The sequence below is a fragment of the Phaeocystidibacter luteus genome, assembly GCF_008933115.1.
Classification (GTDB): Bacteria; Bacteroidota; Bacteroidia; order Flavobacteriales; family Schleiferiaceae; genus Phaeocystidibacter; species Phaeocystidibacter luteus.
Genome location: NZ_WBVO01000006.1, coordinates 115108 through 172778, shown reverse-complemented (window position 1 = coordinate 172778; position 57671 = coordinate 115108). Strand labels below are relative to the sequence as shown.

The 57671-nt window shown below is 43.0% G+C and carries 52 protein-coding genes and 1 pseudogene (2 of these 53 only partly in view); 13 read left to right on the top strand and 40 right to left on the bottom strand.

The annotated features are described in order from the left end of the window. The 3 genes in view from F8C67_RS09060 to F8C67_RS09050 are tightly spaced (at most 57 nt apart) and all read left to right on the top strand, a layout consistent with a single transcriptional unit that may run on beyond the window. Nucleotides 1-514: the 3' portion of a hypothetical protein gene (locus F8C67_RS09060; RefSeq protein ID WP_151667519.1), read on the top strand. 176 nt of this gene lie to the left of the window's left edge; only the last 514 of its 690 coding nucleotides appear in the window; its start codon lies beyond the left edge, outside the window; its stop codon occupies nucleotides 512-514. 10 nt (nucleotides 515-524) lie between these two features. After that, nucleotides 525-1352 carry a GIY-YIG nuclease family protein gene (locus F8C67_RS09055; RefSeq protein ID WP_151667518.1) on the top strand — a complete coding sequence of 276 codons (828 nt, stop codon included), beginning with the start codon at nucleotides 525-527 and terminating at the stop codon, nucleotides 1350-1352. Nucleotides 1353-1409: 57 nt separating this feature from the next. After that, nucleotides 1410-3452: an FtsH/Yme1/Tma family ATP-dependent metallopeptidase gene (locus F8C67_RS09050; protein ID WP_170266416.1), complete on the top strand. Its 2043-nt coding sequence runs from the start codon at nucleotides 1410-1412 to the stop codon at nucleotides 3450-3452. Here the strand turns inward: F8C67_RS09050 and F8C67_RS09045 are convergent. Together F8C67_RS09045 and F8C67_RS09040 are read right to left on the bottom strand one after the other, a co-directional pair. Continuing rightward, on the bottom strand, nucleotides 3449-4291 hold the full coding sequence (locus F8C67_RS09045; protein ID WP_151667516.1) for a helix-turn-helix transcriptional regulator: 843 nt from the start codon (nucleotides 4289-4291) through the stop codon (nucleotides 3449-3451). The genes F8C67_RS09050 and F8C67_RS09045 overlap by 4 nt on opposite strands. Next, a complete protein-coding gene (locus F8C67_RS09040; RefSeq protein ID WP_151667515.1) occupies nucleotides 4266-5174 on the bottom strand; it encodes a DUF429 domain-containing protein in 909 nt (302 codons plus the stop codon). Before F8C67_RS09040 ends, F8C67_RS09045 begins: the two co-directional genes overlap by 26 nt. A gap of 88 nt (nucleotides 5175-5262) precedes the next feature. On the opposite strand from F8C67_RS09040, the gene F8C67_RS09035 reads away from it, so the two are divergent. Both F8C67_RS09035 and F8C67_RS09030 read left to right on the top strand, forming a co-directional pair. After that, nucleotides 5263-6753, top strand: a complete 1491-nt coding sequence (locus F8C67_RS09035) for a DUF2779 domain-containing protein (RefSeq protein WP_151667514.1) — start codon at nucleotides 5263-5265, stop codon at nucleotides 6751-6753. Nucleotides 6754-6772: 19 nt separating this feature from the next. Further along, a complete protein-coding gene (locus F8C67_RS09030; RefSeq protein WP_151667513.1) occupies nucleotides 6773-7096 on the top strand; it encodes a hypothetical protein in 324 nt (107 codons plus the stop codon). Here F8C67_RS09030 and F8C67_RS09025 read toward each other — a convergent pair. The 16 genes from F8C67_RS09025 to F8C67_RS08955 form a co-directional block, all read right to left on the bottom strand. Continuing rightward, complete coding sequence (locus F8C67_RS09025; RefSeq protein ID WP_151667512.1) at nucleotides 7091-7612, bottom strand: hypothetical protein; 522 nt, start codon at nucleotides 7610-7612, stop codon at nucleotides 7091-7093. The genes F8C67_RS09030 and F8C67_RS09025 overlap by 6 nt on opposite strands. 112 nt (nucleotides 7613-7724) lie before the next feature. Next, nucleotides 7725-9572: a DUF262 domain-containing protein gene (locus tag F8C67_RS09020; RefSeq protein WP_151667511.1), complete on the bottom strand. Its 1848-nt coding sequence runs from the start codon at nucleotides 9570-9572 to the stop codon at nucleotides 7725-7727. A 29-nt stretch (nucleotides 9573-9601) separates the two neighbouring features. Next, nucleotides 9602-10090, bottom strand: a complete 489-nt coding sequence (locus F8C67_RS09015) for a hypothetical protein (protein WP_151667510.1) — start codon at nucleotides 10088-10090, stop codon at nucleotides 9602-9604. A 1-nt stretch (nucleotide 10091) separates the two neighbouring features. Next, nucleotides 10092-13112 carry a type I restriction endonuclease subunit R gene (locus F8C67_RS09010; RefSeq protein ID WP_151667509.1) on the bottom strand — a complete coding sequence of 1007 codons (3021 nt, stop codon included), beginning with the start codon at nucleotides 13110-13112 and terminating at the stop codon, nucleotides 10092-10094. Between the two features lie 11 nt (nucleotides 13113-13123). Beyond that, nucleotides 13124-14479: a restriction endonuclease subunit S gene (locus tag F8C67_RS09005; protein ID WP_151667508.1), complete on the bottom strand. Its 1356-nt coding sequence runs from the start codon at nucleotides 14477-14479 to the stop codon at nucleotides 13124-13126. Then, nucleotides 14480-16228, bottom strand: coding sequence for a type I restriction-modification system subunit M (locus tag F8C67_RS09000; RefSeq protein ID WP_151667507.1), 1749 nt, complete (start codon nucleotides 16226-16228; stop codon nucleotides 14480-14482). A 142-nt stretch (nucleotides 16229-16370) separates the two neighbouring features. Then, on the bottom strand, nucleotides 16371-16946 hold the full coding sequence (locus tag F8C67_RS08995; RefSeq protein ID WP_151667506.1) for a hypothetical protein: 576 nt from the start codon (nucleotides 16944-16946) through the stop codon (nucleotides 16371-16373). Nucleotides 16947-16985: 39 nt separating this feature from the next. Further along, on the bottom strand, nucleotides 16986-19136 hold the full coding sequence (locus F8C67_RS08990) for a nuclease-related domain-containing DEAD/DEAH box helicase (RefSeq protein ID WP_151667505.1): 2151 nt from the start codon (nucleotides 19134-19136) through the stop codon (nucleotides 16986-16988). A gap of 56 nt (nucleotides 19137-19192) precedes the next feature. Then, a complete protein-coding gene (locus tag F8C67_RS08985) occupies nucleotides 19193-20323 on the bottom strand; it encodes a hypothetical protein (protein WP_151667504.1) in 1131 nt (376 codons plus the stop codon). Continuing rightward, a complete protein-coding gene (locus F8C67_RS08980; RefSeq protein ID WP_151667503.1) occupies nucleotides 20320-22890 on the bottom strand; it encodes an N-6 DNA methylase in 2571 nt (856 codons plus the stop codon). The genes F8C67_RS08985 and F8C67_RS08980 overlap by 4 nt, the downstream gene beginning before the upstream one ends. Nucleotides 22891-22951: 61 nt before the next feature. Further along, complete coding sequence (locus F8C67_RS08975; RefSeq protein ID WP_151667502.1) at nucleotides 22952-23962, bottom strand: helix-turn-helix transcriptional regulator; 1011 nt, start codon at nucleotides 23960-23962, stop codon at nucleotides 22952-22954. Between the two features lie 548 nt (nucleotides 23963-24510). Next, nucleotides 24511-25479 carry a hypothetical protein gene (locus F8C67_RS08970; protein WP_151667501.1) on the bottom strand — a complete coding sequence of 323 codons (969 nt, stop codon included), beginning with the start codon at nucleotides 25477-25479 and terminating at the stop codon, nucleotides 24511-24513. After that, complete coding sequence (locus F8C67_RS08965) at nucleotides 25476-27407, bottom strand: phospholipase D-like domain-containing protein (RefSeq protein WP_151667500.1); 1932 nt, start codon at nucleotides 27405-27407, stop codon at nucleotides 25476-25478. Before F8C67_RS08965 ends, F8C67_RS08970 begins: the two co-directional genes overlap by 4 nt. A gap of 101 nt (nucleotides 27408-27508) precedes the next feature. Then, nucleotides 27509-27676, bottom strand: coding sequence for an HIT family protein (locus tag F8C67_RS14480; RefSeq protein ID WP_407675837.1), 168 nt, complete (start codon nucleotides 27674-27676; stop codon nucleotides 27509-27511). A gap of 132 nt (nucleotides 27677-27808) precedes the next feature. Then, nucleotides 27809-28084 (bottom strand): hypothetical protein, encoded by a 276-nt coding sequence (locus F8C67_RS08960; protein ID WP_151667499.1) that lies wholly within the window; start codon nucleotides 28082-28084, stop codon nucleotides 27809-27811. 438 nt (nucleotides 28085-28522) lie between these two features. Continuing rightward, nucleotides 28523-29107 carry a hypothetical protein gene (locus F8C67_RS08955; RefSeq protein WP_151667498.1) on the bottom strand — a complete coding sequence of 195 codons (585 nt, stop codon included), beginning with the start codon at nucleotides 29105-29107 and terminating at the stop codon, nucleotides 28523-28525. Between the two features lie 133 nt (nucleotides 29108-29240). Here F8C67_RS08955 and F8C67_RS08950 point away from each other — a divergent pair, with 133 nt between their 5' ends. Further along, nucleotides 29241-29609 carry a lamin tail domain-containing protein gene (locus tag F8C67_RS08950; protein ID WP_151667497.1) on the top strand — a complete coding sequence of 123 codons (369 nt, stop codon included), beginning with the start codon at nucleotides 29241-29243 and terminating at the stop codon, nucleotides 29607-29609. A gap of 15 nt (nucleotides 29610-29624) precedes the next feature. On the opposite strand, the gene F8C67_RS08945 is transcribed toward F8C67_RS08950, so the two are convergent. The 13 genes and pseudogenes from F8C67_RS08945 to F8C67_RS14455 form a co-directional block, all read right to left on the bottom strand. Then, nucleotides 29625-30164: a hypothetical protein gene (locus F8C67_RS08945; protein WP_151667496.1), complete on the bottom strand. Its 540-nt coding sequence runs from the start codon at nucleotides 30162-30164 to the stop codon at nucleotides 29625-29627. Between the two features lie 71 nt (nucleotides 30165-30235). After that, nucleotides 30236-30733: a hypothetical protein gene (locus tag F8C67_RS08940; RefSeq protein WP_151667495.1), complete on the bottom strand. Its 498-nt coding sequence runs from the start codon at nucleotides 30731-30733 to the stop codon at nucleotides 30236-30238. Nucleotides 30734-30915: 182 nt separating this feature from the next. Continuing rightward, nucleotides 30916-31449 (bottom strand): hypothetical protein, encoded by a 534-nt coding sequence (locus F8C67_RS08935; RefSeq protein WP_151667494.1) that lies wholly within the window; start codon nucleotides 31447-31449, stop codon nucleotides 30916-30918. A gap of 133 nt (nucleotides 31450-31582) precedes the next feature. After that, nucleotides 31583-31816 (bottom strand): hypothetical protein, encoded by a 234-nt coding sequence (locus F8C67_RS08930; RefSeq protein ID WP_151667493.1) that lies wholly within the window; start codon nucleotides 31814-31816, stop codon nucleotides 31583-31585. Between the two features lie 27 nt (nucleotides 31817-31843). After that, nucleotides 31844-32821, bottom strand: a complete 978-nt coding sequence (locus F8C67_RS08925) for a hypothetical protein (RefSeq protein WP_151667492.1) — start codon at nucleotides 32819-32821, stop codon at nucleotides 31844-31846. 446 nt (nucleotides 32822-33267) lie between these two features. Then, the gene (locus F8C67_RS08920) at nucleotides 33268-35259 is read right to left on the bottom strand and encodes an LruC domain-containing protein (RefSeq protein WP_151667491.1); all 1992 of its coding nucleotides are present in this window, start codon (nucleotides 35257-35259) and stop codon (nucleotides 33268-33270) included. Between the two features lie 210 nt (nucleotides 35260-35469). Further along, nucleotides 35470-35994: a lipocalin family protein gene (locus tag F8C67_RS08915; protein ID WP_151667490.1), complete on the bottom strand. Its 525-nt coding sequence runs from the start codon at nucleotides 35992-35994 to the stop codon at nucleotides 35470-35472. A gap of 21 nt (nucleotides 35995-36015) precedes the next feature. Further along, nucleotides 36016-36984: a hypothetical protein gene (locus F8C67_RS08910; protein ID WP_151667489.1), complete on the bottom strand. Its 969-nt coding sequence runs from the start codon at nucleotides 36982-36984 to the stop codon at nucleotides 36016-36018. A gap of 8 nt (nucleotides 36985-36992) precedes the next feature. Next, nucleotides 36993-37337, bottom strand: a complete 345-nt coding sequence (locus F8C67_RS08905) for a cyclic-phosphate processing receiver domain-containing protein (RefSeq protein ID WP_151667488.1) — start codon at nucleotides 37335-37337, stop codon at nucleotides 36993-36995. Nucleotides 37338-37685: 348 nt separating this feature from the next. Then, nucleotides 37686-38498 (bottom strand): DUF7003 family protein, encoded by an 813-nt coding sequence (locus F8C67_RS08900; protein ID WP_170266415.1) that lies wholly within the window; start codon nucleotides 38496-38498, stop codon nucleotides 37686-37688. Beyond that, complete coding sequence (locus F8C67_RS08895) at nucleotides 38474-39217, bottom strand: phytanoyl-CoA dioxygenase family protein (protein ID WP_151667486.1); 744 nt, start codon at nucleotides 39215-39217, stop codon at nucleotides 38474-38476. Before F8C67_RS08895 ends, F8C67_RS08900 begins: the two co-directional genes overlap by 25 nt. A gap of 23 nt (nucleotides 39218-39240) precedes the next feature. Then, a pseudogene (locus F8C67_RS08890) lies at nucleotides 39241-39633 on the bottom strand (CIA30 family protein); the annotation flags it as partial. 15 nt (nucleotides 39634-39648) lie between these two features. After that, a complete protein-coding gene (locus tag F8C67_RS14455) occupies nucleotides 39649-39771 on the bottom strand; it encodes a hypothetical protein (protein WP_317132317.1) in 123 nt (40 codons plus the stop codon). 116 nt (nucleotides 39772-39887) lie between these two features. Between F8C67_RS14455 and F8C67_RS08885 the strand changes: the two genes are divergently transcribed. Together F8C67_RS08885 and F8C67_RS08880 are read left to right on the top strand one after the other, a co-directional pair. Continuing rightward, nucleotides 39888-41591 carry a T9SS type A sorting domain-containing protein gene (locus F8C67_RS08885; RefSeq protein ID WP_151667485.1) on the top strand — a complete coding sequence of 568 codons (1704 nt, stop codon included), beginning with the start codon at nucleotides 39888-39890 and terminating at the stop codon, nucleotides 41589-41591. A 64-nt stretch (nucleotides 41592-41655) separates the two neighbouring features. Continuing rightward, the gene (locus F8C67_RS08880; protein ID WP_151667484.1) at nucleotides 41656-42009 is read left to right on the top strand and encodes a hypothetical protein; all 354 of its coding nucleotides are present in this window, start codon (nucleotides 41656-41658) and stop codon (nucleotides 42007-42009) included. A 15-nt stretch (nucleotides 42010-42024) separates the two neighbouring features. On the opposite strand, the gene F8C67_RS08875 is transcribed toward F8C67_RS08880, so the two are convergent. The 3 genes from F8C67_RS08875 to F8C67_RS08870 are packed head-to-tail and all read right to left on the bottom strand — an operon-like array spanning nucleotide 42025 to nucleotide 43047. Further along, nucleotides 42025-42576, bottom strand: a complete 552-nt coding sequence (locus F8C67_RS08875) for a hypothetical protein (protein ID WP_151667483.1) — start codon at nucleotides 42574-42576, stop codon at nucleotides 42025-42027. A gap of 20 nt (nucleotides 42577-42596) precedes the next feature. Beyond that, a complete protein-coding gene (locus tag F8C67_RS14430; protein WP_262714217.1) occupies nucleotides 42597-42725 on the bottom strand; it encodes a hypothetical protein in 129 nt (42 codons plus the stop codon). 7 nt (nucleotides 42726-42732) lie between these two features. Beyond that, nucleotides 42733-43047, bottom strand: coding sequence for a YbjQ family protein (locus tag F8C67_RS08870; RefSeq protein WP_151667482.1), 315 nt, complete (start codon nucleotides 43045-43047; stop codon nucleotides 42733-42735). A 521-nt stretch (nucleotides 43048-43568) separates the two neighbouring features. Here F8C67_RS08870 and rluF point away from each other — a divergent pair. Continuing rightward, the gene (rluF, locus tag F8C67_RS08865; RefSeq protein ID WP_151667481.1) at nucleotides 43569-44435 is read left to right on the top strand and encodes a 23S rRNA pseudouridine(2604) synthase RluF; all 867 of its coding nucleotides are present in this window, start codon (nucleotides 43569-43571) and stop codon (nucleotides 44433-44435) included. 222 nt (nucleotides 44436-44657) lie between these two features. Continuing rightward, entirely contained in the window at nucleotides 44658-45956 is a 1299-nt protein-coding gene (locus F8C67_RS08860; protein WP_151667480.1) for a DEAD/DEAH box helicase, read from the top strand. Nucleotides 45957-45961: 5 nt separating this feature from the next. Here F8C67_RS08860 and F8C67_RS08855 read toward each other — a convergent pair whose 3' ends face one another. From F8C67_RS08855 to F8C67_RS08835, 4 genes are all read right to left on the bottom strand, one after another. Next, on the bottom strand, nucleotides 45962-47008 hold the full coding sequence (locus F8C67_RS08855) for a hypothetical protein (RefSeq protein WP_151667479.1): 1047 nt from the start codon (nucleotides 47006-47008) through the stop codon (nucleotides 45962-45964). 87 nt (nucleotides 47009-47095) lie between these two features. Next, nucleotides 47096-48121, bottom strand: coding sequence for a hypothetical protein (locus tag F8C67_RS08850; RefSeq protein ID WP_151667478.1), 1026 nt, complete (start codon nucleotides 48119-48121; stop codon nucleotides 47096-47098). 53 nt (nucleotides 48122-48174) lie between these two features. Next, nucleotides 48175-49302, bottom strand: a complete 1128-nt coding sequence (locus tag F8C67_RS08845) for a DUF418 domain-containing protein (protein WP_151667477.1) — start codon at nucleotides 49300-49302, stop codon at nucleotides 48175-48177. A gap of 393 nt (nucleotides 49303-49695) precedes the next feature. Continuing rightward, nucleotides 49696-50700: a nucleoid-associated protein gene (locus F8C67_RS08835; RefSeq protein WP_151667475.1), complete on the bottom strand. Its 1005-nt coding sequence runs from the start codon at nucleotides 50698-50700 to the stop codon at nucleotides 49696-49698. 255 nt (nucleotides 50701-50955) lie between these two features. Here F8C67_RS08835 and F8C67_RS08830 point away from each other — a divergent pair, with 255 nt between their 5' ends. From F8C67_RS08830 to F8C67_RS08820, 3 genes are all read left to right on the top strand, one after another. Then, on the top strand, nucleotides 50956-53331 hold the full coding sequence (locus F8C67_RS08830) for an outer membrane beta-barrel family protein (protein WP_151667474.1): 2376 nt from the start codon (nucleotides 50956-50958) through the stop codon (nucleotides 53329-53331). A 371-nt stretch (nucleotides 53332-53702) separates the two neighbouring features. Beyond that, nucleotides 53703-54950 carry a hypothetical protein gene (locus F8C67_RS08825; RefSeq protein ID WP_151667473.1) on the top strand — a complete coding sequence of 416 codons (1248 nt, stop codon included), beginning with the start codon at nucleotides 53703-53705 and terminating at the stop codon, nucleotides 54948-54950. A 76-nt stretch (nucleotides 54951-55026) separates the two neighbouring features. After that, nucleotides 55027-55563 carry an outer membrane beta-barrel protein gene (locus tag F8C67_RS08820; protein ID WP_151667472.1) on the top strand — a complete coding sequence of 179 codons (537 nt, stop codon included), beginning with the start codon at nucleotides 55027-55029 and terminating at the stop codon, nucleotides 55561-55563. Nucleotides 55564-55589: 26 nt separating this feature from the next. Here F8C67_RS08820 and F8C67_RS08815 read toward each other — a convergent pair whose 3' ends face one another. Further along, a complete protein-coding gene (locus F8C67_RS08815; RefSeq protein ID WP_151667471.1) occupies nucleotides 55590-56582 on the bottom strand; it encodes a hypothetical protein in 993 nt (330 codons plus the stop codon). Beyond that, a protein-coding gene (locus tag F8C67_RS08810) for a DEAD/DEAH box helicase family protein (RefSeq protein ID WP_151667470.1) crosses the window boundary here: on the bottom strand, nucleotides 56554-57671 show its 3' portion. 628 nt of this gene lie beyond the right edge of the window; the window shows 1118 of its 1746 coding nt (coding positions 629-1746); the start codon falls outside the window, past its right edge; its stop codon occupies nucleotides 56554-56556. Before F8C67_RS08810 ends, F8C67_RS08815 begins: the two co-directional genes overlap by 29 nt.

Below are 57671 nucleotides of genomic sequence, written 5' to 3'. Positions count from 1 at the left end.
TCGTCCCAATTTCAATGCCTTCGCACGCCGGTTAAGAGTGGCTTGCTCTATAGAAGTCAGCTTTTCAAAAATGGGACAAGACACGGCCAATGGATATGCAGCACTTACTAAGCATTTTTTGATGTTCTCGGCATTTGAAAGATATGCAAATGAAGTAGTAGGGGTAGCAGAACGTCGCTATGAAGCAGCGCTCCCCAAAGCAGATCCTGAGGAGTTTAAATACATCCATCGCTTCATGAAGGAAATTGATGAAGGTGATGCTCTGTGGAATTGGCTGATGGACCAAAAAGCCAATCATTATCAAGGACAATCGTTGCTCTCCTTTCGTAATGGTTTTGACCCGATGAAAGCGGTGTATGTGTCGGCCATGCTACGGAATTCTTTTGCACATGGCGTACTGACTGCTCATCCCGCTGGTACGGCACCAGGTTGTGTGGAGCAGTTAGCAACTAGGTTGACGGAAAGGTTGTACAGAGGGATGTTGCAGGATTTTTGGGCGAGGATGAGAGAATAAATGAGAGAGTATGAAATGGGAAAGTATCCAGAACAATTCAGATGAAATTCTAGCCTCTGGACTTGATTTGTTGAGAAAGTCTGGCAAGTTTAGATTCGAGGAAGTCATGGATGATAGGCAAGGAAATTATCTTGTTTCATCTCAAGGCTTCAATTATGTGGGTGAAGCTAGATGCCTAGCTCAGCGAATTAGGCAGCATTCTAAGCCCAAAACATCAACATTTTACAAGAATTATCTAAAACTATCGGTTGATAGAAACCTGAGGCCAATTGAACAATTTAGAGTACAATTACTCCCGAATACCCTTGGACGAAAAGAAGTCGAAGAGTTTGGGATAGTTAATATTCCAGCCAATCTAAATCGGTTCCAGCTTGGTAAACGAGATGTATTTTCCAAAAAAGTCACAAAGATCTTGTGGGAAGAGGTACAATCTAGTGCAAGTGGGTTAATCAGAGATGGAGCGAAGAAAATTTCCAGTTTACCTGAGCAAAGCTGGGAAGCTGCGACTGTCGCCCCAGTTCCAGGTATATATGTTGTTGAGCATAAAAAGCATGGAGTAGTCTATATAGGAGAGAGTTCCAATGTTTATGACCGTTGGGTTACTCATTCTAGTCGAACATACTTCTCTGCTCTAAGGAGAAGTGTGGCTACACAAATTTTTGATTTTGAGCTATACAGCAAGAATGGAAAGAAAAAGTATCTACTCGATAATCAAGATTATGCGGTCAGTATGTTTTTGAAACAGTGTAGCTTTAAATTCATGCCTGTTAAGCTCGGTCGATATGAACTTGAAGAATTTCTGATAATGACTATCTCACCCAAGTTGAACATAAAATAGCCTCACCGACACCCCTTGGCGGTCACTCCTTCTTCCTTTGCTCAAAATCAAATGAGCATGGAACAGAAATTTACACTTCCGAGTAAGTCGGACAAGGAGTATCAAGAGAAGTTAGGTCGCTTGAATAACGCGCAACTAAGGCTAAAGTCGGAATTCATTGGTATCGATATTCAAATCGATCAAGTGATTGATGCTATTCGGACATGGTACCTCTTTCCTGGAGTTCAAGAGCGTCCTACCGTTATCAACTTATGGGGAATGACCGGGGTAGGTAAAACGGATTTGATTACCAAGCTAATTGAATACCTCGGGTTGACGGAAATGTCGGAGACCATCGATTGTACGGATAATTCGATGGTGGATCTTCGCTTCGAAGAAGTGCTAACGGACTTTATCGCTAAGAAAAATGATAGCCGTGCTGTGGTGGTCATGGACGAATTTCAGCATTTGAAAAGTCGCGGACGAAAAGGAATAGAGATACTTGATAACAGTTCGTTCTGGCAGGTATTAGATAGAGGCAAGTTCATCAAATCAATTCGTTGGAGCGATATATATGACTTGAAGTATACACTCGAAAATCTCAAGCGAGTAAAAATCATGATCGATAGGAGCACCAAACTATCCTATCGAGCCGGCAAAGTCATTGGGATCGATGAGATCAGAGGCGATAAGTTTGTTGAATCTTACTTTCAGGGACAATCTGCATTCAACCGACTTTCGGAGGCAGATTTCATAGCTCCCGGCACACGGTCAAGGGTGGAGACGATTTTAGAAACTAGGCTACCCCACAAAGAACTCGAAGAACTGTTCTATGATGTAACGATGGATGAATCGTTGGCCATTCTCGAACGAGCGATTCAAGAAGGGAAACGTCCAAAAACTATAGACTGTCCAGATGTTTTGATCATCACCCTAGGGAATTTGGATGGTGCATACAGCATAACGGGCAGTGATAGTACCGATGTGGACGCAGATGCGCTTCACGACAGAACGTCTAAAATCACTTTCAACCAGATTCACAATGCTCTCTTGTACAGATTTAGACCTGAACACATTGCTCGGTTAGGAAATCAGCACATCATCTATCCAACCCTGTCAAGGAAGGCTTTTGAGGGCTTGATACAGCTCTACTTAGACCGATTTAAGAAGCAACTTGAGACGGAATACTTTCAAGGAGTTGAGGTGAATATTGACAAGAGCCTAGCGGACTTGATTTATACTGAGGGTGTCGCGCCTGCCATGGGGGTGAGAAATGTGAAGAACACATTTGAACGCATCGTGGATAGGCAATTAGGTGGGTTGATAGAACTCTCGGTTGATAAAGGCTTCAGTTACTCGAAGTTGAGCTTTGATGTAGAAGAGAACTTCCTACACATTGAATGGGAGTCAACGACCCGCGAGTGTGGTCAGTTGATAAAGAAACTACACCTCCCGATTTACGAGGCCAGAAAGCGTGTGACAAATGACCAGAGAGCTCTACATTCAGTACATGAAGCTGGACACGCTATAGCCTCTTACTTTGAACTGAATGAAGTACCTCTTCAGATGAGTGCCACCTCGTATGATGGAAATGGAGCCTTTGTGATGTTCAAGCCAAATGACAGAATTTTAAACTATCGAAGGATAATGGCAAGGGGCGTGATGTTGGCTGCTGGGCTTGTAGCTGAGGAGATGTTCTTCGGTAGTGAAGAGCGAAGCGCTGGTTCACAGAGTGATTTATTGAACCTAACTTCATTGGTGAGGTGTGCAGTAACCGACTATGGGATGGGGAAGGAGCTCTATCCAGTTTTCATGATTGAACCAGATGTAATTGATCGAGTTGAAGATCCAAATCATGAGGTAGGTGAGCAAATCAAACGCATCATGAACAGGTGTAAGCGACAAGCATATGAGCTCTTGAAGAGAGAAACTAGCTTGTTGAGGATATTAGCTCATAAACTGTACGTACAAGGTACACTGAGTGAAAAGGAAATCCACCGAATCATTACAGAAAACATCTCTTCACCGATTGTCGAGGAGTCGGAAAGTCAAGGATATGCCGATAAACTCCAGTTGTCATTGCAAATGAATGGAGAGTGGAAACTCGCAGCCTTGGATTAAAGTACCTCTAGATTTCCCTCATGCATTTTGAAGAGCTGCTTGAGTTCGTAATTGGGTCGAACGGCAATTTGAAAGTAGACCCACTTATCATCTTCTTGATAGACGTTCTGACTTGAATGAATAGGCTGATTCTCGATGTAACCTGCTGTGTGCTTACGCACTCTAAACTTCACTAGCTCTTTCTTCGACGATTCTGAGTAATTGAGACCGACGACTTCGAATAGCTCTTTAGGCAGTGCTTGGGTACGCTCGAATGTTGTGGGCTTCACATCAAGCTTTTCAATCCGCTCTATGCTCAGGGATCGAAAGTCATTCTTTGAAGGCACCCAAAGGTATACGTACCAACGGTTGAGGTATTCGATCAACCGGTAAGGGTGACCTTCATAGGATGATGATTTACCGCTATAAGTACTGAAGTAATCTGAAATCACAACCTCGCGGCGATTCACCACTGCTTCGTAAATGCGTGATAGTACATTTTCTCCGAATTTGATTTTTGGGGATTTGGAGATAATGTGCTCACTCATCAACTTGCCTTCACGAACGGCGTCCAGCATTTGATGACTCAGGAGAAGCGTGTTGCTCATGTGATAAAAGAGATCCACTTCTTCTGTGTTGGCATTTTCTAAAGTGTATCCTTTTCGACCTTTGTCGTAATCTATGTCAATCAGATAGTCTTCTCGCAATGCCTTCATGTCGCGATTCAGCGTACGTTCAGAGCTTGAGTCGTTTTCCATCCCGAGTTTATCCAACAAGTTGGAAGTTGTCGGATAGTTCCCTTTTCCAACTTCGTAAAGGATAGTCTGTAGACGCTTAATTTTTAAGAGTGCTGGATTCATCGAGTGTTGTTTTTGGGAACCAGATCCAACCTTCTTTTTTGATGTCGGATGGATTATAGAAGGCGTCCTTACCTAAGCTTAAATTATTTGGAGAAGGATCAACGCATTTATCTTCCAGAAAGTCAACAGCGGTAAGAGCACAAATAATGGCATCTTCAAAATGAGGAACGCGACTAACAGGTAGCTTATACGTACTGAGTTCTGCAGATAGTTTTATCAATTGCTTTATTCGAGAGTGGTCTAATCGACTATTAGATTCTGCTGCAGTTATAGTATTAGAAATGATACCGTTTCTCTTGCCAATGGGGGTAGGGCTGTTGGACCAAGATTGGACAGTCGCAGCTGGATAGACCTCAATAATGCCCTGTGAAAATGACTCGTGCTTTGGCTTACTCCACAACATAAATGGTAGGTGGGAACCTTCAAGAAGCAAATTCAACTCGTAAGCGGTGTCAAATGCTGTTCGTGCCAATAAATTAGATGTGACTTCCAATGGCTGTATTCTGAGACTAGGGTTTGAAGATCTGTAGTACTCAATAAGAAATCGCTCACATTGTCTTTTGAAAAATGCGTCTTTTAACTCCTTCTTGTCGATACAAGTAATAGGCTGTGCCGTCGACGGAATTGGTGACTCCCATGCGTCAATAAATGTAACAGGCCAACCTAATGGGCAGTCTATAGCAAGAAGGAAGGGAAGATCTTCAGAGTTATGGTTTTGTATTGCATTACGTATTGCCATCCCTGGGCTAGATTTGCTCGAAGTGAGTATCGGACGAAATTCCTCAATGGACTTGTTGGTTAAGTTGTACTTGAGCTGGATTAGTCCGTTATCTCTACTTGCGCAAGCAGCGTCCCATCCAATAATAAATACCGATTTTGGCATTGAGAGCGGTTTTTAAATACAGCCAATAAGGTACCCTTTTCTCATTAGAAAAATTCTATCTTCGATAGCCTAACCAACCACCTCTCTCATGACCAACTACCGACATGTTCTGTCCAAATCTCGCTATGTAAGCGGTCTCCAGTGCGAAAAGAAATTCTGGATAGAGAAGAATCAAAAGGATTTAGTACCTCTGGTTTCTGCTGCGGATCAAGCTCGCTTTGATGCGGGTCATGATATTGGAGCACTGGCACAGCAACGCTTTCCAGGTGGAAAAGATGCTACACCTGAGGAGTTCTACAATTGGGGTCCCTCATATGAGAAAACCAAACAATGGATAGAGGAGGGTGAGAGCGTTATTTATGAGGCCGCCTTTTTCCATGAAGGTTGTATGGCGGCACTTGATATCTTTCTCAAAGTAGGAGATGAAATTCACGCTATTGAAGTGAAGAGCTCTACTAAGGTTAAGCCTTATCACTTAACCGACAGCTCTTATCAGTATCATATCATGAAGTCGGCAGGCTATGAACCCGACCGATTTTTCTTGATGCACATCAATAACCAGTATGAGCGCAATGGAGAGCTTGACTTAGAACAGCTTTTTACGCTTAGCGATATTACAGAGGAAGTTCTTGAACTTCAAGAGGGTATTGAAGACCGCATAGAAAACCTGAAGCTTGTTCTCCAGCAGCCTGAGCGACCAGAGGTTCAAATTGGGCAGCATTGTGGAGATCCTTTTGATTGCTCATTGAAGTACATGTGTTGGAAAGATGTGCCCAATCCCAATGTTTTGAGTATTCCTTACTTAAAAGACAAGTGGGCCTTGTTCTTTGAAGGCAAGCAACGGTTTGAGGATTTGGAAGAAAGTATGATAAGTCCATCAGCACGTCCGCTTTGGCGTGGAGTAGTGCACGGAGAATCAATACTCAAGACCGAGAAGCTAAAAGCGTTCTTAGATACCTTGGAGTATCCGCTCTACTTCTTCGATTTTGAGACCATAGCGCCGGTAGTGCCTTTGTATGATGGTACTCGTCCATATCAAGCTATTCCAGTACAGTATTCCGTGCAAGTAGTAATGGGTGATGGCGTTGACCCTTATGAGTACAATTTTCTTGCATCATTTGGGAATGGAGAGTTGCCCTATGAAGAATTGTTGCATGCCATGTTAAAAGACCTCGGCACCTCAGGGACAATTTTAGCATACAATCAAGGATTTGAAAAAGGGAAGATTAAACTACTCGGCAGCCTTTTCCCAGAACACAAAGAAGCATGTGATAAACTCCTTGCTCGCTTCAACGACCTCATTATTCCATTCAAGCAAAAAGCTTGGTACAACCCAGACATGATGGGTTCCGCGAGCATCAAGCAAGTATTCCCATCTGTTTGTCCGGATGACGACGGCTACAGTGCTCTGGATATTGCTGAAGGGGGAACCGCTTCCAAAGAATTGCTCGCCTTAGCCCAAGGAACTGTACCTAAAGATGAGGTAGAAGCCTTGCGTGAAAAATTGTTGGCCTATTGTGAAATGGACACTTGGGCGATGGTGAGGATTTGGGAGGAGATGGGAAAGGTTGCTAATTAGGATTTAATTAGGAGATAAGATGTCAAAGGAAATTGACTTATCTAAACTTGATTCTAAGACAGTTAGAAATCAATACTGCGAGAAATTTGATGAGCTACTCGCAATCCTTATAAAACACGACCCCTTAGGATTGATAGCTTTGGGAGCGCCAGAGGACGAATACGATCCTGAGGTGAGAACAATAATTGTTCAGCTTGAAAAGCAGATGAATAGGACTGAAATTGGAACCTTGACTCAGGATGAGTATCTAAGGTGGTTTGATGATGCAGGTTTGCTCTCTCAATCTCTTTTAGAGAAAATAACCAATGATGTTTATATCTGGCTTAATGATGAGTCATTATAGTTCCTTGTTGCCAACAGGAAGCTTCTCTTGACATTTAACATATCGAGTAAGAATCTCTGTTTCCAATGATGCCGGAGTGTGTCTAGGATGCTCAGAACCTATGATAAAGCAATGTATAATTAAGTTTTTGTAGGGAATGGTTTTCGAATAGGCATCGATTGCAAATCTCTCTTTGCGCTGCACGCTTGAATTCGAATACTTTGTGCCAAAACGAAAGGTGAATTGATTTGTCCCATCCATTTCAGAATTAGCAAATCTATAGGGTGTCCATCTTTGTGTTCGCTTTGCAAAACTTCCAGCATTAAATCCAAGTGGTTCTCCGAAGGGTTGTTTGAACTTTCCTGTTTTCCCTACATAGAGCAGGTTATTGGCTTCGGTTGTTGAATCTTGCCACACGGCATATACACCACTTCCATCTGGCCATTTAATAGACTGGGACTTGACTTCGGCTTTCTTAAAAGATGAGTTGTCTTTAAAGTCGGATAAGGTTGACTGATAATATTTTATAAATGACATTGTGAGTAAGAGCTTATCTCGATAATGAAGATTAACAGGTGTTAAGGGAATAGAACAGAGGAGAAGACATCTGATTGGATGCAGATCAATTTAATTTCAAACAGTCATTTGTTTACCATAACAACTCTTCTTCAAGTTCATCCTCATCCTTTTCATCTGGTTCAGCTGTATACAAACTTTCATCTAGTCCCCATCTGCCTAAAATCCACTGTTCAAGTTCAACCTTTCTATGTTTACACTCGGCTATAGTCCAGTCGCCATACTTTGATATTTCTCGCTCTTGTCTGATGTCCGAGTTAGCATAGCAATGACCTTTACCTTGACTACCTTTCTTCCGGTCGAATTCAAAGTTTCTATAATGCGAATTATCTCGTGTTAGCACAATGTTTGAAATATGATGAAGGTAATGCTTGATATCCTCTTCGGACCATTTCTGTAACCAAAGGGAATCTAATTCAGGGGTTTGAGGTAAAATATGTTCGAGTGTGGAGTCGGAAAGGTCCTTCCATGATAGTTTAGGTTGAGCGCCTTTTCCTTTTTTATTTAGTAGTTCAATTTCATACTCGTATAAAGTGTATTTAAGGAGTTTGCGCTGGCGATACCAATTTGTAAAAGTTGTGGTCAGTTCTGTTTTGAAATTATCCTCTTCTGAATAGAACATAATTCTAGTCTTAATTTCCTTTTGAGCTTCATTCAAATCTAGGTTGCCTTGATAGATATTATAACCTAAATGAAATAATTTGGCTTGACCGGCATTACTTCTTCTGCGCGCCCAAAGAAAAACTCTATATGAGTATAGCTCAATAGTTTCTAGAAGGTTAAGGTAATGTGCAATATCACAATGGCCATTAATTACTTTTTGTCTTGAAGCTGTTATGAGTGGCAAGAAAATACTTGTATTACCGGTATTCTTGATTCTTACAAGTCTCTCATATTCTCCGGGGATATTGGGATCTAATTGCGGGTTAGTTATTCTGGAATAGTGATAGGAGAACTCCTTTAATTCAGAAGCGAGTTTCTCAATGAAGAGATAAGTGTCTTGCTTACTCTTTTTAGAAAAATCTCTTAATGGAATTGCGGAGGGCGCTTTAAAGCCAACATAGCCTTTCCAATTTTTTGGCGTTGGAGATTGCAGCAAAGTCCAAGCTATTCTTAAACATTGGTCTTCATTTCCATTTGCGGATGCAATATTTAGGTATACATCCTTCCAAGCTCTATTAATACTGTCAGTTATAGTTTCTCTCTTGGGTTCACCAGGAACATTGCGGTATACCCAATGCATAAGGTAGTTTTTCAGTAATTCAAGAACAGAAAGCCCTTTTCCGCGCGAATTCATTAATTCGAAGGTCATTCCAATTTCACTTTCATCGTCAATGATGTAGTGCGAAAAATGGAGTTTTCTGGTCAGTGCGTCGTACAATTCTTTTAGGTACCCTATTTTCTCCTGCCTAACAGTCAATTGTTCGGAGATATGTTTATTCAGAGTGTTGAAGGCATATTCTAGTCTTTTTTGATGAATATTGATAGGAGTTATCGATGAGCTTCCATTTTTTAAAAGATCGAGAAAGAAGTCTTTGCTGTCATTGTTTAGTCTGAGTTTTGGTTTATTGCCAGAGTGAACGAGACTGGAGATGTTCTTCTCGTACTCTTGCTCAGCCTGAGCCACTAATTGCCTTAGAATGATAGACAGATAAAGTTGACATGTTGTAAGTCGTTGTTGACCATCCACAATTTCGAATATTTCAAGTTTATCCGTTCCAAAATATTCGGTTCGCTTGTCCTTAGGTTGGAAGAGAACTATAGTTCCAGTATAATGACTTCTAATCTCCTCATCAATTAGAGCGTCTATATCTTGTGTGAAATCCAGTAGTTGCTTTTGTTCCCATGCATAGCCCCTCTGATAATCGGGCACACTGAATAATTTACCATTGAATAATTTGGAGAGCGTTATTTTTTCCATAGTTCATTCGGGTTACAATCTGGTTGAAGTTATATATTAAGTTCTTTCCTTAACCCATAATATGAACTAGCACTGTTTATGGACTTAGTTTCAAGAATAAAAAGGTCTTTTATTATTGGGGTATTTAGGTTTTCATCAATTCCCGATTTCCAAGCTTTCCAAACTGATTTTGGAATCCTACCTCGAGAATACCATAAATACTCCTCCGCGCATAAGTTGAAATAATCAATTATTATCTTAGTATCTCTTTCTTTTAATGATTCTGATCTTTTGCGAATATCCAATATATCATCATTGAGTTTGTCGTAACGAGTATTAAAGGCTGTGAAGAGTTCTTGGAATAGCCTATCATACTCTAGTTGATATCTGATTAGTCCTAAATATAGTGTTGCCAACCCACCAATGCTAGCGAGAAATATATTGGAATCATACGAGTAATGTATGTACGTATATATACTAATCGAAAGGCATATACTGAACAATAACGCCCATTTGTAGGTTCTTACCAGTTTTATCATCTTATTGGGTTTTCCGTAGCCTATTATAAACTTTATTCAACAAGTAATCCTTCACCAACCCTCCAAAGTCTTTATCATCCATCATCTTGCTGAAGATGTCCTGGTTTTGGTCCATGCGAGCGATTAGCTTGTCCATAAAGACATCATCAAAACCAAACTTGAAGTTGTCCATGGAATTGTTTTGGGCCTGTTGGGTGAGACGAGCATCAGCTATGAGCTCTTCCTCTATTTGATCAAAGAATAGCTTATCTGCATCATTGAACTCTGTTCCAAAGCGGTTATTCAAAACATCAATAATCTCAGACAATGCAGCCTTCTCTTCTTTATTGGCTAATCGAATTCCTGCATCAGATCTTCCGTCCAACCCATATTCTTCCTGATCCTCCAAGACTAAACTTTGCTCAGCAATTTTCTGAAGTCGGTAATACTCCAATGAAACCTCATCACCAAGCTTGAACCGGTCTGCCTGATTCTTTCGGGGTAGTTTCTTGAGTAAGAATCTTGAGTAGGTGAAAAGCTTCTCCAGGTCAACGTCCGTGAAAGGCATGATTTGAGAAAGGAAGGAATACAACCGAGTGAAGGATTGAAGGGTATTCTTGAAGCTTTCTTGAGTTACCTCATTGCCAATCACATCTTCATCGCTGCTTTCTTCAGGCAGCTGTTTGAATCGCTCCACAGCGGGATCAATAAAAGCATTGAGCTTCCCTTGTTCTTTTACAGAAAGAGTCTTTGCCGACTTGAAAAAGACATTGCAGAAGGAGTTCACTTCCGTCTCCCAGATCACTTGTGCTTTTTCAATCTCGCTCTTCAAATCATAGAGGTGATTTGGGTCGGTGGTTTCCTCAACGGTGGTAAGTTCATAGTAAGGCTGGAACGAGTTGGTGATTTCTTCTGCCTCATTGGCGAAATCCAAAACGAAGGTGTCTTCCTTTCCTGGATGCATTCGATTTAAGCGAGAAAGCGTTTGAACGCATTTGACACCACTTAATTTCTTGTCGACATACATCGTATGAAGGAGAGGTTGGTCAAACCCGGTTTGATACTTGTCCGCTACCAATAGAATTTGGTATTCATCCGTTGAGAATTTCTTTGGCAACTCTTTCTCTTTAAAGCCATTCAATTCAACTTCAGTCACTCCATCAGGGTAGCTGTCGTAAATCACCTTACCAGAAAAGGCAACCAGCGTTTTGACGTCTGTGTAACCTCTTGCTTTGATATATTTGTCAAACTCCTCTTTATAGCGAACGGCATGAAGCCTTGATCCGGTAACAACCATGGCTTTGGCCTTGCCACCAATCCTCTTGGATACCACCTGCCTGAAATGCTCTACCATCACCTCAGCTTTCTGGGCCAAGTTATGAGGGTGAAGTGAAAGGAAACGCCCAATGGCTCGGGCAGCCTGCTTCTTGTTCACATTGGGGTCATCCTCAATTTGCTTGGAGAGCTTGAAATAGGTTTTGTAGGTGGTGTAGTTTTTCAATACGTCCAGAATGAAGCCTTCTTCAATGGCTTGTTTCATGGAGTAGAGGTGGAAGGGTTTTGGGATACCGTTGGAATCCGGTGTGCCAAACACTTCAATGGTCTTGGGTTTTGGTGTAGCTGTGAAGGCAAAGAAGCTGAGGTTGTCTTGCTTGCCTCTGGCTTCCATAGACGTTCTGATTTCATCTTCAGCATCCTCGTCGAGACCGCTCGACATATCTTCTTCAATAGCTTCCTCAAGCGACTTGGCAGTCAATACCTCCTTCATTTTCTTGGTGGCTTCACCTCCTTGAGAAGAATGCGCCTCATCAATGATTACGGCATACTTTCGGTTTGGTATTTCGCCAATTTTATCCAGTACAAAAGGAAACTTTTGAAGAGTGGTGATGATGATATTTGATCCTGCTGTGATGGCATCAGCGAGCTGTTGTGAGTCTTTGTCAATCTTCTGGACCACACCATCCTTGTGTTCAAACTGATGGATGGTGTTTTGCAACTGACTATCTAAAACCCTTCTATCCGTGATGACAATCACCGAATCAAATACTCTTTGGTCTCCTTTGTCATGCAAGCTCGATAGGCGATAGGATAACCAGGCAATGGAATTGGACTTTCCTGATCCGGCTGAGTGTTGGATGAGGTAGTTGCTTCCTGCACCTTTTTCTCTGGCGTCCTGGGTGAGCTTTCTTACTACCTCCATTTGATGGAAGCGGGGAAAGATCATTGTTTCTTTCTTCTTGCGGACTCCATTAAGCTCAAACTCTATCACATTGAGGTGAAGAAACTTGCCAACAATGTCCATCAAGCTGTCTTTGGTCCAGACATACTCCCAAAGGTAGGAGGTTCGATATCCATCTTTGTTTGGAGGGTTTCCTGCACCGTTATTGTAACCGAGATTGAAAGGAAGGTAACGAGTCTTCTTTCCTGCCAACTTAGTGGTCATGAATGCCTCATCCGTATCAACGGCAAAGTGGACCAATGAACGTTTCTTGAATTGGAAGATGGGTTCATTAGGTTCACGGTCATAGACATACTGTTTTTTAGCGTTGGTAACGGACTGACCTGAAAACTGATTCTTAAGCTCAATAGTGGCTATCGGCAGACCATTCAAGGCCAACACCATGTCCAAAGAGTTTTTGCCTTGACGCTCATAATAAAGCTGCCTGGTAACGGATAGATGATTCTTTCCATATAGTTCAACTGCTTCGGGGTTTAAGCTGCTCTCGGGCATGTAAAAGGCCATTTTGAACTTAACCCCATAATCAGTGAAGCCATGCCGGAGAACGTTCAATGTGCCTTTGTGATTCAATTCACGGATCAATCGACTGATCACTTTCTTTTCTACCTCATCCTTGTGGATGTTGGTGATCTTCTCCCAAGCTTTTGGCTGTGAATTTTGGAGGAATTGGGTGACATAGGAAGGGAAGATGCCTAATTGAGGGTCAAAATCTTCTGAATTCCCTTTTGAATATCCACCTTGGTTGAGGAGGCTTTCCTCAATCGCAGCCTCAAAGGTGGTTTCTGTATGTATTCCGTGTGCCATAGGCTTATATTCTATTCCGGTATTACCTCATCCCTGACATCTACTTTGCCGGTAACCACTTCACTGATGAGAGCGGTTCTGTATTCCTGGAGTAATTCGACCTCTCTTCTAATGGCCGAGAGTTTTTTGTCATGAGATTTGATTCTTTCTTCGATCGCAAATAGCAGTCTTTCTTGTTCTTTTTTTTCTATTGGGAACGCAACTTTCATCTTGGCAAGCCGAGTTATGTAAATATGCTTGATAGTGGTACCTCCGGCATCAAATTCCATTTTAGTTTGATAGTAACTTGCTCGAAGAAAATGAAGAAGTAAATCTGGAATGAGTTTGTCTGGATCAACTCGGATTACTGCAACAGACTGGTTAATACAAACATCTTCTCTATCACAGATTGCCACTCGTCCAAGAGTTCCGTCTTTGGTGATTAAAATATCCTTCAGAAAGGGCTTACTCTTTTTTGTAAGAAGATTATCGTAGGCATCCTGTTCGGTTCTTCTCGCATTCTCATAGTCTATGAAGCCGTCTTTTATATCATTGGCCGTTAGCATATATGGGCCTTGACTTGTAGTTGGCATAGGGTTCGTGAAGCCATAGGATAGATAGTTGCTTATGAGACTAATTCTCATTATCTCCCAATGCTCCGGTATCTCACCCAGCCATTCAATACCTGAATCCTTCATTGGTACATTAGGGTTTAAACCTTTGGTGACTGCCTGGTTGATGATGGCCGTTCGCTCTTCTTCCAGTAGATCAATGAGTCGCTGCTTCTTTTCAATCAACGCATCAATCTTGGCTGTTTTGTAATCGAGGTAGCGAGCGATTTGGGTTTGTTCTTCTATGGATGGCTTGAGGATTAAAGCATTTAGAAGAGATTCTTGCCGCAGGTTTATTCTCGTGAATCCTCGGCCTTCAATACTTATCAAGTTTCTGTGAATATCTCCGAATAATAGATAGTTTAAATACTTTGGATCGAAATCATCCCTTGAAACCCGAAACCCTTTGCAAAAACTGTTTAGATAAACACTGTTTAGATCATCGTTCAGTAGAGAACATTTGCCTAAATCTTCCCTTCCTTCTGAACTCATCAGAAAGAATAAATCGCCCTTTCTTACTTCATTTTGTCGCTCCCCTTCTTGAATCTTCACAAACTGGAGGTCATCGGTATTGATGTAGGTGTTTTTAAAGACGTTCGTGAAAGGAATAAATGAGCGGTTATTGGGGTGTCCAAGATCATTGAAATCATTACCTGCCTTTCCCGTCAAACCTCCGTATAAGTTGCCAATAAACCTTAACCGAGATTTTTGCCAACTCTCAGGAAATTCTACCTCAATTATTCCGTTTGTGCTTTGATATGATGGATACCTTTTCATCTACTCAACTACTTCCTTAATTAATTCCTCTGTATCCTCTTCCAAGGCCAAAATATCAGCACGTATCTCCTCCAATGAACGAAGCGGCTTGTATTGGTAGAAATACTTCGTGAAGTTGATTTCATAGCCCACATTGGTCTTTTTCTCATCTACCCAAGCATCGTGCACATGTGGCAATACTTCTCGTTCCATGTATGATTGAATGTCTTCCTTGAGCGGTATGTTTTCCGTATCCCTCAAGCTGGAATCAGGCTTGGGATTGCCACTTCGATCTAAAACCGGTTTACCATTTTTGAGGGTAGGCCGTTCAACGGTCACCTTTCGATAGCCAAAGTCTTCATTGTCGAAAATCTTGCAGTAATCCCCTTCTTCAAATGCCCCATAAATTTGCGTGATGTTTTTGATGTGGTCATCGCTAAGTTCGTTTCGCTTATCACCCAATGACTTGCTCATTTTCTTGTAGAAGTCCACTGCATTAATCAACTGAACCTTTCCTTGTCGCTCTTTCGGTTTGTGGTTGCACAGAATCCAGATGTAGGTTGCAATACCGGTATTGTAAAAGAGTTGGTTAGGCAATGCCACAATGGCTTCCAGCATATCATTTTCAATCACCCATTGGCGGATGCTGCTTTCGTTTTTCTTGCTACTTGGTGAGCCGGAGAAGAGTGGTGATCCATTGAAAACAATGGCCAGACGTGAACCTCCTTCGGATTTCGGTTTCATCTTACTTATGAGGTTCATCAAGAAGAGGAGTGAACCATCACTCACGGATGGTAATCCTGCTCCATAGCGGCCACCATGGCCCATTTCATTATGCTCATCTTTCACCTCTTTTTCTACCTTTTTCCATTTTACACCGAAAGGTGGGTTGGTGATGAGGTAGTCAAACTTGTGATTGATGAATTGATCCGGCTTTTGCTTTTCAGAATCTTTGCGCTTGAGAGAGTTCGCTCGTTTAATGTTAGAAGGGTTTTGCCCCTTAATCAACATGTCTGATTTACAGATAGCATATGACTCGGGGTTGATCTCCTGCCCAAATACTTCCAGTCTGGCATCCGGATTTAGTTCGTTTAAGTATTCCTCAGCTACGGACAGCATTCCACCCGTACCGGCACAGCAATCAAAAATGGTTTTCACAATGCCTTTCTGGGTAAGGATGTCACGGTCATCCATGAAAAGCAGGTTCACCATTAATTTGATTACCTCCCTTGGAGTAAAGTGTTCTCCGGCTGTCTCGTTAGAAATCTCCGCAAACTTTCTGATCAACTCTTCAAACATGTATCCCATTTCCATGCTTGAAATGCGAGAAGGGTGGAGGTCTACTTCCTGGAATCGCTTCAATACCATGAAAAGGAGATTGGCATCATCGAGCTTGGTGATCTGGTTATCAAATTCAAATTGCTCAATGATTTCCCTTGCATCTTCAGAGAAACCGTTGATGTAGTTACGGAGGTTGGAGGCAATGTTGTTGGGGTCAGCTACCAACTTGTCAAAATCAAACTTGCTCCTGTTATGGAAGTTGTATCCGGCAACCTTATTGAGAATAGGGTCAAGGTTTTGGATATTCATGCTCTTTACTTGCTCGTACTTCTTGATAACATCACTCTTTGTTGAGTCAAGAACACAATCGAGCCTTCGGAGCACAGTAAGAGGAAGGATTACTTTTCCGTAGTCGCTTTGTTTGTAATCTCCACGGAGTAGGTCTGCAATAGACCAAATAAAATTTGCAGATTCTTTGACGTTTGTCATCTATGTCTTCTTGAGAATTATTTAGGTATGCCTAACTGGCAATTTTTAGAATGATTTCAGTTCCGGTTAAGATTCCTGAAAGGCTATAAAGGTCGGTATTCACCGTGGAAATTGTTCGATCAAATTTTGTTAGCTTCCCTAATCATAAGGAATAGTTGATAAATCGACTTCTATTACATTCGAAGCAAATCCCGCTCAAATGATAGTTGAACTCTTTCAAATATCCTGCGCCATTGCACCTGCTGCACAGAGTGAGTTTTGGAATTTTACGACCATCACTTGAATAAACGGGAATGGTTTCTTCTTCATGTAAATCAGAGTGGCAAGTATTACACAGTGTGATTAATGCGTGGTCTTCATATTCCCACGGTAGCTTGCCTTCAACATAATAGTTGTGATGCACGTGTAAGTTCACCATTTCTCTAGCAAAGATCACCTTAGGATAATTTGTATACTCGATTCTTCCATTGGGGTGTCTGACTTCCTGGAATTCATTTTCACCGAACCAGAAATGGTCATATTTCCCGGTGTTCTTGTTGTACTGTGAGCTTGTTGCAGTAGTTTCACACTTGCTGCATTTATTACCATCCCTTTTGATTATTTCTTTCCGACGAGATTGCCATTCTTGAGTGGACAGTAGTTCCTTATAAGTAGGGCTTGAAGTCTCTATGATGAGTTCTTTGTAGGTAGGGTGTGGGGCTTTGTTTGTAAAAGTCATGGACCGGTTTCAGGACAGTTTCTAATGTTGGTATTTGAATTAATGGTTGACAGTTGCTACCATTTCTTTAAGTTTCTCATGTTGTTCTACATTCCCGTAATTGATAATCACAAGATTAGATTTCGATCTTGTGATGCCTGTATAAAGAATCTCATCAAACGCCTCATTAAAATTTAGATCCTCGATGATTAGAAATACAGTATCGCATTCCCAGCCTTTAAAACTGTGAATGGTTGAGATTTTAATCGTCCCGCTATTCAAATAGAAATGTATTTTCTTATTGTTTCTGATGGATTTTAGCTCACGACCGAGCCTTTCTGTACTAAAGTCTGTTTTGAATGCTTTGATTTCTGAACCGTAATCATCACTGAACTTAATAAACGCGTCAAAGCTCGTTTTGAATTTCTCACATAAGTAGGTTAGCCCTTTTACAAATTGTTCTTGATTCATAATGTACAAGTCATGGGCAACCAGCAGCTTGCAAAGTTGATTGTAGCCTCTAGACTCGTTGTAGTCCATATCACGTTCAATCAGCCTCAATCCTGATTTCACCCACATTGGGCGGCTTTTACCATATTTCGATAGACCTATCCGAAATGTCATTTCGTGGCTCTCGAACATTGTGTTTGTCCTTTCCCCAGAGGCGTAACGATAGTATGCATCAAAGTCTTTAAGCAGTTCGATAGAGTTTCCGAGAATAGTTATATCATTGGGAGGGATGTCTTTATTTATGGCATTTTGATGAATGATAGTGTACAGGCTGCTTACTGCGTTAGCATTGGGCAGGTGGATATAGTTGATGCTACCTTCTTTAGTGGTCTTGAAATCAATTTCAAGAGTAGTGCTTTTGTTGAAATCATCAATTTCATATTTGTCTTGAAATACTTGCTTTTGAAACTCGATGGCCAAGTCTTTAATTTTGAAATCCGATCTGAAGCAATTCTTTAGTTCAGTAACACCTCTCACATTAGTGGCCACATCTTTTCCTTCTGTCTGATTGTGGTAGATGTTTTGCTTGACATCACCGAAGAGTACATACTCACCACCTGGTTGTAGAAAGTACTCTTTCAATATTTCCATCCAAGGCCGTTTATAGTCTTGGATTTCATCAACTAAGATGACGTCATAAGGACGAATATCGTCCTTGTTTGCTTCGAATAGCTTTTTATTCGAGTAATAATTGGATTCAAAGAACCGATCCTTCGCCTGTGAATCGAGATTGTCAAAGTCATCAGGAACCTCTATGGGGATTCCTAAGTTGTTGAGTTCACTATTTATGAAGTGGTGATAATTAGTAATAACGAAGTTTTCCCAAGCAAAATCCTCCCTCACCTTGCTGATTTTGTCATGGATGAAATTCTTCAAAGTGATATTGAAAGTGAGGATTAAAACTCTACCGCCTGTTCTTTTATGGGCTTGAACAGCGCGACCAGCCAACACTGTAGTTTTACCAGACCCTACCACGCCTTTGATACGCTGCTCCTTTCGTGTGGCGTCGTAAATGATATCGAGTTGCTTTCTGCTATATCTGATGTTTTCACCTTGTTCTCTAGTGTGAAGAGGCGGCTTCAAAAAGCGCTTTACACTGATGTATAAATCGTCCGTAAACAGGAACGAGGGCTTATTAGAAATTAGGTAACGCCTTTTAAGCAAGTCCGTGAAGTCATTAGTATTTAAGTTATCTCGCCCTATTAGGTCAATGTTCTTATTCAAGAATTTCTGATAGCCCTTGTCTTGCTCAAATGGGTCAACTAATAGAGAGTTAATTTTGCTGGAATTTGCATTGTGGAAGTACACAGCACAACTTACCACATTAAAGAAACGATAGTCTTTTATTTTGTGCTCAAGCAGCTTGTCTACGTGGAGTTCAAAAAGATTCTCCTTGTACTTCAATACTTGAGAGATAGGCGACTTAAAGGTTTTGGTGTCTGAACTCTTTACTACGAAATTCTTCCTTTTATCTAGTTCATATAAATCAAGGTTGTAGTCTTTGACCTCGATAATCAAAATGCCTTGTCCTTTTTTCATGATGACGATATCAGGTCTGTCACCATTCATAAAAGGATTGAAGAAAACTTCAAAGCTGTCATCAAGCTCCCTGTCTAAAAACTCCAAAAGGTGGAGTTCGCCAAGTTCAGGTTGAACCTTATGAGCTCTGATCAGGTCGAGGGCAGGGTAGAGAGTGGCCATGGTTGAGAAAGGAATATTAGGTATAAGATGGTTCTGTTGTGGGGAGATAATAAATATTAATAGCGCTTTTCTATTTCATTAATGTAGTACTTCGTTCCTTGGGTAATTCGACAATAAACTTGATCTCCCTCTTTAAGTAAGTTGTCTTCCATATCCTTTTTTGTGACACTCATTTGAATATTGGGAAATGCACTTGATTCTAATGTTCCCCATCCTTTTTCATTAATACTTGTTATTAGACCAGTATGTTCTTTCTTCTTCCAAAACTGCGAGTTTGGATTCCATTGAGCATTATCAATGGCGTTTTTCGCCCAGGTTAGGGTATCTATGAATTGATGAATCATCGATCTATACAGGTAATCAGAACTTGAAGTTTTTATATAGTCATCAAGTTCTAATTTCAACCCACCTTCCGAATTGGCTTCAGCATGACTTCCATCCTGAACTAGTTGTGCCAATTGATATAGTGTAAATCCAATTACTTTAGGTGTGAAAGTTGGTTCATTTACCCAATCATCACCATTAAAAAATCGTGCAATACCATTAAAACTCATCCCCTCAGGAACCATTTTGACTTCAACCATCTTCTTAAAGACCGATTCCATCAGTTTTCGAATATCTGTGATAGCATATTCATCGCTGCTTATCCTTTCGGTTGACTTAATCTGCCTTAGCAATTTCAGTAGACTGCGGAAGTGCTTATGGCCAAGATATGAGGCGCTAGCAAGATCAAGGATTGATTCGAACTCCTTTCTTATGGTTAAATCTTCAGATTGGCCAACATGATCTAAAATTGCCTCAAACAATAGCTCATCATGATCAATGTCTGTCTTATCAAATAGCTTTAGTTCGTTACTTGTAATTATTGAGTTCTCTTCATGTGTAAAGGAAGCTTGTCCAGAGTAAATAATAGGAGTTAAGTCTTTTGTATTTCCACAGATGCGACTGATTCCTTGGATAGCATGTCCAATACCTCGCTCATCTGCTGAATCTCCGCTTTGGTTGGCGTATTTGAAGAAGACTCCATCGAGTACGATTGCCTGTATCAGTTCTAAGTTGGTTTCTAAAAATTGTAAGCCTTCTTCTGCCGACTTAAATGCGTGAAAAGTGAATCCACGCATGGCAGCGTCCTCGATAAACGACTTCATTTGATCGTACTGATCATCTATCCAGAGTACTTGAATCATTTGATTTGAGTTGTAATTTCAGATTGGGACCATAATGTTTTCTTAAGAGGAATGACAAACTCACAAACCACAGTGTATTCGAGCGATTGTTTCACGTTTCTTATGGCTAGCGTTGACTTTTGCACTTCGTTGTTTAGACCTTGTGCGTGAAATGTTACCATCTCATTTATTTCATGCCCCCCCAAACCCATATTGCCAGTTGTGGAATTGCCCGTGCTTCCACTTCGAACAAACGAATCTGTAGAGTACCCTTCCGGAAGGCGCTCACCATTATTATATAAAGAAACTTGAAGCTTATGTTCATCATTAGGAACTAAGTCAATCTTTATGTCAATTATCCCTTGCTGCCCTGATATAAACCCATGCCTTTGAGCATTTTCTACGATAGCATCTAGCCCATGAAACATAAAATCTTTGTTTCCAATGAATGAGTAGACCTCAAGTTTCTCACCACCCATGTCAACCACAGCTTCTTTGATGTTCTTACTAATGTTTAGTCTCAGTTCGATACTGGAATCAAGTAGTTCAGCTTTCTTCCGTTCATAGTATTCGGTGAAGGTTTCAATGACGTTTAATTCCTCAATATCGTCATCTTTTGGCGCAAGACTAGTTGTGCTTTTCTTTAGTAAGGCCCCTGTTCTCCTTACTTCTTCATTTAACCGATTCATGATTTCAGAGATAGATCTATGAGTGTTGTTTCCTAAATCTACTTGAAGATCTTGATCAAACGGCCCCAAATCGAGTATTCTATGAAGTAGTCGAAGGTTGCTAGAGAAGTTTCGCATAGGTGTTCCTAATGCGTGTTTTAACTCTCGGACACCTCTGTCCTTCTCAGAAATTATATCATGAGCTAGCCTGTTTCTTTGAGTCAAAGCTTCATCTAATTGCTTTTGGGCAACTCTGATTCCGTTTATAATTGAGTTTTGCTCCTCAATACTTGGAAGGTCAACTTTTATACTTAAAACGCCCCCCAGAATGATTCGGCCTATCACCGATCCATAACTTCGGTTACGAACCTGTTCCAAGATATAATCCTCATGTAGTTCCATGGCTAAGAATTGGAGATTCACATCATCTCTCTTCGTTGTGAAAACCCAATGATAGACATCTAAAGCCATTGCTTCATTCTTCGTGTCAATGAAAAACGGTTTCCAGCTTGATCCAGGAGTATTAGGAATCACTAATAGCTTGCCTTGGTATAGGTTTTCTGGAGGGTTTGGTGATTTTCTGGTGCTAATCTCACCTTTTGTTTTTGTATCAGGAATTGTAGCCGTGGCATGAAGTTTATCTGCCTTAAATCGTCCAAGGCGATAGTGCTTCTCGTTAGCTCTGACGTTCTTTGAAACAAGATCAGCCACTTCAAGTATTTCGCCAAGTTCTACGCCTTTGACCTCTTTCTCAAAAAGCAGTCTGGTGTGAATTTGAAAATCATTCTTTTCAAGATCATCAATCGAAACAGTTTTCACTAGTTCAACCTCTTGCTTTCCCTTGAGAACATTGGAGATGGCGCTATATTCGGTTGTTACACCATTGTAGCGGGATATTTGGATGAAATCTTCTAATTGAACAATTCTCGTTTGCTTCTGATCATTGTTTCTAGAAAGCTTCAATATTGAAGTTTTTACAGAAGCGTTAGTCAGAATACCTGCAGGAAGCGAAACGATGGTATCAAGATAGCCTGAATTAATCAGTTCTTCCCGAATGGATTTCGTTCCGCTATCGCTTGCAAAAAGCTTGGATTCTGATACAAGTAAGACCATTTCCTTGATGCCCGGAGTTTGGATAAATTTCTCCATCATAAAGGTTTCATAGTCTCTCGCTCGCTTAAGCCCAGTATATTCTCTAGGCGTAAGATTCATGTTTAGAGGAGGCGCAGAAATCACCATATCAAACGATTCATTCACAGGCCAACTCGAAATGGAGTCAGCGTTGACAATGTGATGATTCTCATATATGATGCGATCATTTGCATGAGTTCGCAATACTTGATATGCCCATATGTCTTGATTGATTTCTTGACTGAGTAAATATTTACACCCATCAATATCGATCAGGGAACCATATCCTGAAAATGGATTGTAGATCCGCAAATTATGAAAGAAAACACCTGCAATAGACCTCATAATACTTGACACAGTGTCAGGCAACATGCCCAAATCTGTCACTCGAGCTTGGTCATAACTCAGTCTATTTAGAAGCTCTTCGGCAATTAGCATGTACTCTTCCTCATTGAAGTCTTCAACTTCATCAAGATAGATTAGAGCAATTGAAAGGGCTTGACCATTAATTCTTCGTAAAGAGGGCAGTAGAATCTCTTCTGCACTTCTGAGCATTTCGTCATGTTTGTCTGACATTTGTGTCGAGTGCAATTCAATATCGGCTTGTGGGTTTTCGACAAGAGGAGCCACAGTGTGCAACCTGCCTTCATAGTGCAGATGTAATAGAAAAAATAGAAGGGAGTATTGTTCAGAGGCAACTTTTCCTCGCCAGTTGCTCAACAGTTTGTTAAGAACTCGGTTAGCGTTTTCGATGGAGTCGGGATTTACAGAAGCAGCGTAATCTCTCATGACAGGTGTGTTAGTATTACGAGGCAAAGATTGGACCCATGTGTGCACTCTTTCTGCATAGTTAGAAATAATTATAGAATAGCTTCTTAACCTCTTCGCCAATTGTGTCTCGTAAAGCGGTTGGCTCGAGGATTTCTATTTGAGACATGTGAGAGAGAATCAATGACTTAAATTCGTAATTAAACTTGATGTGAAGCTCCAAGAGGGTGTAACTCTGCTTTTCTTCTAGGACCTTTTGAGAGCCATGAATGGGCTTGCTCTTGATGTAGGGCCATAAGGTATTAGAAACCTTTAGAATAACACGATCTACAGGGATGTTATCTAAAACAGTAACTCCAACCACATCTTCGAAGTACTCTTCCCAGTAAATTCCAGAATCTGTAACAAAGTTTTTAGTGCTCGGACTCACCTTGATCAAACGATCTAATCCAAGGTTGACCATTCTAGCAGTTTCATGATTGAAGCCAAAAAGAAACCATCTATTATTGAATTGTTTGAGCAACCAGGGACTCATAACAAGGGAGATGGGTTTCTCATGCTTAAAGGACTGGTATTCGATATTCAGCACAGTCCTTTCTAGAGTAGAGCTGATGAGAATATCCAAAAACTCCAAGCCAATCAAATATGGGTTCTGATCAAACTGAACTACAGAACTAATGTCCTCTGATTTATCTGGAAAGAGTTTTTGTAATCGGATTCGAGTTTCTCCAACCCATTCAAAAGATCCTACGCCTTTAAATCTGGAAAGAATGTCAAGTGTTTCCTTGATGCTAGAAGCCTCCTGTGGTGTGAGTGATTTTCCACGAATTGAAAAACTGGGGTCAGTGTATTTATAGTAAACTTTCCTTCCCCGCTTTTGCCTTTCAAGTTCGATTGACCATCCAGATTCACTTTCCATAAAGCGAATGTCGTCGTAAACCTGCCTTTTTTTCACTCCTTCCGAACCGTTATTCTCGAAAATCGCTTCATTACAAGCTTCTACTAAGCCTTCAATGTCAAACAACTTAGCTCGACTTGAGAAGCATTTGTCGAGCTCGTGATAACGTATGTATGCTAGTTTGTTCTTGGGCATGAGAGTGCGTTGGAATTTGAAAATTACCAATAATCAGAGTATAACGGTTTCAGTTAATGTTTGAATTTGAAGCTTTGTTCCGTACTTGCACCTTCCGAAGGCAAGTCCGTCTCAAAATTTTCATCTGCTGTAATCGCCCTTATTCGTCAGGTAATTAGTGTGTCGGCATCAAGTGAAAGATGCTAGCGAGCCTTGGAGCTAATTCATATCTCCTGATGGTCCTCCTATTGATAAAGGGGAAACCTCACAGTCTTCTTGACGGGTTGCTTTGCTCGTACCTCGCGCGCTAGTTCCTGGTGGCCCACAGCGAAAAGATCGATGGCCTCTGGGCGAAGCCCACCGGCTACTATTTTTGTTTAGGCCTCGCTTAGAAGCAAGCTTCACGCAGCCCCTTAACAAAAATAGCCCCGCATCTTAGATGCGAGGCCATTGCACTTTTCGCTGTGGTGCTGGACGGAGTTATCTGGGATAAATTTGTCAGAGAGAGGCAAGATTAATCAACTAAATGTGGAATTGATACTGAATAAAGTCAAGTTATTAAGGCCTATCTAATTGGCAAGAATTTGCTGCTTGATAATTTCGCCCGCGCTTGAGGCTCCAATTGGGTAGAATGCATATTGACGAATTCCACATTCTTCAAACCATTTCTTCCAAACTGCGGTCGTAATTTCGAAGTCCGTAGGCCTTATGGTGGCACTTCCTGATTTCGAAAGCGAACGATCGTCGAACTCAAGTACAACGAACTTATAGTGCTTTAATAATGGGTTTTCAACTGGCACTAACCCCATATCATTCATTTCCAGCACCTGACTTGGATTCATATTCGATTCTCTACATAAGCCTCTAATCTTATTGATGACTCGACTATCTAGATGATAAAATCGATTGCGGAATTCCTCGCTGTATGAACCATACTCAATATATCCGTCGGTCAACAATACTATTATGTTGTCATAAACCTCGATGAAGTTTGCTTCATCATTTGAGCTATTTATAGTATCTGTTATGGTATTCAGGTTTGTTATCGAGTTCTGAAGTAAAGATGTTATATCTCCTGACCAGGTATGTCTTGAATTGCGAGATTCATACGTTCTCGCTATCGTAAGTTTTAATTCACTTAGGTCATTAATAAGACCTTGAGATGAGTCTCTTACATAGCGTATCCGACTTCCTTGATCAAATTCAAACGATTTTAGACTGACTATATTTGGCCCTTGAACAGAGTTCTCTGAGCTAATTCTGGTAAGTTGTAAAATATCTTTTTGCTGTATTCTTCGCCGGTGCGGATAAATCAATGGAACGTACAGATCAATGAATTCATTGAATATAACCGTATCGTGAATTGACCCCGGCTTAAGTGACTTTTTGTCAACTCTATTCGAAAGGTCCGGTACGAAGTGGATATTGTAGTGAGTAGTGACGATTGTGTCCTTACTCCCAGTGCTATTACCTTCATTGCATGAAAGGCAGATTGAAGTCACAGCTAGAAATAAGACGACTTTTTTAACTGTTCTCATTGGGGATTGAAGTTTTTAGTCATCCATTCTTCTTGCATTCGGTCAAGTTCTTCACTTCTAATTTTGACTTGGTTCGAGGAGAAGAATTCACTTAGGAATTTATGCCATCCGGTCTTCAGAGAGGATACCCGAGCATTAAAAGCCTCATCGACCAAATGTGTACGTGCACCATCAATACTTGATTGAAAAATCTCTAACATCCTATGATTTCTATTTAACTTATCATCATACTCATCTACGATTTCATTCTTTTGTTGCTCGAAGTTCCTTTCAATTTCTGTTCTTATCTCTTTTAGATTGTCTAAAGACTCTTTTAGCTCCGATAGGCCTTCTTCAGCCTGTTCTCTCTTGTGGGTAGACATTTCTAAATTAGTCTTAAGCTCGATAAGCTTTTCTTTAGCTAACCTCAATTGATGTGCTACTTTTTTATTGACATGCTCAATGGAACCTTCGAGCCACATGGAATGGAATTTTTCAACTAAAAGCTTAAACATTAAGAGGGGTAAAGCCCCAAATATGAACACTTTATAGAACTCTAGAGATGAAAATGCGTTGAGCCAAACGTATTCACCTTGTGCATCTCCTGATAGAACATCGACCTTAAAAATAGTTTGATCAATTGCGAAGGCCACAAATGCATCTACCACTAGTACCGCCAAAATCAAACCTAAAAAAATTCGCCAGAATTTATTTTGAGAATAGAGTTTTACACAAGCTAATCCAATTGGGATGAATACCGCTATGAATGTGAATAGCACCGCACCAATTCCTTTATCCCATACTTTAACAATAGCTTTTGGATTAAAAAATTCGACATGGGGTATTTGACTCCCCTGCATTAAGGCCGTCTCCGCTTCTGTTTCAACATATTGTAATGTGTAAATGGCAGACGAGTAGAAGATTGCTAGATATAGAAATGCGAGAGTCATGAATATTGCAATGGGTAACCATCTTTTCCATGTGAAAGGTATGATTGGTGTGCTTTCTTTTAGTTTATGGACATCTTCTTCTAAATCATCTAGCTTTAGTTGATCCTTAAGCTCATTCTCTTTAAGTCTGATAATTTCGTCCTTCTGAGATGTAATTTTGTTTTTAGCCTCTACTTCTTGTTGATCTATGGCGTTGAACTCACTTTTCATTAGAGTGTCTATAGAATCGAGTTGACGCTTCTTTTTATCTGTAATTTGAGATTTCCTGCTTTCCCAAAGTAGCTCTACTTGTCGTTTGTAATTCTTTTTTCTCTCTTCATCATTGTAAACTTCTTCTCTAAGCTCATGTAAGATTCCAGTCAGTAGTGAAGGGAAAAGTGCTCCATCTCCATTTTGTTCTAGTGCCTTAGAATATCCCATTGCTTCTACCTTGGATTGGTCAAATTGTGATATTAAGGTGGCAGTTAATTTGTTTAAATCATCCACGAAGGCCTCTTCATCTTCGCTTTGAACTTTTATGAATCTTGTCCCAGCAATTTTCTTCTCGATTTCTCTAGGTGAGTCTTGAGAAATCTGCATCTCTTCAAAATTAGCCTTGAGGGTATTTATAATCTCCGGTTCTCGCGTAATGATTGCATTCTCACTGTTATTTGAGATTGCATTATTAGTCCAATTGAAGCTTCCATTAATTGCGATTCTTTCATCGATGATGCAGTATTTCTGGTGCATCATTCCGAAGCCCTTGCCTTTAATACGTATAACCTTTCCTCCTTCTTTTGTCAAGTCCTGAAAAGAGAGCTTATTATTATCGTCATTATCGGCTATTATTACGGATGTTGAGCATCCTCTTTTTTGGGCATTGATAAGAGCGTCGAGTAACTCTCGATTAGTAAACCAGGCAACTGCTACCCGTATGCTTTGGGATGCGCTATTCAGTTCTTTCAGGATGGCACTGTGAATTTCTTGGCCATTTGTGAGCACCAGACTGAGAGAGTCCATGAGATTTCGATTGACTAGGTTAGTAGGTCATCTAAAGTAACACTATTTAGAGGAATATTAATTATAGTATTGAAGAGTCAATAATATCCTTCACCATGGACTCAATGACGAACTCCACCTTGAGGACCGTGCATATCGCCTTTATATAATGGAATAACATAACAGTGAAAGTGCATCACGGTTTTAATTGCAATAGCTCCACAGTTCATGCCTATGTTGTACCCATCAGGGGTATGTGCGCCTTCCTTTGCATGCTCTAATTTATTCATGTGTGGTAGGAAGTGATCATCGTGACAGATGTCTGGACTACCTTGAAGCACGGAAATATCCTCATAGCTAAAGGAGCACTTCCTTTTCTGGTATCCGTTCAATGTGTCTCCAACCGACCTGATGTCTACCCGTCACATGGCGTCATTCTCAAGAATAAATAGAGAAGAATCCTCATAATATTTAATCTCAAGAACGTTCAGGTTGATGTTCAGGTTCCAAGTTGTTTCGACTAGCTTCCATCTCGCCTCTGTTTCAACGTTGAAATTCTGAAAATGAAAGCTGTCCTTAAGCTTGAGCAGGTTATCGGTAATGACGATTCGCTTATTGAGGCCTGAGCAGTCCTTCTCATAAAATAAGTTGGGTATCTGTCCACCGTTAACACTTTGAAAAGCATCGACAACGTTCACGAATTCGATGCTAAGCTGTTGAATGTTGCTACAAGTAGGTCGAAGTGAGGAACACTGATTATAGTTCTGGAATCCATCGACGAATGGACTAATAAATCATCCTCGGTGACGGAGTTCTTGAGCTTTTGTAAGTCAGAAAACTTTCCTACCAATCAAGACTTGGTGTAGTCTTCTCTCTCCTTTTCATATCACATCCTCCAACGCTTATACTTCAACCTTCCCCAGTACTTATTCGCATACCGCAAATACACAACATCTTGATAAACGAACGGATAGCACGCTCTATACTCACCATACTTATTGAATGACTCAAATGAATGAGGAGAGATTTTTGTCCTCATAATTTTTTCATGTCGTTCTTGCAACCCGTCAAGTTAGACTGAATTTCTTGTACAGATCTACACCCTATAACAGGGGGGTAAACCTATTCTTCCAACCTCACTCCACCCCCTCACTCTCCTCCCTAAACTTATAATACCATTCCTGCTCGCCCGGGTTTTCGGTCGAGAAGATGATCAGAATGGAATCGCCAATGTTTTTGATGGAATCCTGACCATTGTAGATCCAACGGTCAAGCATGCCTTCGTAAGTTTTTCCTTCGTGTGTGAAGGTGAATAGTAGGTCATGTCGACTTCTGAGGCCGTCGATGGTTCCTGTGATTTCAGCCTTTTTGACGACCCCATACTTCTCAAGGTGGTCACGTTTGTAGCTGCTAGATTCATTATAGAAAATTAGAACAGAAACTACGAACGGGGAGAAACACAGGAGGATGAGGGGAGTGAATGTCAGGGCCTTGAACAACTTGCTCTTGTTGTTTTGCTTGGTCCAGTCGTCAAACTCTTGACCCAATTTGGCAATAGGAATGCATACCAGGAGTGAGCCAGTAAGTAAGATGATGAAAGAGAGCAGACCTAACCATCCCATGGCAGAGTTGAGGTAGTAGTTCGCATAAACATACATGGCTAACTCTTCTCCAAGGTAGATTAGGGCGATTCCCGCGAGTATGGAAAGGAAGGTTTTCATTGAATGGGTAAGATATCAATGTTTGCATCAATCTAGAAAAGAATTGGAGCGGACGCGATCTATTCAAACCACTTTTTCACGATGATGGAGTGAATTGAGATCAAATGAATCAGGTTTTGCCTATTTTGCCTACATGCTCAACTCTCTCAGATTCATCCCACTCATTTTACTCCCTCTTTTGTTCTCTCACTGTACCTCCGATACCCTCAATCCGAGAACCGAACCGTCCAAAGTGTATATCCATCAATTAGTGGCAAGTCCGACGGATGAAGAGTCAGTCGTGCTAAAGAACAACACCGGATCGGATAGTGATTTGTCGGGGTGGACGCTAGGAGATCGAAATGATCCCGACGCCTATAGTATTCCTGCCGGAACTATGCTCATTGAAGGAGGGAAGCGGTCATGGGAAGGGTCGACCTTAGGTTTTCAAATCAACGATTCGGATGAGATTATCTACTTGAAGAACGCTAGTGGCCAGATTGTGGATACTTGGTCGAATTAAGACGGACCAAGGTCGTCATCGTGGGAATACTTCAGAATCAATATGGCCTTCTGTGATGTAAAGAGTGTCATGATGAAGGGAATCGACAAGGGTAAATTCGAAGCTGGCATGTAGCCTCCCTGTAATGAAACTGTTGGATGTCCGTATGGGTTTGGTGAAGGTTTTTACATCAAAATAACCTTGAATTGCGTAGTAGAGGTGGAAATCCGCCGTTGAAGAATCGAGGGTAGAATAGACAACTTTGCTTTTGAAGGCTGTGTCTGAAGGCAGGGTGAAATCCTGACCATTATACGGAGCGTAATATCCTATGAAGGACGTGAACTCTGAGCAGTTTTCAATTCTGAAGGTGAGTTTGTCGCGTAAAGTGGAAGTGGAATCTGTCCACCTCACGTCGATTCCAGAGCAACCAATACCGCTTCCATCTGGTATGTATGGATCACCATTTAGTTTGAAATGAGCAGTGGAGAAATAGGCGCGTTCGACCGGGTCATCATCGCAATGAGCGCACAGAAGCAAAGGCAGAACTAAAATTTGGAGAGAGCGTTTCCAATTCATCTTTCAGGTCATTCTCCACACAAGATACAGCTTAGGATGGAAGTACATCATAGAGCGAATTCAGAGCGAAGTTAGTTCCTCTTGCTCTCCAACATCCTTTTTATCTCCCCAAATTCTTCAAGCTCAACTGGGATCATCAAGACCCTCTTTCCCACAACCTGATTGGTTGAAGTAAAGGTCACCGTTAAGTCGCCCTTGCGGCCGTTTATCGATTTGATGTTGTTCAAGTTGAACTTACCGTTGATAAGTTTGAGGCTTTCTCCCGACGGAGAAGAGGAGGCCACCATGATTGAGATGGTATCGTCTTCGATCACGTAGCGCAATCGTTTTGCTAGTCGCGTTTTAAGTCGGGCAGCTAGCGCAAGAGCAAGCGTGATGACAACAGCAGTGATACCAAGGGCATAGCCAAATAACTCGAGCAGGTTCTCTGGAGCGCCTTTCTGCTGAGTGGTAAGCAGCATCATAGAAGCCATAGCAATGAAGGCAATGACAGCCACCATTATGGTGCGCTTAAGGCTTTTTGAAACGAAGGAACCGATTTGGTCAGGGGAGATGCGATATGATTTCAAGAGAGAGGATTAAATGGGTGAGAGTGGAGGTTTGTTGCCATGCAAGATACAACCGTAGATCAATTGAACGCCTTTGATAGACCGAGTTTCTTCCGAACCCCTGCTACCTTGTTGGCAAGACGCTAAGCCAATCAGGAGAACGAGTACTCCAAGAAGCGAGATGCAAGTCTTAACTGAATTTCTCATCGTATCAAAAAGTAAAATTCTTTCTCCAAATCCCGTTTCATGTTCTTCACGCTTCGACGCATGAATAAGTAGGGAATTCCGCCCATAAATGCCCCATGAATCAAGATAATGGGAAAAAATACAAGACCTACACCATCGTTTTCAGATGCGGCGACAGAGCTAGCGGTGATAAATATGGTGTAGAATATGACAAGGAAGACATAGAAGGCAATCATGATACCCCTGAATCCGTGGATGTCAGCTTTAATTTCAAGTTTATCGCCCTTTTGGATGTATGTGCCACGCACAAGGGCGAAGTTCAACTTCGCATCAAACAGGCGTTTGCGACGTCGAATTTCGAATCCATTGTATTCAACCTGACCCTTGAATTCCTTTTCACTGGAAGAAAAAGCCTCAAAAGGAGCAAACATTCCCGTACCGCCGGGCTCAACCTGTTCTCTTAGTTTGTGGACGAACTCGGATTTCTGAATGGGTAGATCAAAGGTGGTGCTATCTACAAGCTTGATTCTTCTTAAGAAACTATTGTCCATATGGGTAAAAATACCTCAAGCAGATAAATGGAAGTTCTGCCATGAGAGAGATGAAACATTAAAGTGCGTCCAAGATACAATCAACTCCGCGAATAGCGTTTTTCTCGCCTACCGAAGGTTGCCGGTCTCCAGGTCACCAGGATGAAAGGTTTGCACTGACAATCAGTATCAGACTCATTGTAAGTCCGATTCCTATCGGCCACCACATCCATCTCTTCTTGTTCTTAAATTCCAATCCACTTCTATCCAATGAGATGACTGTAACCAAGTACATGGGGATGCCAATGAGCGCAGAGAGAGGTGATGTACAAAAGAGTGCGCTGAGGATGAGGGCGAATTTGTAGAGATTGATGTGCTGAGATTGCATTGGCTAAAGGTCGAGTTTATTGATCTTTCAATCATCAACTTTCCGGAATCGCTTCAGCTCAAGATCATCCACATTCGGAACTCCAAGCGTCAACGTGGACTCAGATACTTCTTGAACTTTCCAGATTCTCAACTCATTCGCATTCGGGTCACGGAAATAGATTGCGCTTCCGTCATGCGACAATTCCCATTTCACGTGCTCAGCCCAACGCGGATGTTGGATTTTCAAGGAGTCTTCTTTAAACCATACGGTTTCCTGAAAGCAGTCGCCAGGGAAAGATGGAAGTGATGGAGTGAGGAAATCATCCTCGGTCAGTTCCCAACAACCCATGAGATCATCTTTACCTCGTAGGGTTTCACTAGGAGTAAGTGTGAACTCCATTTCCATGTATCCTGGATAGGATAGCTCTATAAGGTCGGGGTCGCAGGATTCTATCACCATCACAGGCGTAAAGTTTGAGAATATGTTCAAGAATTTATATCCGGCGTAATCAACAACAGCCCACCCGAAATCGGGGCTCAACTGATAGTATTGGCCCGTATATAGCATGAGCGTGTCATTGACGAAATCTACCTTATCACGATACACTTCTCCTGTGAACTGTTTTGCTCCGATGAAGTGTTGTGGGTTGACTTCAACATTTTTTAATTCTGGGTTCAGTCTTTTATAAACGAGACTGATTGTTCCGTTGTATATGACAATGCTATCTGCAGAATGATGAAAACCAACCGTTTCCGAACCCCAAACAAGCTTATCGTCTGTGAACTTCAAGTCGTGTGTGTCGATTATGGCTTCTCCGAGTTTCCCCGAGCTTGGGTCACCTAATCGCACATAGATGAATTGGTCGTCCCGAAACTCCAATAGCTTCGAACTTCGGAAACCAGAATCGTTCTTTTTTCCATTGATGATTCGGTAAGACTGATACCAGACGCCTTCAACTTTAGGCTGCGAGTTGCATCCGAATAGAATAAATACAAGGGAACAGATCGAGAGAGCAGATTTCATAGCTAGTGACTTAATTCAAAAGGTCACTAAAGATACTAGAAAATGGAGTGTGAGTAATGGTTGATGGAGGTTGGAGTGGGTGAGGGGGAGTCTTAGAATTGGGAGGGAGACCGCTCCTTTGGTTTGGCCGTTCCGCCCCCGGGGCAGCTCCCGCTGACCCCACTCTCAAGTTCTGAACTTTCGCCGACCTAAGTCGTGAGTTTTACGTTTACATACGTTTTCAAACGCTTCACGAAATTGAAGGCTGAAATTGAGTGCTTGAGATTCCGAAGTTCAGATTCTTATTGACGAACTTGAGACCGGGGAGAGGGGTAACGCCCCTTAGAGCAAGAAGCCACGGCTTCCCGAGCTGTCAAAGCCCGCGAAGCTCGAAGCTTCCAAAGCTCCGAAACTCCCGCTCCAGTCGTTTATTCAATTCACATCCCTTTCTTGGACTTCCAAATCCCTTAGTTGTTCAAGAACAGCACACTCGTATTTCTATATCCCGAATTGTCCTTGTACCAGTCCGGATAGGCGCTTCCCGATGCCATTCCCCAATCAATGAAATGGTTATAGCCTTGGTCAACGCGACTTTTCTCAATCGGATAACGGAAAGTATGGCTGATGTCAATTCCCCAAGGAACGTTGCGCTCATCTCTGAAATAACGATCGCTTTCCGGATCTGAATCATCGCCACCTTGACCAAACAAAGTCATGTCCATAAGATCAGTAGGTTCGCCGTCCGCCATGTGAATTTCATGACTTCGAACTCCATTCACGAAAATGAACGGGTTTTCTGGAATTACCGAGATGTTCAAGGCTGAATTCAATTCAATCTCAATAACAATCTCCTCGCCCGTACTCACAGGGTAGGTAGGGTCTGTGTTGATATAAGGACCTCCCACATGTGGAATAACGTCAAATGCGTTCTCAAATACAATGATGGTCGATTTACTCTGACCCGTTTCCAGGCCTTTACTATCCATAATCACAATGCCCTGATCGTGCACGTATCCAGTTACCGACTTAATATCTGCCGCTGGAAGGTCAAGCTGGAAGCCAAATCCATTCTGATAAGATGCACCGACCGCTTTAACACGGAAGACCGCCTGGATTTTCACCAACTCATCATCTTGGTTTCTCATTTGGATGTACTTATAGCTCACCACCAAATCGTTAAAATCATAGTCGCCAATGGCAGGCCAAAGGTCTTCGAAAGCATACGTTCCAGCTCCGAGTTCAGATGGAGTGTAGGTCGCATAGGCCACCGTAGAATCAGTTGGGAAATCGTCCAACTCATCACATACACCATCGTTATCCGTATCGCCCGTGCACAGCGAGTTGCTCATGCTGATCACCGAGCCAAGGTCATTAATGCGAGTTGGGAAGGTCTTCACCACAACGTACGATCCATCGTTCGGATCCATTTTGAGCATTTTGCTTTCATTGTCGTTCGTGCAGGCATAAATGAATCCTTCACGATCGTAGCCCGCAGAGGTAAGCTGGTAGGGCATGTTTTCGGCGCTAATTCTCGTCGCCTGAACCGTTGAGCTACCTGCGGTGAAATTCAATTGATACAATCCTGAGAAGCAGGCTAGATATCGATTGCCATTCGCTGGAAATGCAAGGTCTCCGCCGCCACTGCCATTTACCAATCCCGAAATTGTGTAGGTAGCAATTACGCTTCCATTGGTTGGATCAACTTCTTTGATGGAGGTTGAGCCATTCGACAAGAACAAATGCTCACTCACGTGGTCGTATTCCATTCTTGGAAAGTTCCCGCTTCCGAAAGGATTCGCGTTTGTGTAGGCAAGTGTATGTGTCTGATTGAGAATGTCATACTGATACATGTTCCCGTTGCTGTGGTAGTAGACCACATCATTCACAGTATCGGCCGCACAGGCAATTGTTCCGGCGATGAGGTCAGGCAACACTTCATGTGTATAATCCAATGAACTCACCACAAAGAAATCTTTGTTGCTGTTCATGGCGTATAACACGTTTACGGGTGCTCCACCCGATTTGAAACTTGTTTTACCCGATTTCGAAAAATCAAAAGTGAGGTTATTGCTAAAATGATTAAGGCTGAATTCGTAGGTCTCCTTTCCCAATGTTGAATACGCTTCCACGAATAATCGGTCGAACGAACTAGAGATTGTAATGTCTTTCAGCGCCGTAGTGCTGGCAGATCCGAACTTTCCAATTAGTTCCTGCTCATCGTTATAGCGACCATAAACTTTGTACGTAGTGTTAGCAACACCCGTAAAGTTCATCGACACCTCTTGGTATGTATTAAAGTTGAAAGAAGTAGGGAGGACGGCACTTCCCAATTCCATGTTTGCTGGACTAGGATGTGGTTCAGGATCATCCTTCTTACAAGAAGTAGTAAGGATGAGTAGTCCGCTGATAAGCACAATCGCTTTTGCAGAAGCTGATAGGAGAGTCACATTTGTTTTCATGCCGTTTCACTTTTAGGTCTCGAACGAAATAAGGCAATGTTGAAGGAACATGAGGGCGATATTATACGAAATCAGACAATTACGCCTTTAGTGGTTCGATTGCGACGATTAACCGCAAATCGTAAAAGAAGGTACCAAAAAAGGGGTAAAATCGACCGATTTTGACGGATTTGGTTCCGATTATCGTCAAATTAGCCTTCTCAGTTGAGGTTAATCCTGCTTCACCCAAATCAAATTCTCTGTCTTGAATCCCAATGAATCTGCGATGGACAAATACTCAGTCTTGATGTTTTCGGGTATGTTTTTAGTGCGGGATAGAATCCAGAGGTAATCAAGATCTCCGCCGCAAACCAGCGCGTACTGATAGTCGGCATCGAGGGCAATCACGTTGTACCCTGAATAGAACGGACCAAAAAACGAGACCTTGAGTTGGGCAACATCTTCATTACCAACAAACTTGGCTTTGCCGGTTACGGACTCCCAATCTTCATCTACGGTATTAAAACCGCGATTGGTTACGGAGATGGAACCATCCTCCCGCAAAGCATATTCTGCAGTTGTATTGATTAAATCTCTTTCGAAGCGAGAATCGAATCGAGCAATTTCGTACCACTTACCGAGATATTTTGCTTTGTTGAAAGGAGTTACGGGTTCAACTCCTTCAGGAACGGAGGCGCATCCAATAGCGAGGATGAGTAGGAGAGAGGTGAGGATTTTTGATAAATAGGTATTCATTAGGGGATGTCTTCGAAGTGATTACTCGGTTAATCTAGCATACCTCAACCGATGATCATCGCCAATTAAGACGAGTGTGCTGTCGGTTAATTCTTCTACCTCCCAAGGTATATGCGACAAAGGACGATGGTCAAAGTACAATTTCTTACCATCACCAGTTAAGAACCAATCGGTTCGATACAACTCACCTTCATAGTGTTGTTCCAATTCAAGCGAATCAAATTGCAAATAGCTAATCTCGTTGGTTCCATCCATATGTGAGTTAGACATAAGGTTTGTCGAATCATTTTCTTCAACCAATGCCCACTTTCCCATGAATTGACTTTTTGTTCTTGATGTGGTTGTTGGTCTCAGCGTAAATGGATTAACCAGATCGAAACCAGCTGATAACACACTAGAGTCACGATGAATAGACTCTAAGCTGAAGAGTGGTAAGGACGACGCATGTATGTGCAGGAACTTGAATCCTTCATAATTGAGCAAATCCCATTCTAGAGGTAGAGAGAATCGACCCATATCACCGGTGATTATTACTACCGAATCGCTTATGAAGTCAAGTGAGTCTTGAACACTTTCACCGTCGAGATACCATGAGCCGATAAAGTCAGAATACGCAACTTCTAAGTTTTTATACCGTTCATTTAATCGATGAAAGCCAATTGACACGTCTTCCCATTTTATGATCAAAGTATCGCCGTTCTGTGTGATTTCAAGGGTGTCATCGTCACGAATAAGTTTGTTCTCATGAAGTACTAAATCAAATTTATAGGCGTAGAACTCTCCATGTTCACTTATATCAGGATTTGAAATTCGCACATCATAATAAACACTATCCGTGAAGTGAATTAGGCGCTTATCTGCTAGAGTCCTGTCCTGATTCTCACCTTCAAAGTTCACGTAGTCCGCAATCCAAACTCCGTCTAGCTGTTTTGACTTCGAGCAGCTAGTCAAAAGGATCAACAATAAGAGTAAGTGAATGAGGTTCTTCATGATGATTTTTAGAAGTCAGTGTTCGAGTTCAAGTGATTGATGTAGTTTGTCAGTAATCCTTCAATTTGCTTTGCGGCTACTGGATTCGCCGAATGAACGTGGAATTTCAGTTTTCTTAAATCTAATCCAGATTCATAAACTAACCACTTTGCAGCGGCATATCCGTCTGGTGCTACTTCTTCGTTTTTATCTAACCCCAGATCGTTATCAAAACTGATAAACTCTGGTAGCCCATTCTCAGTAATGTAATGAACGAAGTCGTCGTATGTTCGAACGATATCAAACTCAGTCTCCATAGATTTTGGATAGACCATTTCTATGGTACGGATATCATCAAGGAATAGTTTTTTCAATTGGAAAGAGAGTTGTAGAGGAATCGTTTATTCGATCGAGTATAAAGTTAGATGATTATTGCTGAAGATGGGAATGATGCTGGGCGTACTGAATCGAGAGGCGATTTTGGCTTGGCCTGGTTCCACCCGGGGTTAGCTCCCGCTATCCCCACTCTAAAGTTCCGAATTCCCTCCGACCTCAGTCGTGGGTTAAACGTGTACTTGCGTTTTCAAACGGTTCACGAAAATGGGTGAGTGAGATTCAAGAAGTTGGCTTCGAAATGGCGAACTTGAGACCGGGGAGAGGGGTAACGCCCCTTAGTGGGAGACTACTAGGCAGTGTGCTTCCAACTCAGCAAAATCATATATCTATAGCATTCCCGACTCCCAATTCCTCCAATCATTATTTGCTTCTGATGTTGGTGACCATGCATTCTCGTCACCAGATACTAACACATCAGCAATCATCTGATACATTTCTTGTTCACTTGGGCTTACACTCTTGTCGTAAATAGAACGATAGTGAAACTTATCTAGAGTTAGTATTTTGTTTAATGGGACCTCAAAAGGCTCCTCAATAATAGAGTCAGATAGTTCGAGAATAATGGGATTTGTTTCATGTAAGAACCTCACGAACTCACCAAATTCGATCCATCCACTCGGATTATCTTCTGTAGGCTCTATGCCCAGTTCAACGTACTTTTTCCTGTTAGATTCAAATGGCACGTATTGCCCATTTACGAAAACAGATGTCGTTCTCGGGTCAATCCGCTCAAATGCTTCATCTTCATCACCTATTTGAAGCTCAATCCTTTGTAGCTCTTCCTCGGATATTAGTGTATGCTGATATAGGTTTGAGATATACTTACTTCCAGCCGCCTCAGATTTCTCCAGTCTAAAGCAGTTGCCAAAGTAGCATAGGGAAGATATTGCTTCGCCTTGCCTAGTGTGATAGCCATTCGTTTCAAAAACTATTGCCCAAAGACGTCCTGACCCGTAAAGGTGAATCTTACTTCCGGCTATCTGTTTGTATCCGTCTTCTAAATCAGGAAAGAAATGGTAGGCAACTGTATTTGACTTTTTATCCGGAAAGAATAGTCCAGACTCTGCTATGAAAGCTGAATCTAATTCCGACAAGATTTCACTTCTGTAATCTTTCATAAGTCGATTCTCTCCATCCATCTAAGGGGCTGTTCCAGCTCTTCATCACAAAACTCCAAGTGAATTACTCTTCGTCTCCGACCATTAGTTGTGCGACTAGATGCGTGTAGCGTGAGTGGTTTCATCAACATTGCACCTCCGCGACGTACAGCACAAATCACCTCATCTGCAGGATTCCATTGTTTTTGAGCCACCCTGACGATTCCTTGTTTATGAGATCTTTGAATCACTCGCAAAGCACCATTCTCAGCGTTCGTGTCATCCAAGTGAATACGAACTGTTAATGTCTTACCTACGATTTGCAAAGGAGGCTGTACTCCATAAAGACCATGCTTTTGCGTCCAATTTGAATAACCACGCACATCCGTTTTTCGATCGACCGAAATACTCAAATCTTGATGATAAGCTACAAACCAGTTAGAAGCACTGGGTTTGTCGAAGTATATAGATTTTGAGAGAAAGTAATTGCCTTCAAAATGAGACTCCAGAATGCGAGTCAAGTTCTGATTAAACAAAAGGGATTGGAGCTCTGGAAACTGAACCAACAAAGACCGAACGGAAAAAAGTTCACTCGATCGGGATTGGTTATGGACATCGGTTGCGAATTCATCTATGGACTCGGCTATCCTCTCTACTTCAGATTCTGAATACAGGCTAGGAATGATTTGATAACCAAGATCATGAAGAGGTTCGAGCTGAACTTCTTTTTCGAATGAAGGGATGCTGAGAGGGCGATTCATACATCCAAATTACTCAATAATCCCTACCTCAACTCAATCCAATCAATCAAAAGTTCAAAGCGTTCATTTCGCTTGTTGGCGATTAGGAAGGCCGCTTCCTCAAAACTTTCAAACTCGAAGTTCGGCATATCGAGTTTTCGACCTCGGAAGGAAGGGTAGAGATCGCTCAATTCGATTTCAATCGTTTGCCACTCCCCATCGGTGCTGAACGTCGTGATGTACGATTGATAGTCGCGTGCAACATGCTTCAAACGGAACTGATAGTCCTTACCATCACCGCGCAATCGAATCGCAACCTTGGTGAATCCTTCAACCGAAATTGCTTCAGTATTAAATCTCACGGATGAAAAACCACCGTTGTTTTCTGTCGACACCTCGCCATAGAACTTCCCGTGTCCCTCATCCGAAAGTTCGAAGTTTCCGGCCGATCGTCAACCCATGACTACGTCATCTACGACGCGCCAAGAGTCGATGCTGGATTCAGGGGTGAAGTTGAATACAAATGAAGTAGAAGTGAACATAAGTGCTGAGAGGGTGATAGCCAATGATTTCATTATGGGTAGAATTGAACATTCATAAGCGCGAACATTCCATATTGTTCACTCACAATGAATTATTTTGAGAACTCATGCCAAGGTCGTAACTTATTCTGCACTAACACCAACCAGTTATGAAACCTCTTATTTTCTCGCTTTTTCTACTTCCATTTTCACTGTTCAGTCAGCATGGAATGATGTATCATGTCTCCATGTCTGAACAGTTTGATGCCAGTTCGAACATAATTGAAGGAGAGGTCATTTCATCTGAATCAGTTTGGAACATACAGCACAACTACATCTATACCTTGCACACGGTCAAGGTGTCAAAAGTGTTTATGGGAGAATCGAGATCACATATTGTGATTGCAACCGTTGGCGGAAGAGTGGGGAAGGAGGCGCTACGTGTTTCGGATAGACTCTCGCTTCTCAACGGAGATAAGGGACTCTTCTTTCTGAAGCCAACACGGGCGAACCTTGATGGTGGTATGGAAGCTTATGACGTAGTAAGTGATAAGCAAGGGTTTTACCGTTACGATGTTGAGAACGACCTTGTCATAAGGCCGTTTTATCGTTCAGAGGGGATTGAAACTAATTTCTATCTTGATATTCATGAAACGTTAGGGCTTACTTACTTCGAAATAGAAGCTCTAAATCTTCAACCAGCAGAAAGATTTTCAAGTTCTCAAGCAACGCCTACATTTTCTCCTGCTTCTATATCGGCTGGCACTGAAAGCGTTGTGACAATATCGGGAACTAGCTTTGGGTCGACGCCAGGCAGGGTTAAATTCAAATGGGCAGATGATGGAGGAGTGACTTTTCAGTCCGCCTTAGCTTCACAAATTTTAAGCTGGACCGACACCGAAATCAGAGTAGAAGTTCCAGCGTACGCGGGTACTGGGATTATACGCGTGACCGGTGCTGATTCTGTGTCACAAGAAACGGCTACACCGCTCATCATCACTTTTGCCCAAAGTAATGGGGAGTCTTTTGGAGATGCGGTTCTTACCAACTTAATAGACCAAAACACACTTGGTGGCTATTCTTGGCATTTGCATGAAGATTTTGCAAACGATGCACAAGCCCAATTTCACTTTATGAGTGCAATGAGTACTTGGAAGTGCAATTCCGAAGTCAATTGGCGCGTGCTCGGAAATACAATGGCGGATTCCTCAGTAGTTGATGGAATAAACGTCGTGCGCTTCGATAATGGAAATGAACTGCCAATGGGAGTATTGGGTCAATGCGCGTCCTACACCTTCCTGTGCGGCACGCCAGAAGTGGAGGCCATTGTAGAATTGGATATGACTGTAGATGACGGTACGACTTTCCATTTTGGTTCTGGCGCACCAATTCCAGGTCAGTTTGATTTCGAGTCGGTTGTGGTGCATGAGCTCGGTCATGGTCATCAACTGAATCATGTAATTGATAGCAGCGACATTATGTACTACGGTTTAGCTCCACAAGTGGTGCGTAGGGCACTAGGGACCAATGATGTAGCAGGTTCCATATACGTCCAAACTCGATGTGCGGCAGATGCTACATGTACTTTTGGTCGGACGGTCAACCTGAATTGCAGTGTGATTTCAACTTCGGAGAATACATTGGCAGAGACATTGACAATTTATCCAAACCCCGCGAGGGATGTAGCATTTGTAATCGCTAGCGCAAATGCATTGATTTCAATAACTGATCTTTTCGGGAGGAAACTGGCAGTTGAAATGATGAACACAGGCGACCGCTGGGAGCTCAAAGTTGAGGAGCTGCCTTCCGGCAACTATTTCATCCAAATTGTAGAGCGAGACTCACAAAGAACACACAGACTCATAATTCAATAGCACGAAAAATTCACTCTGCTTTCACTTGTCACCTTCATTAAGTGAGTTGTGCACAACTACTATCATGAACCTTTCGGTGACTTCAAATGCAAATGAGATTGAAATAACTTATGAAATGAGTCCGGCTGCAAACTCGAATACTCCGAGATACGCACTTGTATTCCTATTTGAGGGGTCGAACGTCAGTCCTGCCAATTACACAGCATTTACGGAAGTTCGCCAAGCGAATAGTAGTCCGACTACCATCACTATAACGGCCTCTGAATTGTCTGACTTTGGTTTTACTTCCGGTGAGCAAATTTATGTGAGGGTATATGGGGACTCGTTCTACAGTAATGATTACGAGGAGAATGGAGCAAGTGTGTTTCCAAATGTAAATCTCACATCAGCACAAGCCGTGAGTGTGGTGGTGCCGTAATATCTGTGTAGACGTTCATCGCCATGTAGCTCCCAGCTCCCTTAATGCCTCGATTCGGTATGAACGAAGTCCATATTGATGAGATATTAGCCCAATCAGCAGGAGGAATAATCCAATAGCTAATATCGCTGTGTTATTGAACAAGCCTGCGATGGACAAGCCGCCTCCAAATAGCGTCAACAATACCCCGTAGATCAATCCTTTGCTTATACCCTCACCAACGAAAAACTCGAGAACTCCTTTGGCAACCTTCCTCCATGGATAGCTCCACAAAACATGATTGAGTTCTATTTTACCGTCTTCATTTGAGAGTAGATATCGTGCTTTTCGCTCCTCGAGGGAGATTAGGTTTTCGTACTTCTCACGCAAACCACTTCGCATTTCACGGCCTTGAATCAAAGGGGATAAGAATTTCCCTCTATCATTCAAAAGAATGAACACTCCCGATAGCAATAGATGTCGGGTTTCTTCCGATTTCGCCTCAGCGTACTTCTTGCGGAATGCCTTGAATCGTTCCCATTCCGAGGCTTTAACGTCCACTTCAAGGAGTTCAAAATAATTGGTCACGAGAGAGGTTTAACGGTGCATCAATTATCTCTATCCTCAAATGTCTCTTCTTCCTTCTCCTTCACGCGGCGAATGATCAGATAAATCAGGATGAGGAAGGCTCCACCCCAGACTATTCCGTGGATGCCAAAGATGAGAGCCGTAATCATATCCATGTTATTTGAGCTTGACAGCCGTTCCGTAAGCCAAAATTTCAGAGGCTCCTTGCATGACCATTGAAGTGGCCAATCGAACATTTACGATCGCGTCAGCGCCTAGCTTGTGCGCGTCGTGTTCCATTCTTTGAAGCGCTTGCTCTCTAGATTCAGCTTGAAGCTTTGTGTACTCGCTAATTTCACCGCCCACGATATTCTTCAATCCGGCAAAAATGTCTCTTCCCACATTTCGGGCTCTCACTGTACTTCCGCGTGCAACGCCTAGTACTTCTGCAATTTCTTTGTTCGGGATAGTTTCGGTCGTTGTGATAATCATTTCAATTCGTTTTGTTGTTACAGCCTCAGTCGATTCTGAATCCGTTTAATTGTAGGATGCCGAGAGCGCTAAGGGAAGGGAAGATACGATAGGCGGTGAAAATCTCAGCGTTTGAAGGTCTTGTTATTTTGAACCAGAATTCGGTGGCATGGGCTAGGGTGTCTCCCTCATCTATCTGGATTTTAGCGGCATGGGCTAAAGCCACATGCCTGTTACCCCTTGTCGTTAGTCTGGGTTAGGGTTTTATGAGAAATGTTCGTTTTTCACATCCCCTGCGAACTCTATCCACCACACACATCCTCATCTTCTCTGCGAGCGAAGCCACCATATAAAGCGGCACGCGCTAAAGCACCGTGCCTGGCATCTCAATCAAAAAATGAACCTGCTAAAGCATGGTCCATTTTCCCAAAGCTGGTCTATTAGTCCGAAGGTCTGGTAGTCCATAGGTCCACCTTTCTCTGCGATCTCTCTCCACCACGCACATCCTCATTTTCTCTGCGTGAACCACTACCTTTGCCCCAATGTCCATACGCATCAACAAATACCTCAGCGAAATAGGCCTATGCTCCCGCCGCGAAGCCGACCGATGGATCGAACAAGGCCGCGTGACCATCAATGGTAAACAGCCCGGTGTAGGCGCCCAAGTCTCCAGCCGAGATGTCATTCGTGTCAACGGCATGATCGTCGAAAGCCCAGATGACGACCATACCTATCTGCTCTTCAATAAACCTCCGGGTATTGTCACAACAACCGACACCAAAGAGGCTGATAACATCGTTTCGTACATCAATTATCCGCGGAGGATTTTTCCGGTTGGACGTTTAGACAAGGCCAGCGAAGGCCTCATTATTCTCACTAGTGATGGCGATGTGGTGAATAAGATTCTACGCGCTGGAAACAACCACGAGAAGGAGTATGAGGTCTCTGTAGATAAACCTCTCTCGGCCGACTTTGCCGATAAGATGAGCAATGGCGTCCCAATTTTGGGTCAGGTTACCCGAAAGTGTAAAGTTGAGGTCACCGGTTCAACCAGCTTCAAGATCACGCTTACGCAGGGGCTAAACCGACAAATTCGTCGCATGTGCGGACACTTTGGATATGAGGTTCACAAGTTGAAGCGAACGCGCATCATGCACCTCGAGCTCGACCTTCCTCCAGGGCAGTTTCGCGATCTGAGCAAAGCCGAACTCGACAAGCTTTTCAATCTTATCAAGGATTCAAAGGGAACGGCCGACGAGAAGCCGGCAAAGAAGAAGCCAGCTAAAAAGAAACCGACGAAGCAGTCGGGGCCGCATAAGCCAAAACCGGGTGGAGGCGCTAAGACGCGTAAGCAGAAGCCGGGTGGGGGATTCTCGGCAAAGAAGGGTAAGAGACATAAGCGGAGGTGACCTCACACAGAGTCTCAGAGGACACAGAGATAAGAATTGATTAATTGTGTGATTAGAGTTCGTCGTGTTTTAACATAATTGCCTCGCGCTTTTGCAGCTTGCCCTCCAGCGAGCGGCAGAGACCGACCACACATATTCTCGTTTTCTCATCAAGAACCCCTCTGCGTCCTCTGAGTCTCTGTGTGAGGCACTCCCCGTCAATAAACCACTACCTTTGCCCCCATGCCCAACAATCTCCCCACCATACTCGCCAAGCTCAACATCGAGTCCCTCAACGAAATGCAAGAGCGTACACTCGAAGCATTTGAGAAGAACGCCGAAGTAGTACTGCTTTCACCAACCGGTACCGGTAAAACACTGGCGTTCGTGTTGCCGCTTCTCGATTATCTGGATGCCGATAAAGTCGCTACACAAGCGCTGATTCTCACGCCTTCACGAGAGCTGGCCATCCAAATTGAACAGGTTATTCGCGAGATGGGAACGGGTCTAAAGACAAATGCTGTGTACGGCGGGCGCGCAGCGCATAAGGATCGTCAAGACCTGAACCATGCACCGACAATTCTAATCGGGACCCCAGGTAGGGTGGCCGATCATATCCGCCGCGAGAATGTGGATACTAGCGAGATTTCAACGCTCATCCTCGATGAATTCGACAAATCGTTGGAGACAGGTTTCGAAGGCGAAATGCGCGAGATTGTCGGCTCTTTGCCCAACCTGAAAAAGAAGGTGCTTACCTCGGCCACTCAGAAGGTGGAGATTCCCGAATTCGTGGGGATTTCAAATGCCACGCGACTGAATTATACGGGCCAGCGGGGCAAAAGCCGACTCGAAATCAAAAAGGTTACCACTGCGGATAAGATGCAATCCCTAGTCGATTTGCTTCGTCACCTAGGCGACCAAAACGGCATCATTTTTTGCAATTTCAAGGATAGTATTGGCAGAGTGAGTGAAGGCCTAGATGATGCGGGGATAGACCACGGTTGCTTCTATGGAGGAATGGAACAGCGCGATCGCGAACATTCACTCATCAAGTTTAGAAACGAAACACATACACTTCTCCTCGCCACAGATTTGGCCGCACGCGGTTTGGATGTACCCGAAATGGATTTCATCATTCACTTCGAGTTGCCCATTCACGAGGAAGAGTTCACCCACCGAAATGGTCGTACCGCTCGCATGAAGAGTGAAGGAAAGGCCTTCGTACTTCAACAAGAAGGTCGACAACTCCCTAGCTATATGTACCGACTAGAGGAGGAGGATTTGAAGCCTGGAAGTGTAAGTAAACCCAAGTGGAGCACGCTTTTTATCACCGGAGGAAGACGCGATAAAATCTCGAAAGGGGATATTGCTGGACTATTCTTTAAGCAAGGTGGCTTAGACAAAAACGAACTGGGTAAGATTGAGCTGAGTTCTGATAGTGCCTATGTTGCCGTGCCAAGAGGAAAGGCTCGGAAGCTTGTTTCAGAGCTAAACAACTCACGTTTGAAAAAGAAAAAGGTTCGGATAAGCGTGCTGGAGTGACAGCTCTACCTAAATGGTCCAGAATTGTAGATAAGGGAGTTCTCCTTGATGTCATAAAGACACATTGGCCCATACATTAGTACCGGGTTACAGTGCTGAAATTTGAAAATGTGATGGCCAACCCATTCGACTTGCCATCCGCAGGATGCTCTTAACTCCGATTCGTACATGTTGTTGAACTGTCCATCTCCTGTTGAAAAGATCCTCGCCGTTGGAACTGGTGATTCCAGCCAGTTTGATCCTGGTTTTTCATCTCGCTGGAATGCTACCCAAGAGAATTCAAAAGGAGTGTGGAACACAAAGAGATAATAGACATGTGGAATGTCGGTATTAACGAAGTCCACGCTGTATACATCAGTAGTCGAGTAGATAATGCTTGAATCTATTGTGGATATGAAGTGAAACCTATTATCCTGCCTGTAGTATGCAACAGGATCACCTTCGTTGTAGTAATACCAATATTTGGAAGATGTTATCTTCTCTATGGTTTCACGAACTTCAGAGAATGATTCCTTCTGATAAAAGTGGAATAAATTGGGTGAATGGACGGCCTTGTACAGTATATCGGAACTATAAATGTTATAGAAATCATCCTCATCAAATTCAGATTGATAATAAAGAATCGTAAGGCATTTCTTTAAGCATTCTTGAACATCAATATTGGACCCTGCTAGGTGTAGTGTGATATCTACTTTTGAGATATCTATGCTATCAGAGCATTCGATTTGTCGATACTCAAGACTATCATTATCGCGAGAAAGACGGTAGACTAGTGGCTCTGTTTTAGAGAAGTAAATGCGATGTCCTTTATCAATCGTCCAGTTATAGGTTTCAAAGTTCAACAGGATATTATCTGAAATCCCAAGTGAGTCACAACCGTGACTTATCATCTTCGCCAGAGTTATGGCATCTTGATTCAATATTCGATAGTATGGCGCTTCCATATTAAGTTGAACATTGCCGTATTCGCCAGTTAAATATTGCGAGAAACTGTTGAATGACAGGAATCCAAAGAAGAGAATGATGATATGTTTATGATAAAATGTGCGCATTGAGAGTCCGTTATCTGTTGACGACCAGAGAGCTAATCAAGTTGGAAGTTCCGCATCCTATTCTAATTCATTTCAGATTTTGACGTATTACTCCTGCTGCAGCCAGTTCCACTTTTCATCTTTCCAAAAAATGAATCCGCCGCCGCACGCCTCAGCCATGTGAACGAACAAGGCATCGTATGTGAGGACGACCCTTTCATCTTCTGGAACGTCACTCAGACTTCTCCAATCATCCGTATAGTTTGAAAAGAGGGTGTCTCCAGCCGGTATCGCCTTAAAAACTCCTACCCAGGAGAAATCCGTCGTTTGGATCGTTTCGCCTCCGTCTTCTACAATGTTAATCAAGGCTGTATCTGATTGATAGTCAACAACGAGTAGCTTGTGCTCATCTCCAATCGTTGCAATCAATGCGGTGTCTTGAATCCCATCTCCATAGAAATCTCCAAAGACAAACGGATCTTCAAGAACAGGGGAGGGCAAGTATCCGTGCTCCTTCAGAATACTGGCAACTCCGTAAGAATAGCTAACTCTTTCAACCGTGTCGCTCACTTCAAAACTTGCAAAGTACTCCGCGCAGAAATCCTGTTTGTCGCTTTCTCCGATATAGGTCTCCTGACAGTAGTCTTGATAACCTGATACTTCGATTTTACCATCCATATCGGCATCGCCGATGTACTTCAGGTCTAAAGGATTGATTTCACCAACGTATTCAATTTGATTGTCTGAATACTGAAAGAACCAATGAACAGGTGGTTCCGGACGATTATTCAACTCAACCCGATAGAAGGTGCCTTGTCGAGTGTTGAACTTGTGCGTTTCATCTAGCTTAAAACGTTCGCCTTCAAACTCATAAAATTCATCCCGAAAGGTCAGTACAACTGAATCGCCAACTATGATCGATAGACTTCTATAGAGACCAAGTTCTTCGGGGTCTGTCTTCTCACCAAATTGAAACTCGACCTGCTCGTCCATTACGGTGCGAATGGTATTTTCAGGTAGAGATTCTGAAACTGCGGCATCAGCATGTTCCACAGTTTCTGTGTTCGAATGCTCTTTAGATGAACAAGAACTGAGGGTGAGAATCGACAGTAATAGGAGAAGAGTGACTTTCATAGCGTGAAGTTGTGCTTCCTTTCAAAGATAGACGAAGGCACAGAAATGCTTGCTTATTCTTTTCGAATCACTTTTCGCCACACGTATTCCAACGGGCCTTGCTCGTGCCTACTGAGCCATAATGCACTAAATAGAATGTTGAAAGCGTAGATTCCGAAAGCAATTAGAATCGTGGTTGAGGGCTGTAATTTCCCGTAAAATCCCAGTCCGTAAGAATAGAAGATACCAACACTAAGTATCGATTGAATGAAGTAGTTGGTCAACGCCATTCGACCAGTATCTCCAATAAGCTTTCCGAATAAGGGTGTCAATCGGTACACACCCACGGCAAGTATCATGTACGCTACCGCTTGGAGTGTTTCTACCGTCACATTCAACGAAATCAAGATGGGTCGCCACCCCGGCTCTGCGTCGAGATCAAACGACCCAAAGAAGTCAGACCTATTGTACAAGAACACGAGACATCCCGCTATGACGATGCTCGCTACAACGTAATGCTTCAAGCCAATGTTGGCTACGGCCGACCGCAATCCACGTTTCGCAAACGCAAAACCCAAAAAGAACAGTCCAAATGATTTAGAGACATACATCACGAGATTCTCGGGAATAAACCACTCGAATTCTGCCATTCTCAACCTGAAAACCTCACCGTAACTTCCATTCTGAAAGACTTCCAAGAAGCCATCAAGGTCTGTCTGTATAGTGCCATGCGCTGCCGGGAAATCAAAGTAGACCATACCTACGGCGTAAAGCGGACGGAAATAAAGGAAGAGTAAACCTATTGCGACTAGCACTCCACGTTTCAATTTGAGAAAAGGGAGAATCAACAAGCCCAACAAGCCGTATGAGAAGAGTATATCGCCTAGCCAAAAACCGAGAATGTGTATGGCTCCAAAGAGCATCAATACAGCCATTCGCTTGGAGTGGTATACTGGAAATTGAGCTCCCTTCTTCGAGAATTGCATCGCAATCCCAATTCCGAATAGAAAAGAGTAAATGAACATGAATTTCCCTGCCGAAGTGAAATTCATCCACTCCAAGTAGTGAATTTGATCAGGCGGAAACGAAAAGTAAAACTCGCCGTAGTAAGCGTAGGGAGCGTGAAATACGAATATGTTGACAAGGATAATCCCACAGAGGGCAAATCCGCGTACAAAGTCCAATTCGTGAATTCTTCCCACCTCTTATCCGTTTGATAATGCGACAATCAAGCTGGTGACGAACTGCATCAGGGCAACGGGTGCCCAAATACGCTCGATCTTACTTCGTGTAATTGTATTCAGCACAGTTGATATCAATCCCAATGCAACTACTACCTAAATGCCGATGTGCGAAAAGGACTGAAACGCCGGTATTGCCAGATCTGCCTCAGCCAATACTATGAGGGCAAGAAATGCAAGGAAGAACATGTTGATGATGGCCACTCGACGCATCTTCGGGGGATAAACTCCGGGATATTTCCCTCCCATAGAAGCTGCGCCCCACGGTGCGCCCGCAGCCAGACTAGCCTGGAACAGAATAATTATTCCAGCGAGTATCGTGTAGAGGATTGCTGCTGTTTGTACCGACATGTCTTACTCTTCCTTGTCAAAGTACAATTTATAATAGCTGCGGCCATCCGCATCCTGACCTCGCTCGATCAAACTTCGGTCGCCATGCACATAGATATGAAAGTTCTTATCCAACTTGATGATACCCTTAAAGTTACCGGCGTGCTTCTTCGCAACTGAATTCACCATCGAGAAGGATTCGGGAACGGCAACACCGCTTTCAGCTGCAAAGTCGTTCTTGTGAGACCTGAACGAATCGATTACATCGGGGTCAACAAGCACGGCGCTTTCGTATTCAGCCTGACTAAACTGGTCCGTTTCGTTGAAGTACTCCATTGAGCGCTTCATCAGATCAACTTCATCCACCTTCGTCATTTCAAACTCAGCCGGCATTCGCTTAGTTACAAATTCCTTCGTGCTAGCAATGATTTCAGAGGTGAAGTTGGCCGCTGCCGAAGCTGGCTTGGCGTTGATAAATTGATGTGTCCAGAACTCCGACTCACGTTGATCACTATCGAGAATGAGTACCGTAGGCTCGATTCCATCTTTCAGGATTAAGCAGGCTTTGTCGGGTTTCTGAGTTCCGATTCCTGAACGAATGGAAATGTTACCGGTGGAATCAATGCTGAGGATACGCTGACGTGCATCAAACTTGAATATACCAATGGCATCTGCCGGCATGTCGTCGTATTGAATATCTGTGAACTTGGCGATGAGGATATCGCCAGGCTTGATGTTAGGATGGGAGGAAACATCGCGCAAATGCGGATTGACAACCTCTGAGAATGCGCGTAGGTCGCCATCTTCAAACAGTGTTTTAGAAGCTTCATACAGCACATTGTACTTGAGGTCTACATTGTGGGTAAACTCAAAGCGCAGTAAATCAGCCGATTTGAAATGCTTCAGCAAGGCAGGAGTGAAGAAGTCCTGATTCTCTTGAATGATGAGGTCTGACGCTTGGTCAATCTTCTCAGGTTTGTCGCTGGTAATGAGCGCTAAAGATGAGGTGTATGCTTCCGAAATGTTCATGCGCTAAAGGTAGATTCTTTGATTGAAATCAGTTGGAATCTCAACCTTCAAAAATGGCAAGTTGCTAAGAGGTTGTTAAAAGATGGAATCGTTTTAAACCTCGGTCTAATAGGCGAATCAGAAGGTTTTATTGATAACGTCGATAGGATGTAATTGAACTCTGAGCCATCTTTGCCGTTTAGAAAGTGAGACTGAAAATTCGACGGTAGATATCCATCTCTCAAAACCGTGGAAACCGGACTCAAACAGACCCACATGAAGATTATACTTGACAAAGCGCTACTCATTTTTGCTACACTTCTAACCGTTACCCTCTCTGCACAAACGAGTTATGAAGTAACCGGACAGGTTGTTGAATCAACAGCGGGCGACCCAGTGCCTTACGCATCCGTTCTCCTCAAAGCGCCAGGAGTGGAAGAACCGTTAGCCGCTACTACTACTGGAAACGACGGTCGTTTCCGCATATCCACTTCCAAAGAAGATTTTTACGTCGAGATCAATTTCTTCGGTTACAGAACCGAGAGAATCACCGACTTCACCATTCAAAACGGAGTTATTTCGCTTGGCACGGTAAGGCTAGTTGAAGATTCGCAAACGATTGGTGAAGTGGATGTTACGGTTGAGAAGTCGTCCATGGAGTTTCAATTGGACAAGCGTGTTTTCAACGTTGGTCAGGATTTGGCCAGCACCGGAATGGGTGCGATGGACCTACTCAACAACGTTCCTTCGGTGAACGTGGACATAGAAGGGCAAATTAGCTTGAGGGGGAATTCTGGAGTCCAAATTCTCATTAACGGCAAGCCATCGGTACTTTCTGATGAAGGAAGCAACGCTCTGGGGACGCTTACTGCCGATATGATTGAAAGAGTGGAGGTAATCACCAATCCTTCAGCTAAATACGAGGCCGAAGGTTCTTCGGGAATCATCAATATCATTCTAAAGAAAGACGAGAAGAAGGGCTTTAATGGATCCGTTAGTTTGAATACGGGAATTCCTCACAATCACAGCGTGGGGGTTAGTTTGAATCGAAGAACGGAGGATTTCAACTTCTTCACACAGCTAGGCGGTGGTTATCGCTCGCTGCCGCGGTACAACGAGGCCATTAATTACGATTTAGTGGATAGCAACCGCGTTGAAAGTGAAGGTGTTGAGTATAGAAATGAGCAGTTTTTCAACATCACGATTGGTAGCGACTACTACATTGATTCGTTCAACATCATCACACTCTCTGGAAACTTTGCTTTCGAAGATGAGAGTCAGCCCTCCGAAACCAATTTCCAGGTTTTTGATGGTGACAATCAGCTTATTTCAGAATACAGAAGGGAAGAGGAGACCAGTGCGGGTAACCCTAAGTATCAGTACGATCTTCAATATGAACGTCAGTTTCGAAACCATGAAGACCACGTACTTCAGTTCAGCACACAGGGTAGTTTCTTCGGAAAATCACTTACTTCTGATTTCCAGAACGTGACACTCGAAGGGGTGTCGTTGAATCCAGATCAAAAAACGGAAACGGAGTATTTCCAACAGAACTTCATTTACAAGGTAGATTATACCAATCCGCTTACGGATGCCATCACATTGGAGGCGGGAGCTCAGTATGAATTGAATGATGTGGGGAACGACTATGCCGTGTTCAATGAAACAGCTGGTGGCGATTTCGTGCTGGATTCGGGCCTTACGAACAACTTCGAGTTTGATCAGAAGGTGCTTGGGGTATATGCTACGGGATCCTACGAAGCCACTCGCTGGGGTGTGAAAATTGGTGCGCGAATTGAGAATACCGATCTGAATACGGTGCTCACCACCACGAATGAAGTGAACACACAGAATTATACGAACCTGTTTCCATCAGCACACGTGTCGTACGAAATTACCGAGCGATTCTCACTTCAGGCGGGCTATTCCAAGCGAATCTATCGCCCGCGTTTGTGGGACCTCAACCCATTCTTCAACGTTCGCAACAACTACAACATTCGTCAGGGTAACCCCAATCTGCAACCCGAATTCGCCGATTCATACGAGTTGACCGGTATTTTCATCTTTGAGAAAGCATCGTTCAATACGAGCATTTATAACCTCTACACTACGGATGTTATTGAAAGGGTAACGGTTTTGGAGGACAACGTAAACATCACGCTACCGATGAACATCGGTACTCGTCACCAAATTGGTCTAGAAGTAAACGGTAAGTACAATCCCGTAGACTGGATGTCAATTAACGGAGATTTCAACTATGGTGTCTTTGTTCGAAATGGCGAATTTGAAGGTCAGAATTTCGATTTTGTGGGTAACCAATGGTCAACCAGCCTAACCTCTCGTTTTAAGCTCCCAGCCTCATTTGAATTTGAGATATCGGGAGACTACAACTCGTCTTACAGAACGGTTCAAGGCAACGTTTCCGGTTTTGCCTTTGCAAACTTGGGAGTTCGCAAAAAGCTTTGGGGCGGCAAGGCGGTTATTGACATGAGTATCCGCGACATCTTCGCATCACGCATTCGTGAAACCTTCGTAGACCAGCCTACATTTCAAACCTACAGCTTCTCTCAGCGCGGCCGATTCTTCACCCTTGGCTTCAGTTATAGCTTTGGAAAGGGAGAGGCGATGACGTATTCGGGGAGGAGGAGATAGATTCCCGCATTGAAGCGGGAAAGGACTCACTGCGTGAGTAAGGCACTTCGTGCAAGGCATTGCGCCATTCGGCGAAATGCAATGGCTTCGTTTGTAAGCAAAATGGGGTAACTGAACACCAAGCTTTTGGCCATCCCGAAACTGAACTTTTAAAGTTGGAGTGTAATCATTAGCATTTCTATTCTCTACAGTAGAGGTTTAGTTCCATTTAGACTTCTGTCATCTCCATTTGAATGCAGCCATTCTTGCTGACGAAGGAAGCCTTGTGCTAGGCCGCAGGCCAGCGCCTTTCGATTGCCAAAAGGGGAATCGACCTTATCCGCCCTTAGGCGGATTCTTTTCGTACCTTCCTCCAACTAACCACTACCACCATGAAGTACCTTCACCTCGGGGTCACCATCAGTGCCCTGTTTCTTTCGATTGCTTCTTTTGCGCAAGGAGAATTCAACCAAAACTTAATGCCGCTTGGCGATGTGGAGTCGTTGATTGGCAATACGGGTACCGGTGGTGTGAATTCGACCGGAGCGGTGTACTACAATCCAGCGGCGCTGACCGATTTACACGGGACAAACTTTTCATTTTCTGGGAACGCCTACTTCAGCTTTGAGTTTAAATCGGATCCCTTTGTTACTATACAGGGTGAGGAGTTGGATTTTGAAGGGTCTGCCTATCGTTCACTTCCAAGCAGCTTGATTTCCACCAAAACCTGGGGCGATTGGGCGGTTGCGTTTTCGCTTCTCATTCCAAATTCTTTCAACATTGAAGGGAAGGAGTTCTGGCAGTTGCAGAATGCTGGAAACCCATTGAATATTCAGGCCCAACATAATTTCTCGGAAGATTATTTCCTGGCGGGTTTTAGTGCCGCTCGTAGGCTAGGAAACGGATGGTCTGTAGGCGGAACCCTTACCGGACAGTATTACTACTACATGAACACGGTCGGAATCAATATTTATGCGGTAAACGACCCTAGTATTGTTTCGATTGGTTCATACCGACAAACACTTGAAAGCTATTCTCTCTACTTAAATGTGGGAATACTGAAACGATGGGAGAAATTCTCGGTCGGTTTGCGCGTCACTACACCAAGCATCAGATTAGGAGGTACAGGTGACTACTACGCATTCACCTATTCCTCGGGTAATCCATCTCAAGAAATTGATATCATTGACGCTACGGCACATAAGGTGAATCCAGTAGATTTTCGCCTCGGCTTTACGTACAAGTTCAACGAAAAGTGGTTGTGGGCGCTTGACGGTGCATACACGCTCGAAACGGAGCATAATTACTATGATGGTCAAGCTCCGATTGACGAAACATCGCCGTCTAACCTCCGCATAAGTTCTGGCGTTACCGGTTCGGTGAAGGACGGCCGCGACATATACTTCGGAATGAGTTACAACCCTTATCGCGCCACGTTGAACGGTCGTGAAGTCACACAATCGTTAGTGAGCATTACAGGAGGTTCTAGAATCAAGATTGGAAAATCGTTGAACTCGATTGGCATTTTCTACGCCATAGCGGGTTTGGAAAGTGAATTCTTTGGGGAAGATTTAGGAGGAGTTTCGGAGCAGACGTACTTCGGTATATCGGTAGGAACCACTGTTTTGTTGGATGATTAAGTGATGGCGTTTGGGTTTATCTCGCTGATATTGGGTATCTTATACCTCAATTGATCTTAACCCAACCTATTATCCGATGAAAAAGCTACTCATCCTCACTTTTGCATTGAGTTCATTCGCCGCATTCTCTCAAATTGGAATCCGTGCCGGATGGCAGAACAGCAACATGTTCTACGATGGTACTGAAACCATAGGCTCAAACCTTCATTTCTTCTACGTCGGCGCCTACAAGAATTTCGATCTCGCTTCTTCTTTCATCCAGTTCCACGCTGGTGCTGAATACACGCGTGTAGGATGGAGCGAAAACGACAATAATTACCGCAGAATCGATTGTATTAATATTCCTCTGGGTGTTCGTCTAAACTTAGGACCCATTTTCGCGCAAGGCGGCATTGGACCGAATATCGCGTTACGAGAAGAGTATTACATTGCCGGCGTTGATGTGTTAAATGACGACAATAAAATGAACACGTTCGACTGGCCTGCACACTTAGGCGTGGGCCTAGCTCTAGGTCCCCTTGTGATTGAAGCTAGGTATTACTTATCTCTGACCTCCGCCAATGATGACGGAAGAGTAGGCTTCTTACAGTTCGGTGGAGCGATTCAGTTGTAACAAAATCAAGTAAAGGCACGCTGGCACTATTGCCATTTGCTTTCGCGCATAGGCTCGGTGTCAAATTCCCTTGCTAGAGATCGTATTCTCGATTTCAGGAGGATTAATCGTCCTTCTGTAGAGTAGGCGTATACCAATTCACATCGTCCAACACGGTTGTTCCAGTTGCTTGCAAATGCTTGGGCCAACTCTTGTTTGCCCGAGAGGATTTCAGGCACGCTATGGTAATCGCGTTGGGGAATCAGCTTGAAAAGGCGAGATTTTCTTATGATAATATACCGAGGGTTGTCAACAACCTCAAGAATCTCAATTAGGCATTTAAGGAAGGATGATTTCTCATAGGTCGTACCTCCTTCCAGGTGGCATGTAACTACACCATCAGAATCTAGCTTTGTAACAACGTTGAGCTCCAGAAGCTGTGTTTTTATATGTCCGAATTGATGGAGGGTTTGCACCAGAGCTTCTCCGATCGATTCAATATCCTTCGCTATGTCGCGGTACAGCAAAAATGCCCGAAGCGTTTTGTAAGCTCTCCGACCGAAGAACAAGAGGCCTCCACCAAAGAAGAGATACACCAGTTCATCTGGGTTAGGGATAGATCGAAGGCGGACAAGGGGGCGGAGTACCTCTGTGACAAATTCTAAATAGCCAAAAATCGCCATACCAAGCGCTGCTAGCATGTTTCGAATGGTACGGCCGAAGTACAGTTGCTTTAGTTCAGGGTATGACCTCTCTTTTCTAGGGAATGGAATCTTTGCTTCTTCAACGAGAACCCCATTTGATTGAATCGCCTGTTGCCATCGATCTTTGTACGTGGAGCGCTCAGCTGCTAGGGACGTCATTCTATCGTTCTCTTGCTGAACTATTTGGTCGAAACGCCGAGAACGAAATGTATCGTTTAAGAGTCCTAAGCGATTGAAGTTATTCGAAATGATCACCTTTCCAGCATTGTTGACACCTGCAAAGGCGCGAAACCTGCGTTTTAATAAATCAATATCGGCGCCTCCCTTTTTTATCATAGGGATCCAGACAGACCAGGTGCCAAATGTTCGCCGTTTTATTTGGCGTACTCGGATTTGTCCGTATCGCTCTCCCTCTCATTTGGTTTGATGAAACATAGGAGCCAATTGTACTAGCGAGAATCAATGCGTTGATAGACGGGGCATCCCATCCTTCACCGAGCAAAGCTTGTGTGCCAATGAGTACCTCAACTTCTCCACGTTCAAAGATCTGTGTTACGATGTGTACAATGTTCTTTCGAACCGCTTGCGTAAGGCTAATGCTCACGTAATCAGTATCAAAAGGAAGAGTCTTGGCCGAGATGGAATCGGAGGCATAGTTGCTTGCTATGTCCTCGAAAGTAGGAAGAGCCGACGCGGGTAGAAATACGAGGGAACCGGAGAGGACTCCGAGTTTCGCCGTGTTCTTTGTAGATCTGCGCAGACTTTCGAAGATGGGGACAACGCCCATCTTGGTGAGTAAGAAATCGTTTGATTCCGATTTAGCTAAAAACTCTTTTCGGATATAGTCTGTGAGAATGACCATCCGGAGCTTGTCGCCAAGGGCTCGATGTTCTGTCGCTACAATTTCACCAATGCTATCGAGTTTAGTAATGCTCTTGTTGAGGAGTTCGTCAGACTTTTTGTTGTGTACAAGATTGATGGAGGTTCTCTCCAACGCACTGCACTTCCTCAATCTCGAAACTATTCTTTTCTGAAGGTCTTCATGAGCATCAAACTGCTCCTGTTTTCCAAATAGGAAAAACTGCAACAACGACTCCATCCAGAATAAATCGAGATCTGGTATTTCCTTGCGTTTGACGGCAATGATGTCCAGAGTTTCCTTCTCAATTTCAACCCCTGCATGATTCATGTAGATAATCATGGAAGAGTATGACTCTACATTCTTGAAGATTTCTTGATGCGAACTCTCTGCATCCGTGAAGAACTTATGGCTTTGAATAACCTGGAGCAATTCTTCGTCTCCGCATATTTCTTCGTAGAATTCATCGATGCGTTTCTTCCTTTCGGCCAACTCATCTGCTTCTGATTCTGTTGGCTCTGAGAAATAGACGAAATCTTGATGTGGGGCTAAATCGCCTGCGGCCA

Excerpts from the sequence above, each read along its gene's own strand:
- F8C67_RS08975 (WP_151667502.1), bottom strand. The coding sequence starts at position 23,962 with ATGCCCAAGAACAAACTAGCATACATACGTTATCACGAGCTCGACAAA.
- F8C67_RS08955 (WP_151667498.1), bottom strand. The coding sequence starts at position 29,107 with ATGAAAACCTTCCTTTCCATACTCGCGGGAATCGCCCTAATCTACCTT.
- F8C67_RS08835 (WP_151667475.1), bottom strand. The coding sequence starts at position 50,700 with ATGAACATTTCGGAAGCATACACCTCATCTTTAGCGCTCATTACCAGC.
- F8C67_RS08885 (WP_151667485.1), top strand. The coding sequence starts at position 39,888 with ATGAAACCTCTTATTTTCTCGCTTTTTCTACTTCCATTTTCACTGTTC.
- F8C67_RS08895 (WP_151667486.1), bottom strand. The coding sequence starts at position 39,217 with ATGAATCGCCCTCTCAGCATCCCTTCATTCGAAAAAGAAGTTCAGCTC.
- F8C67_RS09055 (WP_151667518.1), top strand. The coding sequence starts at position 525 with ATGAAATGGGAAAGTATCCAGAACAATTCAGATGAAATTCTAGCCTCT.
- F8C67_RS08930 (WP_151667493.1), bottom strand. The coding sequence starts at position 31,816 with ATGCAATCTCAGCACATCAATCTCTACAAATTCGCCCTCATCCTCAGC.
- F8C67_RS09000 (WP_151667507.1), bottom strand. The coding sequence starts at position 16,228 with ATGACAAACGTCAAAGAATCTGCAAATTTTATTTGGTCTATTGCAGAC.
- F8C67_RS08850 (WP_151667478.1), bottom strand. The coding sequence starts at position 48,121 with ATGAAAGTCACTCTTCTCCTATTACTGTCGATTCTCACCCTCAGTTCT.
- F8C67_RS08870 (WP_151667482.1), bottom strand. The coding sequence starts at position 43,047 with ATGATTATCACAACGACCGAAACTATCCCGAACAAAGAAATTGCAGAA.
- F8C67_RS08920 (WP_151667491.1), bottom strand. The coding sequence starts at position 35,259 with ATGAAAACAAATGTGACTCTCCTATCAGCTTCTGCAAAAGCGATTGTG.
- F8C67_RS09050 (WP_170266416.1), top strand. The coding sequence starts at position 1,410 with ATGGAACAGAAATTTACACTTCCGAGTAAGTCGGACAAGGAGTATCAA.
- F8C67_RS08855 (WP_151667479.1), bottom strand. The coding sequence starts at position 47,008 with ATGCGCACATTTTATCATAAACATATCATCATTCTCTTCTTTGGATTC.
- F8C67_RS08925 (WP_151667492.1), bottom strand. The coding sequence starts at position 32,821 with ATGAAATCTGCTCTCTCGATCTGTTCCCTTGTATTTATTCTATTCGGA.
- F8C67_RS08970 (WP_151667501.1), bottom strand. The coding sequence starts at position 25,479 with ATGAGAACAGTTAAAAAAGTCGTCTTATTTCTAGCTGTGACTTCAATC.
- F8C67_RS08990 (WP_151667505.1), bottom strand. The coding sequence starts at position 19,136 with ATGGCCACTCTCTACCCTGCCCTCGACCTGATCAGAGCTCATAAGGTT.
- F8C67_RS09015 (WP_151667510.1), bottom strand. The coding sequence starts at position 10,090 with ATGATAAAACTGGTAAGAACCTACAAATGGGCGTTATTGTTCAGTATA.
- F8C67_RS14430 (WP_262714217.1), bottom strand. The coding sequence starts at position 42,725 with ATGATTACGGCTCTCATCTTTGGCATCCACGGAATAGTCTGGGGTGGA.
- F8C67_RS14455 (WP_317132317.1), bottom strand. The coding sequence starts at position 39,771 with ATGAAATCATTGGCTATCACCCTCTCAGCACTTATGTTCACTTCTACT.
- F8C67_RS09025 (WP_151667512.1), bottom strand. The coding sequence starts at position 7,612 with ATGTCATTTATAAAATATTATCAGTCAACCTTATCCGACTTTAAAGAC.
- F8C67_RS08880 (WP_151667484.1), top strand. The coding sequence starts at position 41,656 with ATGAACCTTTCGGTGACTTCAAATGCAAATGAGATTGAAATAACTTAT.
- F8C67_RS08965 (WP_151667500.1), bottom strand. The coding sequence starts at position 27,407 with ATGGACTCTCTCAGTCTGGTGCTCACAAATGGCCAAGAAATTCACAGT.
- F8C67_RS09010 (WP_151667509.1), bottom strand. The coding sequence starts at position 13,112 with ATGGCACACGGAATACATACAGAAACCACCTTTGAGGCTGCGATTGAG.
- F8C67_RS08820 (WP_151667472.1), top strand. The coding sequence starts at position 55,027 with ATGAAAAAGCTACTCATCCTCACTTTTGCATTGAGTTCATTCGCCGCA.
- F8C67_RS08815 (WP_151667471.1), bottom strand. The coding sequence starts at position 56,582 with ATGATAAAAAAGGGAGGCGCCGATATTGATTTATTAAAACGCAGGTTT.
- F8C67_RS08910 (WP_151667489.1), bottom strand. The coding sequence starts at position 36,984 with ATGAAGAACCTCATTCACTTACTCTTATTGTTGATCCTTTTGACTAGC.
- F8C67_RS09030 (WP_151667513.1), top strand. The coding sequence starts at position 6,773 with ATGTCAAAGGAAATTGACTTATCTAAACTTGATTCTAAGACAGTTAGA.
- F8C67_RS09035 (WP_151667514.1), top strand. The coding sequence starts at position 5,263 with ATGACCAACTACCGACATGTTCTGTCCAAATCTCGCTATGTAAGCGGT.
- F8C67_RS08915 (WP_151667490.1), bottom strand. The coding sequence starts at position 35,994 with ATGAATACCTATTTATCAAAAATCCTCACCTCTCTCCTACTCATCCTC.
- F8C67_RS08935 (WP_151667494.1), bottom strand. The coding sequence starts at position 31,449 with ATGGACAATAGTTTCTTAAGAAGAATCAAGCTTGTAGATAGCACCACC.
- F8C67_RS08825 (WP_151667473.1), top strand. The coding sequence starts at position 53,703 with ATGAAGTACCTTCACCTCGGGGTCACCATCAGTGCCCTGTTTCTTTCG.
- F8C67_RS14480 (WP_407675837.1), bottom strand. The coding sequence starts at position 27,676 with ATGAATAAATTAGAGCATGCAAAGGAAGGCGCACATACCCCTGATGGG.
- F8C67_RS08950 (WP_151667497.1), top strand. The coding sequence starts at position 29,241 with ATGCTCAACTCTCTCAGATTCATCCCACTCATTTTACTCCCTCTTTTG.
- F8C67_RS08860 (WP_151667480.1), top strand. The coding sequence starts at position 44,658 with ATGCCCAACAATCTCCCCACCATACTCGCCAAGCTCAACATCGAGTCC.
- F8C67_RS08995 (WP_151667506.1), bottom strand. The coding sequence starts at position 16,946 with ATGACTTTTACAAACAAAGCCCCACACCCTACCTACAAAGAACTCATC.
- F8C67_RS09020 (WP_151667511.1), bottom strand. The coding sequence starts at position 9,572 with ATGGAAAAAATAACGCTCTCCAAATTATTCAATGGTAAATTATTCAGT.
- F8C67_RS08945 (WP_151667496.1), bottom strand. The coding sequence starts at position 30,164 with ATGAATTGGAAACGCTCTCTCCAAATTTTAGTTCTGCCTTTGCTTCTG.
- F8C67_RS09005 (WP_151667508.1), bottom strand. The coding sequence starts at position 14,479 with ATGAAAAGGTATCCATCATATCAAAGCACAAACGGAATAATTGAGGTA.
- F8C67_RS09045 (WP_151667516.1), bottom strand. The coding sequence starts at position 4,291 with ATGAATCCAGCACTCTTAAAAATTAAGCGTCTACAGACTATCCTTTAC.
- rluF (WP_151667481.1), top strand. The coding sequence starts at position 43,569 with ATGTCCATACGCATCAACAAATACCTCAGCGAAATAGGCCTATGCTCC.
- F8C67_RS08830 (WP_151667474.1), top strand. The coding sequence starts at position 50,956 with ATGAAGATTATACTTGACAAAGCGCTACTCATTTTTGCTACACTTCTA.
- F8C67_RS09040 (WP_151667515.1), bottom strand. The coding sequence starts at position 5,174 with ATGCCAAAATCGGTATTTATTATTGGATGGGACGCTGCTTGCGCAAGT.
- F8C67_RS08900 (WP_170266415.1), bottom strand. The coding sequence starts at position 38,498 with ATGGATGGAGAGAATCGACTTATGAAAGATTACAGAAGTGAAATCTTG.
- F8C67_RS08980 (WP_151667503.1), bottom strand. The coding sequence starts at position 22,890 with ATGAGAGATTACGCTGCTTCTGTAAATCCCGACTCCATCGAAAACGCT.
- F8C67_RS08985 (WP_151667504.1), bottom strand. The coding sequence starts at position 20,323 with ATGATTCAAGTACTCTGGATAGATGATCAGTACGATCAAATGAAGTCG.